Here is a 56,174-nt window from a genome sequence, read left to right on the forward strand (position 1 = left end):
ACCTCGGTCGCGACGGAGTCAAGCGCGTCGTTATCAGCGATCCCGACTAACTGTTCCGGGTCGACCGCACTCACCACGATGACGCCGTCATCGTTCTCGTAGACGATGACGTTACAGGGCAAGAGCGCACCGAGTTCAGTTTCTACACTCAACCCTTCGTATGCCAGCGGAGGATTGCACGCACCGAGGATGCGATACTGGCGGAACTCCTCACCGAGTTTCTCCTTGAGCGTCGCCTGAATGTCGATGTCACAGAGAACACCGAATCCCTCGTCTTTGAGCGCGGCATTCGTTGCGTCGACGACATCGTCGAACTCTCCATCAATCTTGGTTTGTATTGTGTAACTCATGTAATACTGTATCCTGTTTACGCACTTAAGCGTTCGGTCCCGTCGCCCCAACTGGCAGACGAGAATTTTTTCTCGACGATGCTCCTTCTATTTCGGTCATGGGCACTACTCGAGTTGCTTTCGTCGACGTTCGAACTCTTCATCGGAGAGTTCACCGCGAGCGTAACGCTCACGAAGAACCGAAAGCGGCCGACTATCACTCCTCTCAGAATCTCTGTTGAGGAGTGAGTAGACGAGATAGAGCGGGACGACGATTAGGAGCCCCATCCAAAGGAAGCTCCAGAGGCCCATTCCACCGCTGAAGACCCCCCAACCGCCGCTACCCATCATACCGCCGCCGTAGCCTCCACCACCGTGAGCCGCTGCGGTGCCCGTTGCTACAATCAACAGCGGAACCGCTAGTATTGCGATTCGACGAGTCGTCCGCCCGAGAGTGTTGGTGTAGTGTGTCATTGTGATCGTTGAGTCAGTAAGTCGAATATCTATCGTGTCAGACGAGGATCCGAACAGGGATCGTTAGCAGCCGTACCCCTGTCCGTTCATCCCCGTCGCGGTGTGATTGTCGTCCGCCATATCTTGGGCCATCTCGTCGACGGTCACGCCCATGTGCGCTTCCATCTCGTCAACGGCATTCGGGCCCATGTAGTCGGTCATGTGACCTTCCATCCAGGCCGCCCAGTCTGCTGCACTACCATCGGCTGGCGTCCCTTCAGCTGCCGTCTCGTTCCCCTGGATCGGTTCGTCACCGTGTGCGCTAACTACCGGGGCGGCAAACGCGAGTCCGACAATCGCGAGCACCACGAGCAGCCATCGTCCGAGGTTTCGGTTGGTCATTGTTTTTCGCCTCAAGTAGTCATACGGTGGGTTCGGAGTTATCTTCGTGGGAGTGAACTCAAACAGGAGAGCGTTCAAGAACGTCTATAACGCCATCTAAACGTTTTCTACTGACGGGATCGTTCATACCTGCCGAATTCGAAAGGATCAGAGGAATGGTGAGAGCAAAGGGGATCCGTCGAGACTGTTCACCTCATTGCGGCGATCCAGACAATAACCACGGTTCAGGCGGCGAGGGAGGCTCGGGTATTGCTGACCACGAACGAGATGGATCAGTTCCCTCGGAACTGGTGATACTGCCTCGTGAGTGCCTGACGATGGTAGAGGATTCCAATTGTCATGAGGAACAGAACGGTCGCAATTTCGTAGCCATACGCACCAAGCAATAACATCGTTGAAGAACCACTCAGTCCGCCTGCAAGTAGTACGGCAAACAACGGGCTAACGCAGGCAGGGCACGCCACAATCCCGACTATTCCTCCGACTGCCGACTGCGAGAAATCAAGCAATGCATCATAGACGAGATACGCCAGCGCGAACAGGCCAACCGCTTGGTAAGGAATGAGCGAGACCGTGATCAGGTCACCTGTATAGACGAAGACCGGACTCCATCCCAAAGATCGACCCCACGTTATTCCGAAGCCGCTTGGTCCAGTGAGCTGCCCGAAATGAGAGGTGCTCGGTCCAAGTAATCCTGAAAAATAAAACATCACGATGAGATATAGAGCAACGACAAGTGCGGCACCAATACGATACACTCGACGTTTCGTTACAGGTCGAGTGTGCCAGATCACCCAGACTGAGGCGGTGAACCAAATAAATGGAAGGACGAAATGGGTCCACCGGCTCCCCATATCTCCTGTGAAATATGCGTACACCAACCCGGCGATCAACTGTGCGGCGAGGAGGAGATTGAGCCACGTGCTTGACTTGAGAACCCGGCTAATGCGATCAGTTTCGAGTGTTGCTTGTGACATGATGGGTAGTGTTAGTATGAATTTCTACGTCTGTTAGTTCTGCAGGTCATCACTCGGATACACGCGGTAGGTTCGACCCTGTCGTTCCCGATACAGCAGCCCGCGCTCCTCGAGTGAACTCACGGTCTGGCTCACTTTACTCTTTGAGAACTCAGATCGATCCCGAAGTTCGATCTGCGTGATTCCAGGCGAGTTCAGGACGGGTTCAAGGACGCGTCGTTCATCATCCGGTAAGAGATCGAGAACGCGCGCTTGCGGATCCGATTCAGGATTGATAGGCGTCGCCGGCGAGGCGTCATCGTCTATCGATGTAGGCGTTGCCTCCGATACCTGATCGGGGTCGATGTGATCCGCTGAGTCGGTTGTCGAATCGATGAGATTCCCTCGAACCACGTAATAGATGCCACCGATACTGCCTGCGACCAGAAGGGTTCCAACCACGTACCAGAGAGGATCTGGACCGTGAATCGCCCCCATAGACGAGTCCATCATCGGCCCCATCGACTGCTCGATAGCGCGACGCTGTTGATAGGCCCGCCAACTGAGTAGTCCGCCAGCCAAGAGGACGAACCCAAGGAGCACACCAACGACGGTATCCGCTGGACGTTGGTTCATATGACATCCCCTTGTTTCGATATCTGACTGCTCATACAATCAATTTTGGCGCGACAGGTGTGACAATTGCGGATTGAAGGTGCGATGATGAAGTGCTTCACAGCGGATGAACCACAGTACATCTATCAGTGATCGTGATCGTGGTTTGTTATCTGCGGGCTTTGATCAGCAAATTCCGTGGGCTCTTCCTCGAATGCCCGCTTACAGGTCTTCGAGCAAAAATAGTACGTCATCCCATCATTGGACGCACTCGGCCCCTCATCGTCGGTCCGCATGCCACACACCGGATCACGATACTGACCTGGTGCGCCGATTCCACGTCGGTAGACATACAGGAGGAACCCGGAGAGCGCGAAGGCGATAATATTGAGGTAGAACGTGTAGTTGAGCTCGAAGTACGTCTGTTCGGTCGCCGTCTCGCCACCGGCCAGATCTGGTACGATGCCGAGGGCGTCGAACAGCAACTCCATGAGGAAGCCAGTGAACGCCATCGTCACGAAGAAGACGCCAAGGATGTACAGCATGATCTTCCAGCCGTAGTACTTCCGGTAGACGTTCAGCACGGGCACGGTGATGAGGTCGGCGTAGACGAACGCGATGATCCCGGCGAAGCTGACGCCACCGCCCCACAGCGCGACGGCGAACGGGACGTTGCCCATACTGCCGACGAAACTGAGGACGGCGATGATGACGCCCATGACGGCGTTCTCGGCAGTCACGAGCAGGCCGTCGCCCTGAATGAACAGCGTGTTCCACACCCACTGCGGGACGAAGACGATGACGAACCCAGAAATAAGGAAGCCGGCGACGATGTCTTTCCAGATCATCGACCACTCCTTGCGGTACTGATTCCCGACCTTGTACCAGCCACCCCACGACAGCAACTCGTCACGCCACCCGCCGCTACTCGACGTCTCCTGGCGATAGGTCTCCATACAGCCCTCCGAGCAGAATTTGAGCGTCTCACCGCCGTCGGTCGTGAGCGTGTACTCGTCTTTCCCCTCCATCCCGCAGGTGGGATCTTCCGTGACGCCCGCCTGGCGGTCGCGCTCGTTGAGCTTCTCGCGGACTTCGTTAAACAGGTTTTCGGGAAGCGTAAGGTGGACGATGGCGGCCATGACGGCGATGAGAATCAGGCCGCCGAGCAGTTCCGCGACGAGGAACTCCCAGCCAAGCAGGATGAGAATCATCAGCCCTAGTTCGACGATGAGGTTCGTCGACGCGAACATGAACGCGAGGAAGTTCACCGCGTGCGCCCCCTTCTTGAACAGGCCCTTCCCGATGGCGACGGCGCCGAAGCTACAGCCACTGCTTGCTGCTCCGAACACAGTCGCCTTGGTAAGTCCAGTTAGATCGCCCTCACCCAGCACCTGTGCCATCCGCTCCTTCGAGACGTAGACCTGGACCAGACTCGTAATCGTGAGGCCCATGATGATCGCCCACGCCGCCGTCCAGAGAAATCCGACACCGATACGAAGGGATTCAAGAACTCCGTCGATTATCGTCGCCTGCATAGGTGTATCATTGTAGGGATCATCTATTGCGGTTTTGATTAGAATATACTGCCTATGAGGGTATCAGTACTATGGCATCGTAACCGTCGGCCATAGATGATCTATCGTAAAGAGGGGAAAACATTGCAAACCTCCACAAGCTCCACGGAATCCGACTTCAGATTCAAAAGGGGAATCTGATTAAATCACGCCGACGTATTAGAGGCTAATGGGACCAGTAGAGACCGATGATATCCCAAATGAGGGGAACACCACCTGGAAGAACAGCCTTCGCCGGCCTGCTCGGTTGTCCAGTACGGTAACTGTCACATCCACTTCCTAATTTACGATGGCTGTCGATCTGGCAATCCATGATGCACTCGTTCTCACAGCCGACGAGCGGAACCGCCTGTACGAGCGCGGCACAGTATGCATCACCGATGGCTGTATCGAAGAAGTCCGACCATCACGTGCAGGAGACGGAGAATTAGAAGCGTCCACCGTTATCGACGGGAACGGGAAACTGGTGATGCCGGGGTTGGTGAACGCCCACACGCACTTGGAGATGACACCGCTCATCGGTGCGTTTAGCGAACTCGAGCTGACGGAGATGCTTGGGAGTGGGACGGCCTTGTTTAACAGATTAGGGAACGGCGAATTCGAGTACCTCGTCGAGGCAGGCGTCGAGCTCGCAGCGCTCAATTTCCTCTTGGGCGGTGTCACGACCGTGAACTCGATGGACGCACGGCCTGCCGCAGGTGCAGAGGCGTTCGGGGAAGCAGGGCTCCGCGGATTTTTCGGCCCGGCGATCTCGGACCTCTTCTGGGACCAACCAGTCGATCAGCAGTTCTCCCGTGCTCGCGAGTTCGTCGAAACGTACCACGACACGTACGAGGGCCGAATCAGGGCGACGATCTGCCCGCACGACGACTGGTCGTGTACCAGGCAGCTGTGGGAACGGACCGCGTCCCTCGCCGCAGAGTACCCGGACCTGCTCGTCCACACGCACTTGCTCGAACTCGAGGAGAGTAACACGATGGCACGAGCGAACGGTGGCGAGGACTCGGTGGGATTGCTCGACGACGTTGGACTCCTGGACGACCGACTGGTCGCTGCTCACTTCCGCCTCGCCGACGAAGAGGACATCCAGCGAACCGCCGAGGCGGACGCGGCTGTTGCGCACTGCCCGTCCGTCTTCTGTTACTGGAATCCGGACGGGGAGACGCAGTGGACGCCCGTTCCCGAGCTTCGAGCCGCCGGCGTCGACGTCGGAGTAGGGATTGACGACCACTACTGGCACGACTCGTACAGCATGTTCGGTGAAGCGCGGCAAGCTCGGCTGGCGGCAAATCTCAAGCGTTCAGCCGGGCAGTTCGACTCGATGGAACTGATACGAATGCTCACTATTGAAGGCGCACGCGCGCTGGGGATGGGCGACGAGATCGGCAGTATTGAAGCGGGAAAGCGCGCGGATATTATCCTCCTCGACGTCGACAAACCGAAGTTCACGCCACGGACCAATATTCCTGCACAGGTCGTGAACAACGCGGTGCCGGCCGACGTCGAGACAGTGATCGTTGACGGCGACGTCGTCCTCCGGAATGGTGTGCCCGAGACAATGGACTCGGACGACGTGCGACAGCGAGTAAATCAGGCTGTCGAACGCTTCATGGACGAGACAGGCTGGGAGTTAGACATTGGTGGTAGTGAACCGCCGACCAGCATCGAGACTGTACGGGACCTCCCAAAGCGTGGCCCTGCGCGACTCCTGACTCGCCTCGCGATGCAATCCGCGCGTGATCGGTTCTCCTTCTAAGACCCTGCCAGCGTAGGGGTGGTTCCCCCTCAGGAATTTCTGTGGGCGCGAACGAACGCACGTCGCAGGACGGTCAGAAGAACGTACGTCTCGTACTTCTGGGTCTGGCAGTGCTCGCAGGGCTGCATATCCTCGACGATCTCCTCAATAGCGTCGTCGTACTCGTCGGTGAGCGTAGTGAGCGCGTCCGTGATCTGGGGCTGGGCAGCGTCGATCATCTCCTCGACGGCGGCGTCGGCCGAATCTGGTAGTGAGTACGAGAGGACGATCGTGTTCGCGTGGTAGTACTTCGTCGTCCCACCACGCCCCTCCTCGAAGCGAACGACGTCGACGAGGCCCGCATCCCGGAGCTCGTTGATGTGATGGCGGACCGTGTTCTCCGTCCGGTCGATGCCGCGATCGTCGAGGCGTTCGTGGACCTCGGTCGCAGTTAGGGCTTCCTCGGACAGAATGTCGAGGACCATCGCCCGCATCGGCTCGTCGATGGCGTCCGAAATCCGAGTGTCTCGCACCGCGATGTCGTCGAGACGGTGGTCGGTATCGGAATCACTCATACGAGAACTGAGCGCGAGCACGCGGGAAAAGGTAGCGGGGCAGGAGTCGGGTAGGTGTCTGTCGAGGTATCCAGTACAGGATGGACCCGCGATAGCGAAAGCCCTAGACGACCCGTTTGACTGTTCCAACGACCCGTATCCGAATTCAAACATATCATCTAAAAAATACTTATTGAGGTACGGGCACTATCTCAAACTGTAATGAGCGACACAACCCAATTCCGCGTCCTCGACTTCGACTGCCCGACCTGCGCGAGTACCGTCGAACGCGCCCTGTCGAACGTCGACGGCGTCCAGCACGTCGAAGTCCACTACGCGACCGGCCGCGTCGAGATCGAGTACGACGACAGCGTCACTGACCCCGACGCCTTCGCAGAGACCATCGAAAACCAGGGGTACACTCCCCAGCCCGCCTAACACTATGAACAAACAATCGATCACGCAGTACTACCGGAACCACCGGAAGGCCATCGTCACGGCGACGAGCGGCCTGCTGTACGGCGGTGGCTGGAGTCTCGGCTACCTCACGAGTTTCGAGATGGCAAGCGCCGCCATCCTCGTCCTCGCGACGGTCGTGGGTGGCTACGACATCGCCAAGACCGCTTACCACGAGGTCACCAACCGGACGCTCGGCATCAAGACGCTGGTGACGCTGGCCGCCATCGGTGCTATCGTCATCGGGGAGTACTGGGAAGCCGCCGCCGTCGTCTTCCTGTTCAGCCTTGGCAGCTACCTCGAAGGCCGGACGATGCGGAAGACCCGGACGGCACTTCAGGAGCTACTGGAGATGACGCCCGACACGGCGACCGTCCGTCGCGACGGGACACTCCAAGAGGTCTCCGCCCGCGATGTCGAAGAGGGCGAAGTCGTCGTCGTAAAGCCGGGCGGGAAGATCCCGGTCGACGGAACCGTCGTCGACGGCGAGAGCGCAGTCAACCAGGCGCCGGTCACCGGCGAGAGCGCGCCCGTCCACAAGGCCGACAGCGACGAGGTGTACGCCGGGACGGTCAACCAGGAGGGCGCGCTAGAAATCCGGACGACGGGAGCGGGATCGGATACGACTCTCGAACGGATCATCCGTCGCGTCGAGGAGGCCCAGGAGGCTCAGTCGCCCACGGAGAGTCTCATCGACCGGTTCGCGAAGTACTACACGCCGGCCGTCATTGCCCTGGCTATCGGCGCGTACGCGGTCACGCAGAACGCGATCCTGTCGCTGACGCTGCTGGTCATCGGCTGTCCGGGCGCGCTGGTCATCGGGCCACCGGTCAGCATCGTCTCGGCCATCGGTAACGCCGCCCGGTCGGGCGTGCTGATGAAGGGCGGCGAACACCTCGAACGCGCCGGCAAGATCGATCTCGTCGCCTTCGACAAGACGGGGACGCTCACGAAGGGCGAGACCACCGTCTCCGACATCGAGGGGTTCGGCGTCGCCGCCGCCGACGTCCTCTCGCTCGCAGCGACCGCCGAGAAGAAGAGCGAACACCACCTCGCGGACGCCATCGTCGACATGGCCCGCGAACGCCAGACGGCTGCGACGGACGGTGGAGCGACGGTCGCCCAAGCGGACGATACGGACGTGGGGCGCAGGTCGGTCCCCGATCCCGACGACTTCGACGTGGTCGCCGGCAAGGGCGTCATCGCCCATGCCGATGGCCAGGAAGTCGTCGTCGGCAACCGCGCGCTGCTGGACGACCGCGACGTCGATGTCCCCGATCGGGTCGCCGACTACGTCCGCGAGCGTGAGGGGCGCGGCGAGACAGTCGTCCACGTCGTTCGGGACGGGGACATCATCGGCGCGATTGCGATGCGGGACGAGCTCCGGGAGGCCGCTCCTGGGGTCGTCGCGGCGCTCCAAGACGCTGGCATCGAGACGGTGATGCTCACCGGCGACAACGATCGGACGGCCGCTGCCGTTGCCGAGGAGGTCGGTATCGACGAGTACCGTGCCGAACTCCTCCCCGAGGACAAGCAGTCCGTCATCGAGGGCTACCAGGCCGACGGCCACGTCGTCGCGATGGTCGGCGACGGCATCAACGACGCGCCATCGCTGGCCACTGCCGATGTCGGCATCGCGATGGGTGCTGCGGGAACGGACACCGCTATCGAAACGGCTGACATGGCGTTGATGGCCGACGACCTCGAACGCATCCCGTACGCGGTCAAACTCAGCAAGGCGACGCGCTGGAACGTCCTCGAGAACGTCGGGATCGCGGTGCTGACCGTGACCGTCCTCCTCGCGGGCGTGCTCACCAGCTACGTCACCCTCGCGTCGGGAATGCTGGTCCACGAGGCCAGCGTCCTCCTCGTCATCCTCAACGGGATGCGACTGCTCCGCTACTGACCACGAGACACGATCACAACCACAACTCATGACATCGAATTCGACTGCGACTGACACGACCCAGACGAGAACCAATTGGCAGGTCGACTACGACGTCGAGCCGATCGAAATCCGCGACCCCGTCGCGGAGGCCCTCGACGTCCTCGAACCGGGCGAGCCGTTCGTCATCGCTTATAGAGACGCGGTGAAAGAGGCAGGACACTCCTGTCCGACTGCCTCGGGCGCCTACCGGATCGTCCAGCTCGGGCTCGACGCCCTGTATCCCGACGACTATCCAGTCCGGAGCGAAATCGAGGTCCAGACGGCCGGCCCGCAGGAGGATGCTGCGTACGGCGTGATGAGCCGTATCATCTCGTACGTGACTGGCGCGACCGGCGATGACGGATTCAGCGGGCTCGCCGGCGGCTATGGCGGCCGCCGCGACCTCCTGTGCTTCGACGGGTTCGACCCGGACACGGCGGACCCGACGTTCCGGTTCCGGCGAACCGACACGGACGAGACCGTCGAAGTGGCCTACCACGTCAGCGACGTTCCTAGCGGTGGACCCGCAATCGGGAACCTCCAGAGGATTCTCGACGGATCGGCAAGCGACCAGCAACGGGAGGCCTTCGCTGACGCTTGGCACCGCCGCGTGCAGGCTGTTCTCAGAGACGCCACCCTATTCTCCGTCGAAGGGGTATGAACGCGGCGGTGTACCCCTCACACTCGTAATGAGAGTTACCGCGATATACTGTTGGGCTCCTTGGGTACCTTGGTAGCGCCATCACCTAACTCGCCGACATCGATATGAGAGTACCCCACGCAAACCATCCCCTCAGAGTTGTCCAAGTATCGAGCTACAACCGCCAACCCAAATACTCAAACAAGAATCTCGCCCATCCCGCGTCAACTGCCATATGGAGCAAGGTAATCGTGTTTCCAATGGTCGATATCGATCTCCACAGCCTCTGAAGTCGTTGGAGAACCGACCGTGACCCATCAGTCATAATCTGCGGCAACGTCTACGGACACATCTATGCCGTTGTATGAGTCGTCGGAGCGCCCTGTCGGTGCCGTCGATATTGACGGGGTACAAGAGGTCAACTATGATTTATTTCCAGTTCATTTCGAACTGATTCGAAGGCACGCATCAAATCTATCCTCCGAGGTTGTGGGAAGTTGAGACTACAGCGGGTATAGCGGGCCTGTGATGCGTTGTTTCGGCCGATTCAGTGATCGGAAGCCGACTCAGATTTCTCTCCAGACGGGCGGTTCTGTTGAACTTCCAACCATATACGCGAATTTCGGCGACTTTCGACAGCGTAGCCACTCAGACGCCCCGCTATTGCGGAGAGAGTCTCGTTACTATCCGATTCCGGTTTCCTTCTTCACCAGCGTTAGCGTATTGTCGGCTGTTACAATCGGTGAATGCTCGTATTCACCGGTCAACTGTACCTGTACCAATAGATCGACCGCTCGCCAGATCGAGTACAGGAGACAGGCGAACGCGAAGTAGAAGAATCGGAGGCTAAAATTCTTCGAGGTCGTCGCGCCCATGAACCGTTTGATCGACTTGTAGCCACTCTCGATCTCCCACCGGTAGCCATACTCCGAGAGAAGGCCACTCTTCCGATTTGTCATGAACACCGAGTACTGCCGATGATCAGTGTGCGCGGAGTTCTCTTTCCGTCGGTAGATTAGCGTCGTCGAGTGCCACTCGTTGTCGCCGACATGTAGCTTCCGGTCGGTCTCATACCGATCCTTGTCGCGCTTGAGAAGGCGCTTGGCTTGGGCCTTCTCGCTGGTCTGCATCCGCTTCGGGACGACGTAGGAGAGCCCACGTAGACTCAGCATCTCCAGGATATGCTGGCTGTCGAACTCACGGTCCATCAGTACGTTATCGACATGAACAGCTGCCTCTGCCGAATCCAAGAGGTCCTCGACGATCTCCTTGCGTGTGTCCCCTTTCCGGACTGGGCGCGCATCTAAGACGATTGGGACGGCATTCCCGACCAGCTGGACCGTGGCCCACTGGTAGGCGTACTCGTCGGTGTTCTCTTTCGTGCCGATAATCTCATCTTCGTGGCCATCTCGGTCACCAGTAAAGGGGTCTGATTCAGTGATATCGATGGCAACGATGCCAGCCCGGTAGAACGCCTCCGTCTCTGCGACTCGATCCAAGAGGCGACTCACGGCGTGGCGGTACATCTCGCGTATCTGCTCAATTGAGAGGTCGCGGAGATGCTCGCGATGGGCGTGGCCGAGCGGTGTCCGCTCCCGATTGGACTCGTGAATGAAACTGCGAGCCCCCTCATTGACGGCGAGGTTTTCTCGAAGCCCCAGGTAGGTTTGGAGGTCCCAGTAGGCATTCTCGTGGATCTCACAACCCTCGCCACGGTCCAGTGAGAACGCTGGGAAGGCAACGCGACTCACCTGCTCAGTAACGGTCTCGGCCTGCTCTAATACAGTCTGATCATCGGGGTCCGATTCTTCATTCTCATCATGGTGTCTGCGGCTCTGCCGTTCTGGTTCTCGTGGAACAGAGACACCCGCATTTTGGGCTTTGATGAGGATTGTTCGCGCTGCCGTCTCGACGGTGTCTTGGAGTTCGGCCGTGAACCGGTGATGCCAGCTACGCCATAGGGTTGACTGATCGGGGGCCGACTCCAGGCCAAGTTGATCACAGAGATCGGGATGCTTGGTGAGGTATTCGACGAGCGCGGTTTCGTGGTCCCAGTCGTAGAGTTCTTTTAACAGGAATAGGCGAAACAGAGTCTCAATCTCGTAGCTCGTCGAGCCTGCGTATCGGTCGTGGGCATCGAACTGGACGTATGCAAGCGGTAATGTGTGGACGAATGGTTCAACGCCCTCGTGTTCGTCTTGCTGGAACCACGTTTTTGCGACGACGCGGACATCCGACTCCAGTGCGGGAAGCGACGAGCGATCGAACAGCGGGCTAGACCCATACGTTGGCCAATCGACATAGGAACAATGAGCGATTTGGCGAAAGACTGTTCGACGCGACTCGGGGGTCATAGCCATGTAGGTACTGATAGCAAAACGTCCAAGACCAGTTGATCAAGATCGGATAGAAGTTGGATTCATCAGCGGAAGTGTTGTGGTTAGTTGGAGTAAGAGACACTCCCAAATTGTGTTTCTCGCCAGTATTTCCAGAGGTAGGATAGATCACTGGGATACAACAGTTTTACAATTTCCTGCTTGCTCCCATCGTTAATATCTGAAAGGGTATCTCGAGAGAGCTTGTTCAGATCTTGCATGAGTCGGTCGTACCGTTCGTTTGGTGCAAGGTATAGCAACCTCGTCATCATCAATCGACGGTCTTGTCTGGGGGCAACTTGCTCGTTCCATAGGTCGTCGTAGACTCCCATCTCCTCAGCAGAGGTGTTTTTCGTCCTCGTCAGACAGCGGTCGGCTGTCATTGCAGCTGCTCGAGCTGATTTCATACACTTGTAGATTCCCTCTCCCCAGACAGGATCAACCGATGGGACAGTATCACCGATCGCCATAAACGAATCAGTACTCATCGATCCGGGGGGCTGTACATGTGCTGATCCCCGAACTGGACTCTCTGCGATTTGTCTAGCGTTCTCGAACCGTGGGTCAGTATCAAGCCAATGTTCGAGATACCCGTCGACGGTGCGATCGTGAATGGCGTTTTCTTGATAGCGTTCATTCTGGATGTAACAGATACCGACTTTTGCTGTGTCGTCACCCGTATGGAAGATCCACGAATAACCTCCAGGGGCGTACTCGTGGTCCAACCGCAACATCATCGCGTCAGTGAGATCAGCAAACTCGGGATGATTGAGATTGACGCCTTCGAATAAGTATTCAATACCAATCGCGTGGTTCTCCCGCTCAAGATTGGCTATCCCCAGATCTTTAGCCAGTGGCGCAGCCGGACCCGTAGCATCAATAACGATTTCGCCAAAGACCTCCTGGTCACGGTTATAACGGACACCAACGAGATCACCATCTTCGACGATCGGGTCACGAACACGAGCATCAAACCGATACTCAGCACCCTTGTGACGACCATCCTCGACAAGGAACTTCTTGAACGCCTCAAAGTCCAAGACAAAGCCCGGCTGGTCCTGGATAAAGTGTTCATTTGGAGATTCAATAACTACTGATTCAGTCGCGTGCATAACGACATCGTCCGGGATGCCGAAGGAGGTCATCATTGACGCAAACGTTCCGCCGGTAGATTTGTTACTTTGAGCTGGGAATTCATCTTCTGCTTCGGTTTCTAGGACGACAACATCGTACCCACGGTCAGCTAGATCTCGTGCACACTGCGCCCCCGCTGGACCTGCCCCAGCGATGATCACATCATACCTGTTTGACATCGTTGGAGAACAACTACTCAAGAGCGGACGAACAAGATGTTGGAACACAGTGCCACTTTTCGGTTGTTTCTACACAGGCCCGGTGCCCACCATCTTAGTGGGCAGACATCTGTGACACCACGTTGACGAAGTAGACGCCACTGATAATGAGGCCAATTCCGAGAAGGCCTGCCAGATCAACTGGTTCATCAAAAACAACGGCCCCGATACCTGCCACACCGACAATACCCAATGCTGCCCATGTCCCATAGACGACACCCATCGGTAATTCCTCTAACGTCAGGGATAGTAGATAGAACGCTGCCCCATATCCGAGGACAACCCCAATACTGGGAACCGGTTGTGAAAATCCATCGGAGAGTTTGAGGGCAGTCGTCCCGAATAATTCGGAGAGTATTGCACCAGCGAGCAGTACGTACGGATGCATATCGTTAGGTCTCGAAGCCCCCGATATACGACTACTGAAACAAAACAGCACTTACAATTTGTTTGGAGGCACAATGACAAAGCATGACGGAATTGGGCGAGCTTGGACTCTCAAGTTACGAGGAGAAGGCCTATCGAACTCTTCTCGTAACAGGAGCTGTGACGGCAGCTGAACTCTCTGATACTAGTGGGGTTCCAAAAGGCCGTATCTACGACGTACTAAACGGTCTTGAAGCTCGCAAGCTGATCTGGAGACAGTCAAGCGATCCAAATCAGTACGTCGCCGTACAGCCAGAAACCGTCGTCGATAGGCTTCTGGCTGAACGAGCGTATGAACTGAAACAAGAGTGGGATCGTTACCGCGAGAAAGCAGAAACAGTTCGTTCGAACCTTTTGCCGACACCACCAACAGAGAGTAGTTTCTGGCTTGGATCGCTCGGGAGTGACGAAATGAGTACAGCACTCCAGCAGCATATGCGAACCGCGGAGAGCGTTGTCAAAGCAGCCGTCGGGCCTCCCTACGAGGATGCGACGTGGGAGACACTCCAATCTGAAGTGGAAGGCTTTTTCAAGGGTGCTAATACGGATTTGTCTGTCGACCTCCTCTTCAGTGAAAAAGCAGTTACCGTACTCCCCGACCGATTCCCACATCTAATTGAAAACCAGCCCGCAGACATAACTGTCAGAACGACTCCTGAGATTGCGCTTTCGTTTGATATCGTGGACAATGTGGAGACAACGATCGATGTGCTACATCCAGTATCTGGTGAAGACAGGATCGGTGTGATCGGGATCAAAGATTCGCAAGTAGTCTCCGAGTTTGAGCAGTACTTCCAACGACTGTGGACCGATGCTGTTCCCCTCCTTGAGTGAGACAGTGATGATGGGAGGAAGACGTGATGTGATGTAATTGACTCAAACCGATATTGCCTCTGTGCATTGAGAAGGCCAGTCTCAACTCCACCGCGACCGCCGTTCGGACCCGGTTCTGAGAATAATCGCAAGACTGCAAGCAGATAGCTTGCTACACAATCTGCATAATGTACAATGCGCACAAAATTTGAATGGTGAGGAAAATCAGCCAAATCCAATGTTAGTCGTTCGTAGCTTGCTCGCTCAGCATCTCAACAACTTCCTGAACACGTTCCTCATCGGCTTCGATACCACGCTCCCGGAGGATCTGGAGGGCAACCTCATCACCGTGGTCCGCAATTACCCGGAGACACGCATCTTGAAACTCTCTTCCCTCAAACTCGGGAACATCAAACATAGAACACGCAGCAGTTACCGATGATCGCATCCGGGTGACGCCATCCCACGTGTCCTCCCGGACATAGAAGCCGTGCATATCGGTCTCATCAAAGGAGAAGGCCGGTCCACCGGTGGATTCGTCCACATCCTCCTCATCCTGCTCAGGAATGGACTCAGTCTCCGACTCTGTGTCCTCAGTAGTTATCTCTTCATCCGGTTGCGGTTCATCCTGGGCGTCAGTACGTTCGTCGTCATCCGATTCGGCTCCTTCCTCCGTTTGTTTGAGCTGTTCAGCGACGTCCCCGAAACGGTCGTCCTCATTAGGCATGGCTGTGTTCCTCCACGAGGTCCGCTAAGTGATCGAAATTCGGGATCTGGTCGCAATCTTCGTCGAACTCCGAGACCGGCATTCCTTGCTTGAACGCGCGAGAAATCGCGGTCCGTTCGCGAATCCCTGGCTTCGGAATACTATCGATGGTGCGTTCCGAATCATCGAGGGCATCGAAGATCTCCGGGTCCACACGAGCGTACTCGGGGACGAATGAACCGAACTCCCGGTTGAGATTTTCAACGAGAGTCCGATGCTCGTTGCGTTGTCCCATTGTTTCGCGAATCATATTCGGAGTGACTGCGAGGATATCCAACCCGATATTCTGCCGGATTGGGGAGATCTGGCGTTCAATCATCTTATTGAGGCCGTTGATCGAGCCAGCACGCGGGATTAGCGGGATTATGACGCGCTGGACGGCGATGAGGGCATTGTCGGAGAGTTTCCCACGGCCGCCTGCGGCATCAATTATCACGTAGTCGTATCCGTTTTGAATGAGCGGATCGACGACGTTCCGTCGAAGCTTCACGTCTGCGAACCGTTCGTCCTTCAGCCTCGTCTCGACGTTCTCGAGCTCGTTACTCGACGGGAGTAGGTGAACGCCGAAGTCCGTCTCGATAAGCAGGTCTTCGGGGTCCTCACCATCGATAAGGGCGTCACCGAGGTTCGCATCTCGGTCGTACGCATCGTCGTATCCCAACTGGGTCGTCATGTGCCCGTCCTTATCCAGATCCAATAGTACCGTCTCATGGCCACGAGCAGCGAGTCGATCAGCGATGTTGAGCGCGATCGTGGATTTCCCTACCCCTCCCTTGAGCAACGAGACAGCTGCTCCGGGGAGCCCTTCAAACTCGTCAGCACTCATAGCTCAGCACCCCGTAAGAAGCGGATTTTGTACATTTTGTAGGTAATGTACATTGGGTAGATGTTGAAGGTTGCGCGAGTTTTGTCGATAATGTACGTTTTGCACTGGTCATACGCGGTCAATGATGCTCGTCCATCTTAATTCTGTGCCAGACAGATTGCGTACGCCATCTACACAATCTACATTTTGTACATTACGTAGATTGTTGGCACAATCTCAATTGGCATAATCACCGTCGACCCTACGCAATCTACATAATTTAGATAATCAGCATTTCATACGCATTCATCACAATCTTTGCCACCCACACGAACCAATTGAAGAAGCCCAATTTACATTATCTACATTATCCACATTATGCAGATTGGCTATGAGATCTACATTCTTCAGTCATTCAATGGGAGAGTCCCGAGTGATAGAACTCAGACAGAGCCGTTCTACCCCGTCTTCTAGTAAGACCTTTAGCTGTTACCGGATTATTGGTAACTACCAGATGTATGAGGTTCTCGACGACACGGCGGCACAGACTATCCTCGCCATCGAGAGTGGTGACTCCATCCGCCGTGTCGCCCAACACCTCCACACGCCCTACGAGACAGTGAGACAGGCCGTCAATCGGCTGGAAGAGGCAGGCTACGTTTCCTATGATGACGGCCTCACTGTAGTCGACGAGCGCGTACGCGATGCAGCGCTCGAGCTCGTCGCTGCCAGCGCTGGCGTCAGTCCACCCTCCATCGAGGAAACATACGTCATCCCACAGTTCAGTGACTGGCCGTTCGCGTTCACGCGGATCGACGCCGTCTACGTGTGGACTCAGGGCGGCTACCAGGTCGGTCGCGAGCCCAACGACTATCCACTGTTCCTGGCTGTTCGTGAGCAGGACGTCGACGCCTGGGAGGGGTTCTTCGAGTCCTTCGACCTCCCGACCGCATTCGAACGACAGCCCCGAGACGAGCTTAGCGGACCGCTACAAATGGTCCTCGAGCCACGCGCGTCACTCGATATCGAGCACGTCGAAGGGTACCCGGTGATACCGAGAGCAGAGACGGTCGAGTATATGCGCGAAAACTACGCCCAGTTTCAGTCGGCGCTGGCGATCCTTGACCGGATGTACGAGGACCTCAAGCTCTAGTGAGGAGAGGTTAGAAGTCTAAAGGGATTTCCTCACTATCATCCGAAAGAAAGAGAAGATCGAATGCAGGATGCTTGTAGAGTATCTCGCGGCAGTCACGGCAACGTGTGTATAGGGATCGGTCAGCATCCCAAAAATCAGAACGCATCACGACAGCAGTATCACGTGAGCCGTAATGTCCGCCAGATGCTGAAAAATGGTTGAACTCAAGCCCTCCACACTCCGGACAGGGATCATTCATATTTTCCCAGTCATCCCGCTTGACGCCGGAAATTGTCTGTTCGTTCCCATCCTGATCGATAACTTGTATCGAGAGTCTCATTAGAACTCGCCTCCGCCCATAGCGAGGCGAAATAAAATGACCGTTTCAAGCCACTCTGGAATTATTTTGGTGGAAGAAGATGTCTCTCCAAATGTTTCAAGGACAATCGTATAATCGAATTAAGAGGTAATTAGCTTCCGTGGATTGACCATCTCTTAAAATAACGATATGATCGGACTACGTAACCTTGCCGTTTAATTCGAGAATAGAAATGGACTCCGAGTCTCCATCACCGTACTTGATCTCGTTATTCTGAAAGTCAAAGCGGATTGATTCGCCCATATATGAGGAACGTTCAATTCTGGTGAGCGCGTCGAGGTCCCCAAGCTTCCAGCAGACGAATCGGTCGATGTTAGTTAGCGGTGTCTCGTCTTCAAAGAAGTCGCTAAGTTTCACTTGTAATGATGCATTGTCGAACCCGTCGTCGGTAGCGAGGATCGCATTGACCTCATCGTCCATCTGGAAGTCCGCGATTTGGATGTTTTCAGGCGCACCATTGGCGCTGTACCGTTCTAATGCGGCGATGACCTCAGCCGGGTTTGACGGCGATAGCCCTTCCTGCTCCTCTGTGCGTTCTAACCGTTCTTGGAGCGAACTTTCCTGTGACCGGATACTGCGTTTCTTGTCCTCGACCTTGCGGCGTTCGATGTAGTTACGGTACCACGACTCCTGGCACACCTTGGTCATGTACCGGTCCAACTCATCCGTGATGGCTTGGTAGACGTCCCCGGATTTGTTCCGGATCTTCTCCCGATTGGCGGAGAGCTCCAGATCCTGACAGTTGGCAATAAAGAAGAAGTGGAAGAACTCGTTGTCCGCACCGATAGCGTCATTATACCGTTCAACCTTGATGTGGTCTTTCGCCAGCCAAATACCGAACTGGGCGGAGTGCTTCCCGTAGGTCGGCAGCTTATTCCGGGCTTCCTTCCCACCGACCATCCCGACAACCTCGATTGTCAATTCACAGCCGTCATCGAGTGTGACGGTCAGCTCCCGTGGCGGGTAGTGCTTGCACATCTCTTCCGCGACGAACTCGCCGTCCGGATCCAGATTTTCGGCAGGGAATTTCAACCGGTTATCGGTCTTGATCGGGTCCCGGGTATCGTCGATCGAGGGTGAGAGCTCGACGGTAATCTCCATCTCGTGGAAGTCGTCGTTGAAGTACCAGGCCGTCGACCCACCGATTGTCTTCCACTTGATGTAATGCTCAATCTTGTTGTATGTGAGCTGCTGTGGGTCAAAGCCCTGGCCAGCCCGGAAGCCGTGGACCTCGATCCGTGTGCGTGACGGCTCCTCGACGTCCGTCGTGTCGACCGAGTACGTGGGGAGTTCGCGGTTGTTCAGTTTCGCCCACGGCTGGTCCATCACCGATTCGATCCGCGTCCCGTCCTTGACGGTCTCGACGCGTATCTTGTCGCTCTTGTAGTAGATCTTGGTGCCGTGACCCTTGTACCCGATGGCGTCGTCCTTGTTCGAGTTCCCCAGGTCGAAGAACGACGACAGGTCGTCTTCGTCCATCCCGTGGCCGTCGTCTTTGATGACCAATGTATTCCGTCCCTCGTCATCCTGCTCGATCTTGATGTCGACCTGCGTCGCGTCTGCGTCATAGGAATTCGATAGTGCTTCTCTGATGACCTCCAACGGGTCTTCGAAGTCGCTTGCTATTTCGATGAACTCGTTGACCTCGTTGACTTGTGGTGTCTTATGCATAGGTTGTGTCTGTATTCTCGAAGTACGGGTTCATCCGTTCGTTGATCAGCTGGTAGACGAACTTGCGGAAACCCTTCTGGTCCTTCACAGCCTCTTCAAGGTATTCAGCGACCTTTTCTTCGTCTCCTTCAGCGATTAACTGGCGGAACTCCCGGAGCTCCCGTTGCTGAACTGCCAAGTTGTGCGCCGCCACTGAACCGAGAATGTCCTTCTGGTACAGGTCGTCCATCTCGTTCCGCATCCGTGCCCGGTGGAAATCGTCGTTACAGATGCGGCAATCACAGGCATCGAAGTCTGCCTCGTCAACCGGGACCGTCTCGAACAGGTTGACGCAGTACTTCCCGTTGATCGCTTGGTGTAGGTAGGAGGCAGAATCGAAGGTATCGGCCCCTACAGCAACGAGTAGCGGCATTGCGTTTCCTGAGATTCCTAATACGTGTAGAGGAAGATTGTCATACCCTCGCTGTTGCATCTCCCTCTTACAGTCGGATACTGCTTCGACGAGAACCTCAACGTTGTCTTTCCGCGGGACGAGGCTACCCAAAGCAATCCCATCGAACACTTCGGGGATTGGTTCTGCGAGTTCGTCTTCGATGAGGTCGAAGGATCGTTCGAGCATCGCTTCATAATAGCCGTGTACCGTGAGATAGCAGGCCCCGTCAACCTCATCACGGCGTTCTGCGAACCGGGCAGCGTTGGCAGCTGTCTGCTCCATCTTTTCGATCCGCTCTTCGAATTCGTCATCAGGATGGATCGGGTGATCAAGGTTGACCACGATGTCTGGTCCTAGAGCCAGCTGTATATCCAGCGCCTTGTCCTGGTCAATGTCCTTCTCAAAGTCCTGGCCTTCTAGGCCACCCTGCTTCAGGATTTTGTAGCCGCCGGAGTCAGCGAAGATCATCCCGTCATAGTCGCTGAAACAGTCCCACTCGCGGATCTCGTTATCCAGATACCAGTTCAGTTTCTTTTCTCGAATACCGTAATCGGCGAGGGAGGATATCGACGTCATCACACCCCGGAAGAGGTCGCTGTAGTCTTCACCACCGGTGACTTCGTTGTCATGAGCGAGGAATTCCTTGACTGTACGGTGGACGCCGCCACCGAATAGAGCGCCTTCGTTGCCGCCGCCGTAGAAGTTGATGACGGGGAACAGGTGTGGCGTCTCCAGAGTGCGGTCGTTGATCTGGAGCTGGCCACGTCGTGCCTCGCCAGCCTCAGCAACGATATCAAACGACACCATATTATCAGTCACCGTGCACCGGAATGGATCGGCTGCTGGATACTAGGTGTTTCAGCCGCTTGCCTTTCATCCCGATACCACAACCCTCGATATAACCGACCGGAACATCGACAGCAGACTCAAGTCCGTCGACAGCCGGGAGATAGTCCTTCCCCAGGTTGACCCATACCTTCTCGTAGCCCTCCTTGGCCACCTTGTCCGCGATAGCCTCGATGACGGCATCGTTCAGTTCCTTGGCTCGTTCTGTGTCCATCCGTTGATCATAATACCTAATTTCGTCGTCAGGTTCGACGACACCATGTTTTGCTGATATAATTATGATGTCAAGTCCGGGTTGGAACCGGCCCGCGCGCACTGCTTTCTTGATGATCCTGAAGAAGTATCCATCGTACAAATCGAGTGCCTGCACCGGCTTTTCGACGTCTTGCTTGGTTGCTGAGCATGACTGAATGAGTAGAGACGACATACTTGTCCTTGATCAAGGGAGCAGACCGAGACCTAATCAAACTATCGACTGAGTAGAGATTCGCCCCGGCGGTCTCCAGCGGTTCAACGCGTTCCCGACACACGCTACCCGTCGATACTGTCAAAATACCCGACGAGTTCGTTGATGTTTTCGCCGCGGAAATGCTCGGTCAGTTGGAGGGCTCGCGGGTCAGACGGGTATATCTCACCGCGACCATACCGGGTGAATGCCTCGTTGATAGCACGGCGATATGCTTTGCTCGTCGTATAGGCCAAGATGTGGTCGAACTGTTCACCGAATCGGTCCAGGTACTGGGCGAGCCGGTTCGCAACGAGTTCGACTTGGTCGTCGTCCGCAGTTGTGAGAACATACTCGTAACTCATCACCGGGTCCGCCTCCTCGAACTCCTCTGGCACAGGGCCGTACAGCCCTGAGACGGATATCTTGTGGAACCGGTCCCGGTGTTCCTCAAGCGGAGAGAGTACCGCCTGCTGTGTCCGAGAATCGGAGTAGGGTTTCTCCTGGCTGCACGGCAGAATCAGCAGGACATCTGCCTTGCTTGGCGGCTGGTAACCGTTTTGCTGGAGGATGTTGAAATCGTTGGGACCGTGCTTCAACGAGATGGTCCGTTTCTCCCGTGTCGTGTCTTCAACACCTTCGACGAAGCCAGAGAGCTTGGTCTGGAACGTTTCGGCGTCCGGGCCCGCAACGAGTTCCTCGTAGCCATTATCGGCCAACTGTTCGCGGAGCTCCGGGTTGTGAAGCTGCGCTCGCTTCAACCCCTTCTCGACGATGTTCTTTCCCTGAGCGAACTCCGCCACGAGTTCAAGCAGTTCGTCGTCTTCGATGGCAGCCCGTACCTCCTGCATCTGGCGGCTGTACAACTCGAAGTTGTGGTGCGCTATCTGTGCGTAATACTCGCTCTTGTAGTGCTTCCCGTGTTCGCCTTCGATACGTTTGTAGCTGACATCGGACTCCAATAAAGCGTGGCGCATATCGTCGAAGTAGATGTCCTGACACGCCTGACAATCACAGTCCTCCTCGTCCCAGTCGCTCAACTTGGTCCGCTGCCACGTCTCCGGATGGATGAAGCTCTTGTTGCGAGCTGCTTTCAGGTAGTTCGAGGAGTCGAACGTATCGACACCGAGAAGGGAGAGCAGGGGACAGAGCCGGCCGCTGATTCCGAAGACGTGGAGCGCAATATCGTCGTACCGTTCCTCAGGTATCGCATCCCTTGCACCTTGGACGATGTCAACGAGGACATCCGGCGAGTTGCTGAGCGGGACTAGTGATCCAAGCGCAAAGCCCTCGAACGCTTCATCAAGTTCCTCAGCCCGGTCCAGAAATTTGCTTACGTACCAATTGACGTCCTCGTAGCTGTGGCCGTGAATCGCTACGTAAACGGACGGTGTTTTTTCGACACCCCACTCCTCAAGCTTCTCGTCGTCATTGAGCAGCTGTAGACATTCGACTGCGTTGTCGATGCTCCGCTCCATTCGCTCGGTGGCTTCCTCCTTGTTTAGGTTCTGGGGAATCGGGAAGTCTAATGTGGCGACGATGTCCGCGCCATAATCCAGCTGTAGCTTCAGGATGCTCTCTGGGTTCGTGTAGATACCCCAGTCGTTCTCGCTCCCACCCTCTTCCGGCGGCTGTCCGAACGTCGTTGAGTTCATCAGCTTGAACCCGCCGGAGTCGACAAACAATGGCTGCGTGAACCCTGGCTCGGCATCACTCTCCTCAAAGTGCTGCTTCAACGGCTTCTTCCGCCACTCCGCCAGGTTGTCCGGGGTAAGGTTGTAATCCAAGAAGGTCATCGTCTGGAACATGAGTCCCTGGACGGTGTCACTCTGGAAGAGGTGGCGACGCGTGTACCGCCAGATGCCGCCTGATTCTGGTGTGGTCCCTCCGATAAGGTTCGCAACAGGGAGAAGCGCAGGTGTCTGAATTTGGCCGACGGGCGTCTCTATCTCGCCTCGCCGACCGTACCTGGCCTTTGTAAGAGTACTGAATGCAGACATCAAATAACCTGTGTAGTACCTCTATGCGACACCTCAATTAACCTCTCGCTCCAGAGACCATCAAAAATACAACCAAATCGAAGATGGCCTTCGGTCCTTTCGGTGAGTGACCCAAGCTTAAGTATGCCCCAAGTAATACCTCGATATGCCTCAACGCGCACTAGACGAACCAACTATCTCCTCACAGGATCTTACAGAGACAGAACGGACCCTCCATGTCGGACGTGATCGGCCAATACGGATCAGCGCAGGCCACCGAATTCTGCACCACGACGGCAAGTGTAGCCGTCCCCACGGCCATAACTACGCGATCAGTGTCGCGGTGACCGGTACCCTGACCGAGGAAGGATGGGTCGTCGACAAAGGAGATATTACTGAAGTATTATCTAACTGGGATCACCGGTTCCTCGTTGAACGGGGCGACCCATTGATCGAGGCATTCGAGGGCAGCCGCGACGGCGACGCCGTCGTCGTCCTTGACCAGCCACCGACAGCTGAAGTCATGGGACTCGTCCTCGAACGGCGATTGGAGGATGCGTTACCGGAATCGGTCAGTGACATCGTAGTTGAGGTCCGGGAGACCGGTGAGCTTGCTGCTGGAGAGCGGTTATAGACCGATGCCAGTTAGCTCGGACACCGCAACGGTCAATGACGAAGCAGAAGAGACGGAAGCCGAAGAGGGATTGCCGGTAAACGAGTTGTTCTACTCGCTACAGGGAGAGGGCAAACTCGCCGGGATGCCGAGCGTTTTCGTCCGAACCAGCGGGTGTAACCTCCGGTGTTGGTTCTGTGACTCGTACCATACTAGCTGGGAACCGACCCATGCTTGGCTCGACATCGGCACTATCATCGACCGTGTCACCGACTACGACGAAGCTGAGCACGTCGTCGTCACCGGTGGCGAACCGTTGCTCCATCAGGAGACGGCCGAGTTACTGGACCGGCTCAGTGCTGCCGGCCTCCACACGACCGTCGAGACGAACGGCACAATCTACCGCGATACCGCGATTGACCTTGCAAGTATCAGTCCGAAGCTGGCGAACAGTACCCCAACCGCAGGGAAGGATCCACAGGGCGACGGTGAGTGGGCTGACCGACATGAGAACCGCCGGATTGACATCGACGTGCTGTGCCAGCTCGTCGAAACTTACGAGTTCCAGCTGAAGTTCGTTGTCACTGGCCGTGACGACATGGCGGAAATCAACCAACTGGTCAAGCGACTGCGGGACGCTGCTGCGACGACGATTAGGGATTCGGACGTGTTGTTGATGCCGGAAGGAGCGACGCGGGAGCGGTTGGCGGAGACGCGTGAACTGACTGCTAAAGTGGCGATGGAGCACGGATATCAGTATACGCCGCGGCTCCACGTCGACCTCTGGAACGACGCACCAGAGACCTAACCAGAACGATGACTGACCATACAGACGACGAAGGCAGTGCTGTTGTGCTTGTATCGGGCGGTATGGATAGTGCGACCGCAGCGTTCGAGGCGAAAAACAGAGGGTACGACCTGTACTTCCTCCACACTACCTACGGCCAAGAGACAGCGGACAAAGAGTCGGAGTGCGCCCAGCAGCTGGCCGACTGCATGGATGTAACGGACTTCCTCCATATCGAGACCGACCACCTTGCCCGGATTGGAGCCTCCAGTCTCACCGACGATAGCATTGACGTCGAGGAGGTGGATCTCGACAGCGACGAGATACCGTCCAGCTACGTTCCGTTTCGCAATGCGAACCTGCTGTCGATGGCAACGTCGTACGCTGAGGCCAACGACTGCGAGGCGATCTTCATCGGTGCGCACAGTGAGGACTATTCCGGCTACCCGGACTGTCGACCGGAGTTCTTCGACGCATTCCACCAGGTCATTGAAGTTGGAACGAAACCGGCGACCACGATTGAGTTGGTCGCGCCGTTCGTCGACTGGAGCAAGACCAAGATTGCGGAGCGTGGCCTCGATCTGGATGTGCCATACGAGTTGACGTGGAGCTGTTACCGGGAGGAAGCTCCGGCTTGCGGTACCTGTGACGCCTGTGCTTACCGGCTCAAAGCATTCCAGGAAGCTGGTGTCGAGGACCCAATCAAGTATGCCGAGCGACCGGTCTACAGCGAGTCGTAACTGTCGGTTAGTTTTGGTGAACTTGCCGGTTTAGACGGCTTCGAGCACGCCGTAGCCCGGGTTCTTGTACAGGACTTCGTCGCAATCCTTGCAAACGATGGTGCCTAAAGGTGTGCGCAGAGGAGCCCCAACGGATCTAAGGGATGTTGAGCTGACTTTGGCAAGTCATGAGACTATTAAATATGGTCTGTCTAGCTCATGCTATAGAGGGTCCAAGCACTCATGCCTCTTCCAGTTGATCTGCTTGTTTCTATCGCAACACCGCTCTCCGTTCTGGTGTTAGCCTATCAGCTGTGGCAACGCAAGAAACAGTTCAGTACGGAATTTGAAGATCACCTCACTGACCAATACCGGGACGTCATCTACGAGATCCCGGTTGATGCCTTACTCAGTGAATCCGATCCTGACGGCTACGAGGGCGAACTCAAGGATTATTACCGATATATCGATCTCTCAAACGAGCAAGTGTTCCTACGGCAGGAAGGACGCGTCAGTAAGTCAACGTGGGAAAACTGGCGAGCAGGCATCGAAACGAATCTTAGTCGTCCTGACTTCGCGGAGGCATGGGATGAGATCAAAGAACAGGCACCGGATAGCTTTAAAGAGCTCCGGAAATTGGAGGACTCAGACAAGCCTGATGACCCCCGATACTGGGAACACCCTTGGCGCGCTCGAATTGAAGACTATTGGTATGCCCTTTGGGAATTCTGACAAAATTAGCCAGACCAACTGATCGATGTTGTGGATTCAGATGCACTTGACGAGCTGATCGCAGGCAAGGAAACGGAAGGATACATCCAATTCGAATTCTCTAGGTGTCTCGTTACTGTTGAGAGTGATGGATCAGACACCGTTGAAATAGCCGTCGACACTAACCAGAAACCGATCTATGTCACAGCGGCGTGGATGTCCCCGTCAAAAAAGGTTCTCGCTCTTTTCAGTGAAGCCAGCGGGTTGCCAGCTTCGAACGAGTCACGTTGGAAGCATTAAGTGGGGTGGTTGCGAACGTCCCAGATAGATGAAAACGGAGCTGGAACAAAATCTCGAGGATTCCTTCGATTTTACCTCGTTCGAGCGGCTTACCGCCACCAGCGAGGCAATTACAAGCAAGAAAGGAAAGCTTCTCTACGTGCCGACCGATATCCCTGTCCCGTTCGACAAACGAGTCCTCAACGCGATCGTGGACAGCGACGAGGTCCGGGTCCTCCCCATGCCGGTTGACGAGTGGGAGTTCCGGGAAACGGTCTATACCGGGATCGAGTACCTCGTCGAGCAGGACGGAGAGGCGACAGTCGTCTTCTTCTGTCCCCGGTCACTTGTCGACAACTACCTGGATATTCCCGGCACCGAGTTCGTCAACTTCGAACGCGTCGAGCTCGAAGACCCGACCCGGACGATCCATGATGCCTTCGAACGTGGCGCGGGCGCAGAACCACGCCCAAGCACCATCGACGACCTTGCCGAATACACGCTCCGTGTCTTCACTGCTGCCGCGACCGGAACAGAGCTGGCACCGACACAGATCCAGACAAGTACTGATGAGCAACTCGACGACTTCTACATTCCCTACGATAACCTGACAGCAGTCCCAACACCCATCCGCGAGTTCTTCCTCAACGGCATCGGCATACCAAACACAGACCTCTTCGACAGGCTCGACACAACAGCACAACAGAACGTCTATATCACACAGCTGCTCGCAGCCTACGGTGACCGCTTCGCCAAAAACGAGCCGAAATACGGGGTCGCAGCAGAGATCCAACAACTCGACCCCGATATCCAGCATCTGTTTCGCCGTCTCGTCGTGAAATGGCTTGCCCAGCGACGCCTGTTCACCGCAACACTGCCCGAGCTCGCTGACATGGAACTGGACCGACCCACCATCGACACCATCCAGGACGCCTACCAGCGCATCACGGAAGATGGCAGTACGCTCAATATTCAGGAGCCGGCAGTAGCTGCCGAAACCCTGACAAAGCACTTCGGTATTCTGTTCGACAACATCGACGAAACCGACTTTGCTGACCTTGTCAACACAGCTCGTGATCAGCTCTCCAGCGACAGTCAGCAGATCGAGGACTACAGCTCGGACCAAGCAGTCCAAACCGTCGACAAAGTCGATACCCTGCTTGATCACCTTGCCGAAGTCGCCCTCATCAAGCATCCTCGCTTCGTCAACGCCGCATTTCCCGAAGAACGCTGGTCATCGATCCTCCAACAGTTCGTCCGGGTCGCCTTCGACAACGACCGCGACGACCTCCTCACCTCCCGTTACCTGACCGTCCTCAATCAGGCTCGGAAGCAGGAACGGCGTGAACGTGAATTCGAAGACCAAGCGGAGACCGTCAGAGAACTTGACGTCAACCTCGCCACCCTGCCCACCTTCCTGGAGCAGTGGACCTCCTACCTTGTGGACACACGGGAAGACAACGATGTCTCACCCCTGCTGCGGCAGGAACTGATCGACAAATACGACGAGTTCTGCTCCGAAGTCGTCACCCAGTACCGAGACATTGTCACCGACGACGACTGGCTCCATCTCTCCGACCTGCTCTCACCGCAACACGACGACGGCGTTACGATCACCGTCATCATCGACAGCTTTGGCTACACCGACTACCTCTTGCTCAACCAGTTCGGTTTCTTCGACCCCGAACCCGACGAGATCGATCTCGTCTTCTCAAACATCCCCTCCTACACTCCATCTGCTATTTCAACCATCTTCACCGGACTACCCGCGGAAGAAACAGGGATCTACAGCTGGGAACCCCGCCACGACAACCGCATCTACAATCTCAAACACCGCAACCCGGACACCGACTACGGATTCATCGACCAGCAGACGGAGAACAGCTTCCACCTCATCCAGCGACCACAGCTCAACGAGTCCGGCATCACCCGTGTAGCCGACGAAATCGCTGACATCAGACTCAGTTCAGACACCACGATCGAAACCGACCATCTTGACGCAGTCCGTGAAGGGTTCGTTGACGAACTCGAAGCAACGTTGGACGAACGCCGTCGTGTCCTCGAAGGCGATGAGTTCGATCCCTCACCGGAAGCCCGAGAGGCACAGAAATCAAATATCGTGCTCTACCTCGAAGACTTCGACCAATACCTGCATGAAACACTCGCCTTCGCCGAGTTCGAGAACTACTACCGGACACTCGGCACCTTCCTTACGGACCTCCTCGCAGACATTCAGGACACGGTTGACACGGCAATCGACGAGACTGCCGAGATCAACATCACCTCCGACCACGGGAAACTCACCCGGTACGAAATGGAGATGATCCTAGACGAACACCCTGAATATGAATTCACCCAACAGATGCTCACGGACTCCATCACGCTTGACCAAGCCTACGAAGTGAACTTTCGAAACGCAGAGTTCACGAATCGCAGCGACAACCACTACCTGACAGTCGCCACCGACGACACCGACCCACCGGTCGACCAGGTCCGTGACATGCTAACCGAAGAGGACGCCGCCGATGTCAGCGACGAGGAACTACGGGCGATCATCGACAAGGTCGACTACCTGCAGTCCGGCTCAAAGTTCGCCTTCGGCAGCACCAACGACGAGGACCCGGTAACGGACCTCAACCAGTTCGACAGTATCGACAGCTACCAGCCACGCGGGGACGGCATCTTCACACTACCAGACGTCGGCCTCGTCTCCCGGTACGACATCAAGAACCGGAGCGGCCACGACCACGGCTATCACGGCGGCACCTCGCTTAGCGAAATGGCTGCCCTGCGCCTCACCTTCCAAGGAGCGTGATCTCACACCATGCCTAGAACATACGAATCCATCCCCCGAGTTGGAAACCAGGATCTGCTCAAAGGAATCGAAAAGCTCGCACAGATCGTCCAGTTCCGCGGCCAGTTAACGAAGGACGAACTACGCGATGAAATGGAAGCAATCAACCGCGACAGAGACTCCAAACTGTTCAAATCGATCGATGAGTGGTTCAAGTTCACGTTCCAAGATCAAAACTGCTCGATCGAGATCATCAAAGAAGCCGACGGACACGTAGAACTGACCGAGGATGGGAAAGAACTCCTCACTGCACCCGACTTCCGTGTCGCCGCCTTCCAGCTCTTGGAACGAAAGTCACGGACCAACTTCACCCATTTCTACGATGTCCTACAGCAAATCGAGCAGAAAGTACAGGCAGGCAATTACGATATGGGCAGCGATCTAGAGGAAACGATCTACACGTGGATCCAGAACAAAGTCACAGCAGGAGCGATTGCCTGCTTCCTCAAGGACTTCGAGATCGTCGTCAAGGACGACGGCCGGTGGGAGATAAATCCAGCGCAGTACACCTATCTCCAGGGTGACGACGAGGATATTGTCGAAGATATCATCGCGGAACATGGTAACCGGATGGATCTCGCCGAACTGGAACAACTCCTGACATTGGATTTCAAGTGGGGCGACGAACAAGTCGATGACATCATACAAGAACTTCAGGACCAGAATCGGGTGGCAACTGACCGCTACGAAGGCAAGACCGTCATTGAACTGGTCACTACCTGAAAATGAGCATCGTCCGCAACGTATTGGATCATCTCGACCGTCCAGGCAACGATATCGCCATCGTCGCGGTCAGTGATGTCCATAGCGAATTCGACACCGTCTTCGAATTTATCAATGAATGCCAGCGCCGTACACCTGACACAGCCTACAGCACCGAATTTCTCCGCCCGCGAGACCGTGATGACGGCAGCGGCGACAAAATCATCCTGATGTCGAACCCTGCCCGGATTACAGAGCACAACGTGCTCGATACCAGAATCTACATCGTTGAACAGACAAACGACCTAAAACACAACCTCATCAAATACCGGATCAACACATGACAGTCGAGGAAGCCAAAGAGGATGTCGTCAACATCCTCGACCGGCAAACCATCAAACGCGTCCGACGTGAATGCGAACGACTAGCCGCGGAAAAAGACCTCCCTGCCTTCGAGGCGTTCCTCGAAGAAGGAACCCACTTCATCCTCACCGAGAAACGCGCAGATATCCTGCACGGTGTCCACGACGGACTCGACAACAAGGATAGCCCCGGCGTCATCCTGCACGGAGCGTACGGGTCCGGCAAAACCGTGATGATGGAGAACATCGCCGCGCTGTGCCAGGCAGACCAAGAGCTCGGCGGCCACGAATTCAGCCAGCTCCACTACGGCGAGACACCGCTCGACTGTATCACAGTCAGCCTAGAGCAAAACGATACTCCAACCGACTTCCTGCACGCCCTCTTCGAAGCCCTGGTCACCCAGAGTGAGAACGTCGGCAGGGATGACCTGAAGGCGATATTCAATGACCGGAAGCTGGACGATCTCACGATGGAGGACTTGGATGAGTCACTCCCGCCCAGCCAACGTGAACACCTTATCGACCTCTTCGAAGACCCGGACTCCCTGGAGGACATCGCCCGCGTCACCAAATCACTGACTGCTGGTGACGCCCACAAGCCGATCACCTGGTTCACGACCTACTACCACGACCGCGAAGGCCGCTACCCTGCACTCTACATCGACGAGTTCGAGCAACTGTTCCGCCAGGGCGTCGACCCCGGGGGAACCTACCGGCTTAAAGCGATCATCCAGAAGATGATCCGGAACGCCGTCTCCGGGTTCGAGGATCTCGATACACCGCCCTACATCCTCTTCGCCAATACACTCTCCCTCGACGAGCTTAAGGACCGGTTCAGTGCGGAGCGCGACCTCATCGACCGGATCACTGAGAGTGTCAGCTACAACATCGACCTCTCCGAAGACGAAACGAAGGAGCTCTTCGCCAAACTCTACCGGCTCTACGTCATCCCTCTCCTCGCCGACCGCGACGGGGAGACCCAGGACTGGCACGACACACTCGCTGCGACCGACATCGGTGACGACGGCTACGTCTACCCGTTCACCGATGACACCCTCAACTTCGCACTCAGCATCGTCCAGAAGTTCGAGGACGAGACACAGGGCGAGACCGTCGTCCGTGCCTTCCGCGACTACAAACGCATCCTCATCGCCTTCCTCGACCACTGGGACGGCGACGGACGCATCGACCTCGACTTCCTCTATCAACACGGCGACCAGGTCCGCGAACAGCTACGTGGCCAGGTCGAACGCGTAAACCTCGACGAACTCCCCGGGGAGGGCAGCATCGAGACCACCATCGAAGCAGACTACAACGATGCTACCGGGATCCAACGCCGTGTTCTCCGCCAAATCGCCAAAGTCGGGATCCTCCAACGCGAAGAACGTCCGGTCTACTTCACCGCCGACGAGATCACCGTTATTGCGGACGGCATCGAGCTACAGATCGAGGAAAGTGAAGCGGCTGATCTGATTACGCAAGCTGCCAACGGTCCTGACTACTTCGAACAGGAAGGCGACCGTCTCGAATTCAACCCGAACGAACTGACAGGTACCGCAGCCGGTGAGGATGAACTTTCCCTCGCCGACCAGGTCGGCGAAACGGTCAACGACCTCGGTTTAGAGGAGAAGAACTTGATCCAGCTCTGGGAGACGATGCAGGAGCAGTGCTTCCCAGACACGTCGTTCGAGAACCAGAACGACCAGTACCTGGAGTTCGAGACCGACGACCTCAACTACACGTCGAACGTCTATCTCACACTTGCACCTGACTCGCTGCCGGAACAGCTCCAGGTGGAAGTTGATGACGAGGCACTCCACATCGTTATCCGGCTCGGCCGAGATCCGGACGGCGATCTCCCGGCGCGATTCTACGTCACTGAACGGAACGGCCGTGCTTCGAACATCACCGACGAGATCCAAGCAAGCCTCAACCAAGAAATCGAGGCCCACTTCGACGAGGACAGCGACTACTACGACCTGATCGAGGCGATCCAGGACAAATTCCCCCGGTTCGATCTGTACCAGGCCTACGTGATGTTCCTCAAACTGTCCCTGGCGGAACTGGCAGGGGAGGACATCCACAACGATATCACTGCCCGGACAGCGGAACGGATCAGTTTCTCCATCATCACGACGGTCGACAGCAACGTTACCAACATCGCCGACGACTATCCACGAACCAAGCTCGGGTTCAACGGGGCCTACGCCGGGAAGAACTACCTCAACCTCGTCTACGGAATCAAACACCTCGAACAGGAAGGCGAACTCATCCACAGCAACGCCAACCACCCACGCATCGACGTCCGTTCCTTCGGACGAGTCAGCCGCACACGGGAATCCGGCGACGAATTCCGTTCCATCGTCAGCTCCTTCGCCGACAACGAATCCTTCATCCAGGAACAGGACGATGGCGAGTTCCGCCTTGTCCCCCAGTTCAGCAGTTACAGCCCGATCTTAGACAAAATCGAATCACAGCTCGACGAGGACGGCCTCGACTTCGATGAGATCCTCGAACTCATCTTCGGCACGGCCGAGGTCGAAAACGTCACCAAGGCGATGGTCTACCTCTTGCTGGTCCTCGGCCAGTACTGGGACAACTATAGCTGGGTCTTCGAGGACGACGCCGAGACCACCATCATTCCTGCCAACGTCCGGATCGAAACCCAGCGCGAACAGACCCGCCAGCAGATTGGCCGGGCCATCGAGATCGCGATCCTAGACCAGGCCAAGCAGGATGACCCGGACAGTGAACCGGTCGAGGATCTGAAATCAAAGTACGACAGTGTCGACGATGCCGATGCAACCCGGCTCGATGAGCTTCAGGACGAGGTCGATGCTGACTGGGAGTTCGACTACCAGGGTGTGAACGAATCACTCCGTGAGATCGGTGCCAACGATGTGTTTGCTGACACGGCTGTGGCGACGTACGCGACCACGATCCGACCGCTTGGATCGATCGATGCCGAACTCCGCTACCTCATCCTCGACGACCTCGACCACCTCGTCACCCAGGTCAAACAGGCGGCCACCGTCCTTGAGAAACAGGAGCAGTTGGATGACTTGGTGACGAAGGTCGAATGGTTCGACCTCGACCCCGACCTCCAATCAGAGGGACTCGAAATCGATTGTATCACCACCGTCGAGGAGTTCTGGGAATCCCGCCAGGTTGAACGCAACATCGAAGACGCGGACATCGCCGATGACCTGGACGGCTACCTTGAGGACAATATCCAGCTGAACCGGCTCTTCAACATGCTGCAGCGTAGCCGGAAGAGCATCGTTCCCCAGGTCGACACCTACGATGCTGATGACGACTTGGACGACCTCAACACTGACCTTGACCTAGTCAGGGGAGAATTGGAGGACGCGATCGAAGAGGAACAGGACAAGGTCGACGACGCGCAGGACGAACTGGAGGAGTTCCGTGACCGGATTCCCGGCGAGTCCAGCTGGCTCCGCCACGGGGACAACGCCCTCGACGACTGCAAATCGGAGCTGGAAAGCTCGCCGGAACAGTTCGACCATGAACAGTACGGTGAATACTGGCGTCAGTGGGAGCGAGCACGGGACAACCTTGAGGAAGAGGCGTTCGGCGAAGACGAGTTCGAAGACACCGTCAGGAAGTACGACAGCGACATCGATATCGAAGTGGTCGAAAACGCTGCCGAGGACGGTATCGACTCCAAGTTCACCGAACTCGACGATGACGCCTTTGAACAGGTGATCGCTAGATTGGACAGCGACTCGGAGACTGCCGAGGAACTAAAGCAGTCGCTGCTGAAGATTCGTGTGAAAGCTGAACTTATGGGGAGTCAATCATGATCATCGGCGGCGACAAGGAGGAACTGTCCGCCTATCTCGGCCGCAAGTTCGACAGCGACAACGAGCTGGGTGAACCAGTTCGCTTGGACCTCAACGAGCCGCACATGGTCACCGTCTGCGGCAAACGCGGCTCCGGGAAATCCCACACGCTCGGGGTGATGATGGAGGAACTGATGACCCTGCCCACACAGGTCAAGTCGAACCTGAACGGCTTGGTTATCGACGCGATGGGCATCTACTGGAGTCTCCAGGTCCAGACCCCAGATACGGACCTGCTCGAGGACTGGGATCTGTCACCTTCTGAGTACCCGGTCAAGGTCTACTATCCTGCCGGGCTCGAAGAACAGTACGAAGAGATCCAGCAGTACTTCCACGAAGGCTTCGAACTCTACCCGTCCGAACTCTCCGTCGAGGACTGGCTGTACCTGCTCGATATCGACGAAACCCAGGCACAGGCCGGCTTGCTCTCCCAAGTCATCGAAGAGGCAGAGGAGGACTTCGGCCAGTACTACAGCATCATGGACCTGCTCGACAAGGTCGAAGCATCTCCTGAATCAGCCAACATCAAGGATGCGCTTCACCGCCGCCTTGAGAAAGCAAAGAACTGGGGGATTTTCAGCTCCTCGGGGTCCAAGATCGAGGAGATCGTCGAAGGCGGCGAATTCGTTGTCCTTGACCTCTCCGGTGCCGGTGCCCTGCCGTGGAACGTCCGCACTATGCTCACCGGCATCCTTGTCAAGAAAATGTACAACAAGCGGAGCTTCGACCGCAGCCGGGAAGAAGTCAAGAAAATCAAAGGCGAACACACTGAGGTCAACTTCCCCCTCGTCTGGCTGTTCCTCGACGAAGCACACCTGTTCGCGCCGTCGGGGCATAGCGAGCCCAGCACAGATCCACTCGTTGAATGGGTGCGGCAGGGCCGTCGACCCGGGCTCTCCCTGGTCATGGCCACTCAGCAACCCGGGGCACTCGACAACAGGATCCTCTCCCAGTGTGACACCCTCATCATCCACCGTCTCACTGCTGGCCAAGACTCAGATGCTGTCGGAGACAAGATCTCTGAACTCCACGACGCCCAAACCATAAGCCACTATATGCAACAAATTCCGAAAGAGCCGGGCTACGCCTACGCCATGAATGACGACGCCGAAACCATCGTCCCGGTCAAAGTCCGCCCCCGGAAAAGCTGGCACGCCGGCGAATCCGCCAAACTCGAAGAATTCCTTCCGGAAACATAATCTGGGCTTCCGGTAGTCTGTTAGATATCACGGACCTAAAACCAGATTACTTGGTGGATGGCCACGACGATATCCTGTCAGGAGGTAGTTTTTTCATAGCGTGAACGAAGTCCGAATCCGTCTAAAATATTTTTTCAGATTCTGCTGCTGTCTTAATGATGTCAAAAACTTCTGTCTGGAAGCTGTATAGTCCAGTACCGTAGTTTTGGGTATTGTCTGTAATGTCGTCGAAGTTATCACTGTACTATTGACTTTGTTTGTGAATCCTAGACGGAGCAGAGGGATCCATTCACAGAGGTGTTCGATCGTGGTTGCCATCATTAACACAAATTGAATCCAGATTGGGATTATTCGACTCGTCGTCTTGAGAGTGGCATTGAACGCTCTATATCGAACAAGTGGCTTTCCGGAAATAGCTACTCTCATAGAAGAAACGCACTACTGCAGGTGGTTCAAGTAAATAAAGAGAAGCAATCAGCCGCTTTCCGGAAATCACCCGGTTATACTTTTAATACTCAACCCCAAATCAGCTATACAGAAACTAAATGATCCGCGATGCTCGCGTGCTCCGCGCCGGGTTCGTCCCTCGGGAAGTTGAGCATCGCGATGCCGAGGTCAACCACCTCTCCAGCGTTCTCGAGCCCATTACGAACGGTGAACCCGCCGACACGGCCATCGTCACTGGACCCAGCGGCGCCGGCAAGACGTGCATCTCGCAATTCGTCACCGAACGCCTACGTGAGGAGGTGCTCGACGTCGAGGCCACCTACGTCAACTGCTGGCGTAACTACACCCGATTTCGGACCCTCTACCAGATCCTCGACGACCTCGGCGCGACCATCGACATCCACCGGCAGTCGACGCCCCACGACGAACTCGTTGATCGCCTCCAGCAGCATGACGGCCCGCGAACCGTCGTCATCCTCGATGAGGTCGACCAGCTCGAAGACCCCAGCGTCATTTACGACCTCCACAGCCTCCCGCAGTTCGCGATTATCTGCATCGCGAACAAGGAAGAGGAGCTGTTCAGCCGCGTCGACGACCGCCTCGTGAGCCGGCTGCGCTCCAGCGAGCACGTCCGGATGGACAAGTACCACGACGAGCAGCTGTACGACATCCTGAGTGCGCGGGCGAAGTGGGGACTCGATGAGGACGTCATCACCGACGACCAGCTCTACCGGATCGCCGACGCGGCCGCCGGCGACGCCCGCCTCGCAATCGGCATCCTTCGAACGGCCGCCGGCAAGGCCGATCGCGAGAACCACGAGCGCATCACCGACGACATTCTCCTGGACGCCGCCGAGGATGCCCGGGCCCAGATTAAGCAGAAGAGCATCGATTCACTCACGCCACACCAGCGCGTCGTTTACAACATTGTTCGCGATCACGAGCCACTCGGGCCGAGCGAGATTCACGACCACTATACCGAGAAGGTCGACGATCCTCGGACAAAACGGACAGTGCGGACGTATCTCTCCAAGATGGTCCAGTACAACCTCGTCGATGCGGAAGGCACGAGCCGGGACCGGGAGTACTCACTCGTCGGTTCGGAAGCTGCGTCGCCGATGCAGTAATATCCTGTCTCCGATTGGGTGAGATCGAGCGGCAATCAAGCGAACCCTTGCGGAATCGCGAAACGCCGAAATCACGGGATACTAGTACTGAGTGCCGACTGCGAATCGAGCATAGGCCATGAGCAGTTAACCAACAGACGGTTAATACATACGATTTGTTGGTTAACCGAAAGAGGTCCACGGTCATCATCGACTGGTGTCGGGAAGGGTAGATTTCGACTGGAATATCGGCCAGGCAACGATGGTAGCAGGGAGAGGGCGACCAGAGTTGCCAGTATTGCCAATAATACCGTCGTTTAAGTACCTCTCTCACTCCACCATTGCCAGTAACGAGGGGAGAATGGACGGGAGGGCAGAAACTGTCACGTCTCTAGTCTAGTTACTGTTATCTAAACCTACTACAACTAGTGGAGTTTTCGTTAGTGCGGGTATGGTTTAACGTACAATGTATTAAGAGTATCGCTAATTAGAGAGGGGGTCGTTGACCCCCTCCAGTTGTTGCAAAGGTTTACTGGCAATAGTGGAGTGTGTGTGTTTTATAAGTGGATGCGACACTGGCATAATTGGTTCGAGTGGTGGGTTAGTGGTGATACTGGAACCCATGGTTTTATGATGGTTCTTCGTCTTGAGTCCGCCTATGGGCCGATTCAATCGAGAATCGTTCATCATCCAAGACAAAGACGTCCTCCGGGATGATTACCAGCCAGAGACACTCGAGGAGCGGGACGAAGAACTCGACGAATATGCGGCCGCTCTCCGTCCCGTCATTCAGGGCTGGCAACCGAACAACGTCTTTCTCTATGGCGTTACCGGCGTCGGGAAGACAGCTGCTACGCACGATCTTCTTGAGGAGCTGCAAGAATCCGCCGGAGAGTACGACGACGTCGATCTCAACGTTATTGAACTCAACTGTACTGGCTGCACCACATCCTATCAGGTAGCGGTCAATCTCGTGAACGAGATTCGCTCTCCTTCTCACCCTCTCACCACAGTCTCGTCTTCGCGCGAACCGATGAGCGAAACCGGGTATCAACAAAAACGCATCTTCAACGAACTCTACAACGACCTTGAGTCGATCGGTGGGACTATTCTCGTGGTTCTGGACGAGATCGATAACATCGGCTCGGATGACGATATTCTGTACGAGCTTCCACGAGCACGCTCGCAATTGGATCTCGATGTGAAAATCGGTGTGGTCGGCATCTCGAACGACTTCAAGTTCCGAGAAAACCTCTCTCCGAAAGTCAAGGACACTCTCTGCGAAGAGGAAATCTTGTTCCCTCCGTACGACGCGACTGAACTGCAGAATATTCTCAAGCACCGAGCCGATATCGCGCTCTACGACGATGTCCTCGAATCAGATGTAATCCCATTGTGCGCAGCATTCTCTGCACAGGACTCGGGATCTGCTCGGCAGGCATTACGGTTACTCCGGAAAGCAGCTGATATCGCCGAGAACGACGCGATGGCGGGTGGAGAGGCGAAAATCACCGAAGACCACGTTCGGGAGGCCGAGCATCAGATCCAGCGACAACAGGTTGTCGAAGGGATGCATTCGTTGACCCGGCAGGGGCAATATGTATTGCTGACTGTCTGTCAGCTAGCGGCAGAGGGAGAAACACCCGAACGGACGAAACTGATCTATGAGCGCTATCGAGAGGTTCTTCGTAATCACGGCAGTGAACCACTGAAACGCAGGCGAGTACACGACCACCTGTCGGATTTGAGCCTCCACGGGATCTTACGGTTGGTCGACTCGTCGAGTGGACGCGGGAACTACAACGAATACGAGCTTGATGTCTCTCTGTCGTCGGCCCTCGACGCACTCGAGAGCGAACTAGGTGAGCTCAACGACATTCGTGAAACTGCCAAGCGGCATCGGGTTCTGGAGTGACTTCTCAACCGCCAACACCAGTACTGCCAATACCCTCTCCACTTTTGCCAGTAACCGCGCAACCGTCAGTGCCAGTTTCTCCAGTACCCTCTCCGGTGTTGCCAGTAACTTCCTTGTTCTAATCAATCCGACTAGTTACTATCAGGACCACCGTTGCCAATTTCATCAAATAGCGTCTTGTCCTCCGATTTTACTGGCAATAGTGGAGTGTCTGACAGCATTTAAACGAAATTTCATTTACGAGCATTTGCAATCGCTCTTCAGTGGGCTACTTATCGCGTAAGGGTTCGTGGTTCGAAGACCCAATCTTGCACGGATTCACCCCGCACTTACTACTCGAAAACGGGGGATGTCTTCCTGTTCGAGTTCATTCGTTGTCTGGGCCATCGGTGAACAGGATTTCGTGGAGAAACGACAGAAACGTCGGGGGTGGGAGTAACCGATTCGTCTCTGTCTACGGGTATTCCTGATCACTCACGAGAGCCTCGGTACACTCGACGAGGTCGTCCTCAGTCGTCCACCGGCAGAGACGCCTAGCATCGTTGAGCATCTCGAAGATCGCGGTCTGCATTCCACTGTAGGGACTCTCGACGGCTACGTTTGTGTCGATCGCGTCCACATCTATCGTATTGTACGTCGTGTTTGAACACGTGCGTCTTCGCGAAGTACTCCTCAAGGGCTGTGAAGTAGCCCTGCTCGACGAGGAAGCAGCCCTGGGCGTGTTCGGTGACGCCCAGGATGACGTCTGTATGATCGGCGAGCAGCCGGAACTTGAGGTAGGTATTCGTCCACTCGCTTCGAATGTCGATCATCAGGAACGCGTACGCACCGGGCTGTCGGTTGAGGCGATCTTTTACGAGCTGGAGAGGACGGATTTCGGGTTTCCCGTAGCTGCCGAGGACAAAGTACGAATTCTCAGCTGAGAAGATCGGCGTGAGCTCCGCAACACTCTGTTTCAGCGCTTCGTATTCTTCCGGTGTGGGTGAGGCTTCGTGCAGATACTCGTCGGCTTTCTCGACGAGTTCGTCGACAGTGACCGGATCCTCACTCATCAACTCGGGACTTCTCTCGTACCCTGCGTCTTTCACTTCGCAGACGGGGTGTCTCCCCGAACAACTGGCCATCCGACTGAGGTACTAGTCCGTCTACTCGTCCGGATTTACTGGGGATTTGTACTTTGATTTGACGCGATCTCCTTCCCGCCACTGCCAGTAGTAGTAGCGGTTATCGTTGATCTCCTTGATCGTGATCGTCGCCTTCGTCGGGACATCATCGGGGAGGTCATCGGGTCGCTCGTCGATCTCGTCTTCCTCCTCCGCTTCGGCAAGGCGGGCCTGGCGCTCGCGATGCTCGGCGAGGTCCTCGGCATAGTGGGCAACGTCTCGGAGCAGCTCGGGTGAATAGTCGTTGAGTGTGTCGATGACGTCGGTGGGGAGGTCCGCTGGGGGCGTCGGTGGCTCGTAGGACATGGGCCGATCTGTGTTAACCAACAAAGGCGCAAACCGCATAGTTTTGTTGGTTAAGCCGCTACCAACGGCTCTCACCGGTTCTCCAGCAGCTGTATCAATACTCGAAACTCTCCATCAAGGAGTTTCGTCTGATGTTACAGTAGCCTCGGGAGATCTCGAACGCTGGGCGATCCTACGAGTTCGAGGGGAGACGCCCATCAGGTCGTGGGACCCGCCCCTGCTTGATCTCCTGATCGACTCGCCGGAGGTGTTTACAGCCGCCCTCGGGCGTACGCTTCCGCCAGTCTGGACACGTACACGACTCGCTGATCACGTCGACTTCATACCAGTTTCCGGACGCCGATCGGACCTCATAGCGGCCACCCTTTTCGAGCAGCGAGACGGCCATCGATTCGTCGACGGCACGTCTGGTTCGCGGCTCGAGGTCGTCGTGCTGGGTTGAGTGCTCCGTGACGACCATCCGATCGCGTACGTCGCCGGTGCGGCCGCCGTCTGGAGCAACCGCAGCCTTGGGATCCTGGAGACGATCCGCAAGCAGGGCCTCAACTGGATGGCCCTCCGGCCACAGATAGTGGACTTCCCGCCGCTCGCGATGGTCGTAGGAGCCACAGGCGGCAGCGCTCCCAGTCCAGACACGCCACGCCCCGAGTGCTGCCATCACGTCGACGATGACTCGCGGAACAGCGTCGTACTCGTCGGGGTAGAACACCCGGAACCGAGTACACTCCTCCTGCGGCGGAACCGTCTCCCACCACTCGACGTCGTCGTCCCAACTGTTGCACATCGCGTCGTCCTCTCCGTAGCCGACAGTCACGCCGTCAACCTGCGGTACTTCCACCGATGTGTCGTCAGCCTCTCCTTCGAGCAGCCGAAGGACGGCGTACCTGAGATACTCGTGTTCCGGATGGTCCGAAGATTGGGCGACCTGCTCATGGTGCTCTGCGACTCGCTCTGCCTCGTCGAGAACGGTCGTTAGATATCGGTCGGTCATAGGTCGGTGGAGACAGGAGTGCGCCTCCGCCCTTCGGCGGGCGCTGAAAAACTTAACCAACGAATAGCGATCCATCGTATCCTCTGTTGGTTAATTCATCTCCGCTCAAATGCTGAGCCGGATCGGATTACCGGAGCCAAGAATGGTATATCTGTATAGCGATAACGTCATAGGGAATACGGGGGACAAGACTAATACCGTTAGATGCGATACCGATAACTAGCGATGATGGAGTACGTCGACGAGACCGCGGCGAAAATCATGGTCGCGGCCCGGCCGGGCGACTCGATTCGTCGAATCGCCCAGAAGATCGACGGCTCCTACTCGTGGGTCTACGACTGGATCGAGCGGTTGGAGGACGCAGGCTTCATCCGGCGTGAGGACGGCGTCTACATCGAGAATTACGCTGTCAGGGATCGCTACTACGATCTCGTCGCGGCCATCTCTCGCGCTGTTCCCCCCTCGATCGACGACGGCTACGTCATTCCGCACTTCGCCGGGATGCCCTTTGCGTACACGAAAATCGACGGCGTCTACGTCTGGACCCATGGCGGTTATCAGATCGCCCGCGGCCACGACGACTATCCGATCTTCATCCAGGTTGCCGACCGTGATATCGAACGGTGGACGGCGTTCTTCGATGAGTTCGGGATTCCGAGCCGGATCGAAGAGCGGCCGGACGCGACCGACTCCGACGCGGCCGTCTCGTACGTGTTGTTCCCGACGAGTGGGGGCATCACTCGCGAGTGGGTCGACGGCAATCCGGTTATTCCGTTGGACGAGACGATCGAGCACATGTTGGAGTACCGGGTGAACTACGAGCCGGCGTTGGAGATGATCGCCGACGAGTACGACCGCGATATCGACGCGTCCCACGAGGATCCGCGTCTCAATGCATGAGCCTCGGTGAACGCGAAGACGAACTACTGGATACGCTGGAGGCAGTCATCGACGCTGACCTGCCGTACGTGCTCGTCGGTGGGTGGGCGATCGCGGCGTTCAATCAACGCTTCACCACGGACGTCGACGTCGTCATTCCGGCCCAAGCGGTCGACGACTACACGGACCTTCTCACCGACCGCGGCTACGAGAAAACGGCCGATGTCGAGCGAAACGAACTCTACGAGGGCCGGACTATCCGGTTTACGAAAGATATCGGGAATCCGGTTCAGTTCGACGCGATGGTGGACGCGCTGGGCTGTCGCCAGACGGAAGCTGAATGGTCGTATCGCTATCTGGCCCAGCACTCTGTCACCGAGGAACTGCGAACCGGGCGCCCGGTAACAGCCAGGATTCCGGAACGGGAGTTGCTGTTCGCGGTGAAACTCCACAGTGGCCGCAAGGCAGACTCTCGGGATCTGGTGGTGCTGGCTGCTGGCGCGGATTTCGACCGGATCGCGACCCATCTGCATCGCGGAGAGTCCGAGAAGCTCGCTGGTCGCATCGAGACTGTCCTCAACCGCCTCACGTCGGAGGATTTCGCAGATGCATTCAAAGGAGTCTTCGAACAGCAAACGGTTCCCGAACAGGATATCGATGCCGTCGTTGAGTTCCTTCGTGACCAGCAGCGCCGAATCGATTCTGAACGATAACATCGACTGTCGGTGGGGTTTGTCTTGGAATCGATCGAAACGCGCAGGGTCGGACGCCGAACGAATTAACCAACAGAGTGGGATAGTACCCCAAGCCGTTGGTTAACAGCTGGAGAAGGCGTGTTCAGTCCTCGGCGACCGTCCCGATTATCTCTTGCGCGGTGGAACTGATCCGGCCGAGACGCTCCTGAATGCTCTCCGCATCGTCGTCCTGCCACGCGGCAAGATAGAACGCTGACCCGCTCGTATCCAGGTTGAAATACCGCCCGACGATGTACGCAACGGCTTCGGCTTCGACCTCGCGTTTTGCGCGCTCGGGTTCGTCGTTGACATCGAAATGGAGCAGTGCGTGGGCGTACTCGTGAATCAGCGTCACCGCGAGGTCGGCCTGATTCGCTCTATCTTTCGCTTCGACGACGGGTTGGCACTCGTCGAGATTCCGGTGTTTGCAGACGCCTTTCGCGTCGTCATGCTCCCACTCAGCAGCGTCGACGACACGGACGTCGACATCGAGAGTAGCTGCCGCATCAAGGAGCGCTGGCACCAGGTCGTCGGCGTTACCAGTGGCCTCGGTTTCCAGCTCGGGGAGCGGTTCGCCCTCGGTTTGAGACACATCGAAGACTGCAGTTGGTTTGAATCCAACCAGTCCTTTGGACCACTCCTCGGCCGGTGTCTCGTCGTAGTCACAGTCGCTTTGCTCGTGGTAGCTCGGTGAGTTCTCGCACTCGGGGCACTGCTTCGTAATAATGGGTGCCCAGATCCAGATCGCCTGTTCGCCCTCTTGGACGTGCCGGTCGAACTCCGATCGCCACGTATTGTAGCCCGCTACGCGGGTTGCCTCGGGACACTGGAGCTTGATCAAGAGGGTGTTGCGATGGGAGTAGTCGTGGAATCGGGACTGGACATCGAGCCACTCCTGGAACTGTTGGCTGGCTTTTGCCTCGTCGACGTCTGCGACGAGCTCGTCGATCCAGTCTTCGATGGTACTGTGCATCTCGTCGTGTCGGGTGTCGGTCTCCTCGAACGAGACTCCCGACTCACTGGCTGTCATCATGGATTGCATCACATCGAGTACGACGACGTCTCCGAGAAGTCAGGACGCGCCGCGCCCCTCGGGGGCGCACGATAAACATCGGCGCGACTTCGGGGGGTTTAGATCGGGGCTGCTATCGGAGCGCTGCTTTCTCGTCAGCGAAGCCGACCGTGACGAGGTACTCGAGGAACGCGTCGAACTGGTCGACATCGCTCGGCGTGTCCGTCGCGAGGTGTCGAACCCACTCGATCGCCCACTGGAACGCGGGATCGGTTCCGCCCTTGCCATGTATATACCACCAGCGGGCGGCCTTCAGGACGACGAGCGGATTCGTCGGCGGTTGCTCGCTTGCGAGTCCACGAGTGATCGATCGGATTTCCTCGGGTACCTCAGCGGGGTCGACCTCGCCTGATTGGGTGTTCGATACGTCGACTGGAATATCGTCGATCGAGACATCGTTCGGACGCTGTTGTTGACTCACGGAAAATCACCTTCTCGGAGGACTTTTTGGATCGAGCCCTCGCCCCCTCCGGGGCGCGAAAAACCACTCGTAGCGTCACGCCGGTGGAATGTACACGCTCTGCTCGCCGGCGATCTCCTCGAGGTTGTTCCGATGGCGATGCGAGAAGTAGCACTCGTAGCTGCAGTAGCCACAGAGCACGCCGGTATCATACTCCGCGATGAAGGGACCGCGCCGAGTCGTCCAGACGTTCGCTTCACATTCGGTACACGCAGCACTATCGAGGTCGGTTGGTGACGGCCCCTCGTACTCGATTTCGAGGATGTCGCTATGTGGCGCTGAGTCAGGCCAGACGCCGTGGGACTGCCAGAAGGCCTTGATGCGGGCGAGACTGTGTCGCACCGTCTTCCGAACTGTGACGTGGGAGGCGTCACGACCGCTATCATCCCAGCCGTCAGCCGTCCAGAACTCCCCGAACTGCGCGCCGCGATGCAGCCCGTTCCAATCGAGGCCGACGATGTCGGCTGGTGGCTCGTCGGTGAGTGTCGGCCTGGTCAGCTGTCGAATGGCGTCGAGCTGCTTGGGCGGACTCCCACCGAGGATGTGGACGCGCCGCCCTCTCCAATCGGTTGGGTCGGAGAACTCGTGCGCCAGGCGATCGGCGTACCCTCGCGAATAGCCGAGGATGATATCATCTGGGATCGTGTCAATCACCGCTTGGGATTTCGGGACGATGATGACCTCGGCATCGGGAAAGCTGTCCTGAATCTCACGAGCAGCAGCGATGTGGGCGTCAACGTCAGTAGGTTCGTAGATGTCGCCGATGACACCGACCTGTGGCTCGTACTCGAAGAACCGCTCGACGAATCGATCCAGATCGGGGTTCTGGAAGTCGTTGTCGAGCATCCCGACGGGGAGGGTGAGATTCTGATATTGGGTCTCCTGATACCCGCAGTCCTCCCGAAAGCCGGGAAGGAAACCGAGCTCATAGGCATCCAGAGTGAACGGCGCTCGATGGAGGAACGCCACGATGTCGGCTTGTCTGGCGGCAGCGATGTCGCTCGCCGTGCTGGCGCTGGAGCTCAGCTCGAGGGACATGATTGGAGTTACGAGGCCGCTGTTGGCCGCCCCGCGCCCCTTCTGGGGGCCTGACAAACCGAGGTACAGTCTGTTAACCAACAACAGGGAAACTTATGCGGGGATTGTTGGTTAAGGACAGGACTTACTCTTCGTCGTCAGTGGTCCCCTCCTCTCGAAGAGCCTCCACCCCTTTGGGGCCGACACAAACAACTCTCCGGACGATGACGCCCTGCCTCTAATAGAGATAAAACCGATACAACAGTTACCGTAATGGTCATCCCCCGCGAGTGTTTACAGGCCCGTATGGAGCGAAAGACGATCGCCGTCATCGGGATGTCGTGCAACGGGTGCGAACAGAACGTGGAGACCGCCCTGCGAAACCTCGATGGTGTAAATCGGGTCGAGGCCGACCACGACGCTGACACGGTCGACGTCGTCCTCAAGGATGGAGTCTCAGACGACGACGTGAACGCGGCAATCGAACAGGCTGGCTATGACGTAAAGGCTTAATCGGCTGTCACTCGGCCGTCTCCACGCTCGCCGTCGGTGCGTTCTTTGAGAGCGAATTCGGTGTTGACACCCTCACCGGAGAGGAGCTGACCAGCGAAGCTGTTGGCGAGGACGGCCGAGACGGACAACACCATCGCAAGCATCGCGAACACCGGGTGAACGAGCCCCGTGGTCGCGGCGGCGACGCCGATGCCGTTGAACGCAAAGGCCGTCACGAGATTCTGGCGAGTCTTTCGATAGCTCTCGTTCCCGATCTCATAGGCGTCCATCACGCCGCCGAGCCGGTCACCCATCAGGACGATGTCCGCCGATTCGATGGCGATGTCGGTCCCGGCGCCGATGGCGATGCCGATGTCCGCCTGTGTGAGTGCCGGCGCGTCGTTGATGCCGTCGCCGACCATCGCCACGCGGTGGCCGGCTTCCTGCAGGCGACCGATCTCCTCGCGTTTCTCGTCGGGCAACACGTCGGCCATGACGCGGTCGATACTGACCTCCTCGGCGACCGCGTTCGCGGTGCGCTCGTTGTCCCCGGTGATCATCACGGGCGTAATGCCGGCGTCGCGAATCCGCCGGATGGTCTCGGCGGCGTCTGCTTTGATTTCGTCACCGATGCCGATCAGGCCGAGTAGGTCACCGTGACGAACAACTCCGGCAACGGTGAGGCCGCGGCCCTGAAGTCGCTCAATATCGTCGCTCCTCTTCGAAAGGTCAATCCCCTCATCGCTGAGCCATCCGGGTTTCCCGACCAACACGTCGTCGCTGCCGACGATCGCTCGGACGCCCTTGCCGGTCACCGAGTCAAAGACGTCGGGATCCGCGTACTCGACATCTCGCTCGTCAGCGAACTCGAGGATCGCATCGGCGAGCGGGTGTTCGGAGAAGGCCTCCGCGCTGGCCGCCGTCGCGAGTACGTCTTCCTCGTCGGCGTTGAACCCGACGACCGCACTGACGGCGGGTTCGCCGACGGTGATCGTGCCGGTCTTGTCCAGCACGATGTGGTCGACGTCGGGGAAAATCTGGAAGGCGTCGCCGGAGCGCATCAAGATGCCACGGTTCGCTGCCTTCCCGCCACCCCGAATCAGGGCGAGCGGTGTTGCCATCCCAAGCGCACACGGATAGCCGAGGACGAGGACCGCCAGCGCTGCGAACGCCCCTCGCTGGACATTGGGGTCTGCCCCCCACGCGAGCGGTGCGACCACCCAGAAGAGGAACGAGAGCGCGGCAATCGTCAAGACGCCTGGGACGAAGTACTTGAGGACGCGGTCGGCGAGCTGGATAATGCCGGGTTTCATCGCCCGCGCCTCCTCGATCTCGCGTGCCACCTGATTCAGGAACGCGTCCTCCCCGGTTGCAGTCACCTCGATAAGCAGCGTCCCGGTCTCGTTGACGCTGCCACCGATCACCGTGTCGCCGACCGTTTTCTCCTCGGGGATGGACTCACCGGTGGCAACCGACTCGTCGACCGTGGACTCTCCCTCGACGACCATCCCATCGACGGGGATGTTCTCGCCAGGCTTGACCCGGACGTAGTCGCCGACGTTGAGGTCGTCGAGGGGGACTTCCTCGACGTCACCGTCATCACTGACGCGGCGTGCCGTGTCGGGCTGGAGGTCGAGAAGGCCTTGGACGGCTTGGGAAGCCCGCGTGCGGACGATGAGGCTGGTGTACTCCGAGAGGATGTGGTAGGTGGTGATGAACACGGCGACGGCGAAGAAGTGGACGGTCGGGAAGCTCGGGAAGACAAACAGGCCGAGTAACCCCCCGAGGAGCCCGGCGAAGGCGCCCGCTTCTAGGAGGACGTGCTGGTTGAAGATCCTCCGACGAAGGCTCTGGAACGCCTTCTGTTTGATGTAGCGCCCGGGACCGAACATCGTCCCGAGCGCTAGCCCCAGCGTCACCAGGTCCATCGCGAGCGATGCCGACTCGAAGCGTCCCATTACGAGAATCATCCACCCCATCAGGGCTGCGACAACGAGAGATGCGCCGCCAGCGATGAGGAGACGCCGCTTCCCGTCGGTGAGTTCGGCCTGCTGCTGCTCGTATCGTTTTGCCTTGTCCGGATCTCGGATGGTGTAGCCGAGGTCCCGGAGTGTGTCCTTCACCGCCACCTCGCTCAGGCGGTCATCGTCGTACTGGACGAGTACCTCCTCGTGGGCGAGACTCACGTCGACGTCCTCGACGCCGTCGGTCCGGGCGTAGGCCTTCTCGATGCTCTCGGCACAGAACGAGCAGGACATTCCCCCGACGTTGAATTGTTCGTGTGTCGTTCCCATCGTGAGTGGTGGTTATCGCGCGACGCGGAAAATCATTACGACAATAATTATAGCGGTATCAAAGTCCTAATACCGATGTCGGGAGAGTGGCGTTACTCTTACTGTCGTTGTTCGCCTATCTCCTCACAAGAATGGCGCTCCTCGAATCTGATGTGCCGATCCGCGAAGTCGTGACGACAGACCCGGAAAAAGCGAAGGCGCTGGAGAACGACGTCCGGGCGAAGATCCTCGATATGCTCGCGACCGATGAACTGACGATCGAGGAGATTCACGACGAACTGCATCGTCGCGGCGAGGAGAAGGCGGAAACAACGGTCCGCCACCACGTGAATGTCCTGAAGGACGCGGGGATGGTTGAGATCGCCCGTCTCGAGGAAGCTGGTGGGGGGACGCGGAAGTACTACAAGTCGAACACGCGAGTCTTCTCGTACGAGCTCCCGGAGGGTGCCGACGAAACCCTTGCAGGGGCGCAGTCCACCGCATCCGAGGAGCTGACATCCCTCATCGAGACGTTGTACGCGGACCACGGTACTGAGATCGAGGCGGTCGCCCGCGAGATGAAACCCTGTGAATACTGCGATACCCAGCACTACGAGGAGTTCATCGTTCGCGAACTTTTGAACCGTGCCCTCATCGAACTGGGCGAGAGCGGCACGCTCGAGGACGTGTTCTCGACCGACGACTGACCTCACTCGATACAGCAGCTCATTTTGGACGTATCCCGACGGAACGCCTGACAGGCCTGCTTGAACGCCTCGGAGAACGTCGGGAACGGGTGGACAGTATCGATGATGTCGTCGACGGTCAGTCCGAACCTCACAGCCAGCGTGGCTTCCATAATCATGTCGGCGGCACGCGGCCCGACCATGTGGACACCGACGATTTCGTCGGTCTCGTGGTGTTTGACGACCTGGACGAGGCCGTCAGTATTCTTCACGGCTTTCGCCCGCGGCACGTCCGCCATCTGGACGGTCCGGCACGAACAGGTGCCGTGCTCGTCCATATACTCGAGTTCGGTCGTCCCGACGGCGGCGACTTCGGGGCTGGTGAACACGACTGCGGGGACTGCATCGTAGTCGATGCTGACGCCCTCGTTGCCGAAGGCATTCTTGACGGCGTGATTGCCCTCCTTGGCGGCGACCGTCTCCAGTTCGGGCTCGCCGATCACGTCGCCCGCCGCGTAGATGTCGGGATTCGTCGTCTGGAAGTACTCGTCGACACGAATCGTTCCATCGGGGTTCGTTTCGACCCCTACCGTTTCGAGACTGATCTCCTCGCTGTTGGGCTGGACCCCGGTCGCGACGAACAGCGCGTCGCCGGTGACCGTTCGCTCAGTGCCGTCGACGGTTGTTTCGACGGCGACGCCCGACTGGATCGCTTCGGCGCCGCCGTCAGCTGCTGGCCTGCGGACGCGCCGGAAGTCGTTATCGGTGAGTATCTCGATGCCTTCCTCATCGAATGCACGCTGCATCTCGCGACCAAGTTGGCCTTCCATGTCCGAGAGGACGCGCTCGGAGCGCTGGAGAATCGTCACGTCGACGCCGACACGGTGGAGGATCTGGCCCCACTCCAGCGCGATGTACCCACCACCGAGCATTAGGATACTCTCGGGGAGGTCGCGCTCCTCGAGGATGGTTTCGCTCGTGTAGTAATCGACCTCCTCGAGGCCGTCGATGGGCGGCGCCCACGGTGAACTGCCAGTCGCGACGAGCGCCTTCTCTCCAGTAATGCGCGCGCCCTCGTCGGCGCCGTCGACGACCTCGATGGTTGTGTCGTCGACCAGCTGGCCGTACCCCTCGTAGATGTCGGTCTCGAAGTGCTCGGCGACATCGACGTAATTCTCCCGCCGGAATCCCTCGACGAGGTCGTCGGTCCCGTCGAGTGCGTCGGCCCAGTCGACAGTCGGTTCCTCAGGGTATCGAACGGCGTCGAAGGGATTCTCCGACGCTGCAGCGCCGCTCTCGGCGACGGCAAGCAGATGCTTACTCGGGACACAGCCGACGTTCACGCAGGTTCCGCCGATGGGCAAGCCGGTGTTCACCATCGCCGTCGAGAGGTCCCGTCGGCTCGCTTCAGTGATCGCGGCGAAAGCTGCGGCGCCACCGCCGAGAATCACGAGATCATAGTCGGATGTGTGAGTCATCTATACCGAAACTTTACGACGGGAAGTTCTTATACTCCAGAGTCCGAAGCTATAGAGTAGGTTGGAGGCCACGAAGCTATGGCAGATACTACTTCACCGGCGCCAACGTGCGATGTTGAGGGGACGTGCTATTGTCCGCTCACAGGAGTTATCGACACGTTGAGCCGAAAATACGCGATGCAACTCGTCAGTATCATCGGCGCACACGATTCGCTGCGGTTCGCGGAGATCGAGGCGCACCTCCCTACAGCGAGCACGTCGACAATCTCGAAACGCCTCGACGAATTCGAGGAGGCAGGGATCGTCTCACGGACGCAGTACAACGAAATTCCGCCACGCGTCGAATACGCGCTAACTGACGAAGGGGATGAGATTCGTTCGAGATTAGAACCCCTTCTTGAGTGGGCGACGGCGAACTCCTGACGTACGGATTCCAGTGAATTTCATCCCACATTTGAGGCTACTCCATTCAGGTGGGGGTGTTAGCCCCAAGACTATCCTTTCTTCGTGTGCTACTGTGACGCATGATAAACGAGGGAGCGTCTGCACCGTCATTCACTCTTCCAGGTCTCCGTGACGGAGAACAAACCGAGTACAGCTTGGATGAGACAACTGCGGATGATCGGGCTGCGTTGCTAGTTTTTTACCCATTTGATTTCAGTCCTGTTTGTACAAACGAACTGTGTGCGATCCGCGATGCAGAGTGGTTTCAGCTGACGCCGGCGCTCGATGTCTGGGCAATTTCTGGGGACAGCGTCTACGCCCACCGAGCATTCGCCGAGGAATACGGCATCAATTTCCCGTTACTTAGTGATAGTTCCGGGCGGGTTGCCGAGTCATATGATGTCTGTTATGACGAATGGGAGAACCACGAGCGCGTTCCACAGCGTGCCGTGTTCCTCATCGATTCGGAGCAAACGATTCGATACGCTTGGGCCACAGAAGATGCACTCGAGAAGCCGGATTTCTTCCCGGTTAAAGACGCTCTTGATACGCTGGAAGCGGAACGCGATGAATTCGGTCCTGATGATGTCGAATTAGTCGTCGAATATAACGAGGAACCGGAACCGCTCACGTAAACGGCTGTTTGAGGACAGTTTCAGTGAACGCCGCTCCGACAATCAGCCCATCGCCTCTTGGAACCGCTCACGCAGCGCATCTTCACGCTCCTCGAACTGGTCGACCTTCTCCTGTAGATCATCGCTGACGCGCTCGATGCTCGCGAGCGCACGCTCGCCGGCGAGCGACGCCTGCGACCCGTCGTCGCCGTCCGCCTCGAGCTGCTCCTCGTAGGCTCGCTCGACGCGCTCGATGGTACCCTCGGGGTTGAACAGGATGTCGTTGGCCGTGCGGACGTAGCCGTCCAGCGACGCACCCTCCTTGCCCTGGAAGAAGTGAGTGAGCGCGTACGTCGCGCCGGAGTGCAGCGTCCACATATCGATCTCGAACGGCGACGCAGCGTTCGCCTCGGCATCCTCGGCAGCACGCTCTGCGAGATAGTCCGGGAATCCCAGCAGGCTGTAAAACTCGGTGACGGTGAACGGGAGCTCGGAGAACTCGAGATCGATCTCCTGCGCATCTCGGATGAATTCGAAGAGGTCGTCGGCGACGAGTTCGACCTGGGCGAGAATCTCCTCCCACCAGGTCCGGAAGTCCCGAACGTCCCCGACGTGCTTGATGACTTCCTTGTCGGTGAGCGAGCGCATCGAATTCGAGCAGTACCCGTCCTGAGCGAATCCCTCGACGTAGACGGCGTGCTCACCGAAGAAGTCGTAGCCGGAGGTCACGCCCATCGTGATCGGGTCTGACCGCCCGGGCAGCCGGACTTCGAGGCCGTCGAACATCACGTCCATATGGACCTCGCCGCCGCCCCGGTAGCGCCGGATCTCGCCGAACATCACGTTCCCGAGCGGCGACCCGTCGATGGTCTCCTCGCGAAGGACCTCTTCCAAGGGCCTGTACACATCCACCGGGTTGATGATCGCGTAACTGTCCGTGGGGACGTGAAATAGTGGGTCTGCGTCGGGCTCGCCGTCTGTCGCGTGGTCGCGCGCTCTTGTCGGCTCGACCAGGGCGTTGAAGCGCTCCGTTTCGACCCACTCGTCGGAGTAGGGATTCCGGTATGCGACTGTCGTCTCGACGGCCTGCGGGAGGTCACGAATCGTCTCGGCGAAGGACTTCGGTTCGTCGACCGTTTTCTTCCGGCGGTACCAGTCGGGTAGTTCTGTATCGGTTCGTCCGTCGACGCCAGCGAACACGGTTCTGGATTCTGGGTCTTTCATTGCAGTCACCTCGAAATCGAATTCGTCGCTCGCGACGGCGCTCTCATCACGCGCCCTGCGCCCCTCTCACGGGCGCAAAAACAACCACTCTTAACCAACGCCCCGCCCACGAATCCAGTACTGTTGGTTAAACATCTGGACGGTCTCGACACCTGGCTTCGGCTCTTCAATTCACTCGTCGGCGTGGCGTCGACGGCGCACCTGTTCAGGATTCGGCACCCACGGATGTGCGTCCCAGCAGTGCAGGGCGTGCTCTTGTGCCGTGTCGAACAGCGCCTCACACGACCCACACTCGTAGGCGGTGTCGGACCACGGTTCCGTGACGAACATCGCCGTCACCGTCGATCTGACTGGATCTGGTGCGGCCGACCGCTGAACGTAATCATAGCCGATCACTGTCCGTCGACGAAGCGCCGACTGTGCCAGCCGTTCGGGCCGGTCTGCTGGGAGATACACCCAGCGGACGAACGCCTCTTCTGAGTCCTTCGCCGAGGGTTGAAGGATGAACCATCGGTTGTGCTCGTCGCGGAACAGATACCGCTCAGTGCCCCGGTTCTGGAGATAGAGCGGATCACCACGACCGGGAATCAGCCGAAGTCCCACTGACGGCGAGATCGGGGTGAGGAGTCGCTCTTCCAGTGAGAGCGAGCCGGACTCTCCGGATGATGTCTCGCTCTCGAAGTCATCAAGCGTCGCTTCGCCAGTCATGATTCGCCGGGATTCGTCTCGTCTGTGTCTTTCCCAGCTGTTCGCTCGTGCCGGTCGTTGTATCGCTTGAGTTCTCGGCCGATGCACTCCAGCGCCGTGACAGCGCGTTCGATGAGCTGGTACGTTGCTCGCGAAAGTCGGAATTTCTCCATCAGTTGGCCTCCTCTGGCTCGACGAGGTCGTTACTCTCAGCGACGAGTGCCTGAACGGCAGAGACAGGGTCGTTCTCGACCGGAAGTGTTCGATGGTCAAGCGGGGCGGGATACGCCCGGTCCCCCTGCGCACAAAGTATGATCAACCACTCTTCGCTCCCTTTGGCGCGGACGACGTAGTGGTCGATATCTCGACGTTGGAAGACTGTCCGATCTGTCCGGCTCACCGCACTCCAATTCGCCGGCAGTGACGATGACGGCGCCCCACCATCTGGCGTGAGTGCTCGGTACTCTTCGAATTCGGCGAGTGCCGCCTCGATATCCTCCCCGGTGAGGTGCCAGCAGTCGGCCGGGCCATCACACACCAGCTGACTGACCACGTCGTTGCGGAACTGGATGTAGTGTTGCTGGGCGACAGTTTCGTTGTCGGTGTAATCGAGGAGGAGCACACAGGCGAGCTGTGCCGGTCCGCTTCCCGTATAGCCCCAGTCGAATTCCGCCGGGCTATGCCGCACGAGACCGAGACTTCGATTTGGGGAGAGGCGTTCGTGTGCGGTGAGGTTCAGGACCACTGGCGTTCCCTCGACACGCATTCCGACGTACTCAACGCAGTCTGCACTCGCCTGCCATCGCTCACTCGCATCCTGTACGACTGCTCGTGGGTCGGTAGTCGAATTCATCTCCATCGGTTGCATGCGGGCGTTCGGATTCCCCGCACCCTGCTGGGGGTCGAAAAACTACCACCGGCTATTAACCCCTCAGCGTCGCTTCAAAGTTAGAACTCAGACTATTATAGTTCAAACTATAACATTTCTACAGATAACTAATCAATAGGGACTGTTTATTCTTCGAATAGACAGCGAGCGGCTGCATCGTCGCCAGCGAGGGTCTGCTGATCCTCGTCCGTATCAGCGAAGAGTGTTGACTGATCTCCTTCGGTTGATTGCTCAACTGCGGGTCGATCGTCGACGCCGAACACACTGGCCTCGGGCCGATCAAGACGTGAATCCCGGTCGCGATGATCCACGTCAGCACCGAAGTCCTCGAGTGAGGTCTCGACGCTCGTTTCAGTTACTTCGAGTTGGCCATCGTCGCCGAATGCGGTCTGTCGTTGAATTTCGATCTCGGCTTGATCGCTCATCTCATTCGAGCCTCCACCCACCGAGGCTCCGACAGACATCCCCGAGTGCTGCGTCAATTGTCTTCTGCGCGAATTTCGCTGGCCCGATCTTTGAGCCGGCGAAGAATCGGGATCCGTTGCTGATTCGCATTCTCGTAGGCGACGCAGGCTCGCAGCGTCTCCATGTCATGAATCGTCGCGATACCAGCATTGATGAGACGGGTATTTGGCGGTTCGAGACGCTGTTTCGGTGTGAGAGCGTCTGATTCGACGGATAGATCTGACGAATCGCTCATTTTTGTTCGCCTCCGCTCTCTCAAGGCGGCAACAAACAGCGGCCAGGCCCCTCCCAGTCGAAGAAATCTCCTGTCAGAACTCCACGTCAGTTTGGCGGTAGTTCGCGTCAGTGTCGACGCTGTCGTACATACGGCCGAGCATGTCGAGCGCTGACTGGAAGTGCGCGTAGTGCTCGTTTGCGAACGCCACAGTTTCTTCGAGTGGGATGACAGGCCGTCCGTCGACCATCTCGGCCTCGATCTGTGGCCGCGGCTTGAGTACCACCTGTATCGAACCATCGAGGTCGGCAGCAGGCAGGCGTTCTTCCGCAGTCGGGATTTCGAACCGATCGAAGAACGCCGTCCAGGCATCGAGGTCAGACTCGTGGACGGCGATGAACAGCGGATAGTCCTCTGGGTCGCGAGCGACCTGGTAGCCACCGCGAGTCCAGACGTAGACCGCATCGATGCCAGTGTATGCATACTCCATCCCCGTGAACTGCGGGAGGACATAGGCTTCTGAGATCGACGGCGGCGAGATGTCCGCTGACGCTGTCAGGAACTCGAGACCGGCGTCTCGGAGCGTCTGATCGATGAGATGAAGCCCATCGTCGTACGCGACGTATCCCGCCTCCTCGAGGCTATTCACGACGCGACGGATCGTCTCCCGGTTCTCGTCGATCTTCCGCGCGACGCCTGAGATGGAATCGCCTGGATCAAGCGCGAGGATAACCTTGAGTTCCTTCTCACCGCACACTTCGTACATCCTGCGGCTACACAATTCTGTGCAATAGTCAAAAAAGTACTATTCGTGTGGGTCGGCTGGCTGGATCTGGCGAGTGTCCTCAGCGAGGTCGTGGATATACTCGCGGAGGGTTTCCATATCCTCGCGGGCGTCTTCGAGCGTCTTACCCTTCACTTTGGCCGTGATCTTGTCTTGATCGCGGGTGCCAGTACCGCGAGTGAGTTTGACGGTGAGTGAGACGCCGACATCGCTTCGCTCGACGTACTCGGTTGGCACCTGACGCTCACGGTTCTGTTGCGATTCTGAGTCCACACGAGGCTGCTGAGTGTGTTCTGACATTGATTGCGCTCTGTGATCGTTAGTTGACGGACGGTGCGACTGGGTCGTCGACTATCTCATGAAGGGTAGCATCTATCTCGCGTCCGGTGAGTCGCCAGCAGCCGTCGGGTCCTGTACACTCTAGCTGGCTCACTACTTCGGTCTTGAACGCCTTGTACTCCGAAAGCGCTACCTCCTCATCGTCGGTGTAATCGAGCAGGAGGGCGAGTGCGAGTTGGGCCGGCCCGCTGCCACCATATCCCCATTCGAAGCCCGAAGGACTGTGATTCGCCAGCTCGAGACTCCGCTCTGGCGTGAGCTGTTGTTGGTCTGATTGCTTCTCGACGATGGCGCGGCCTCGACGACGGTAACCGACGTAAATGACGTCGGGATCAGCCGT

The 56,174-nt window shown here is 57.2% G+C and carries 57 protein-coding genes and 2 pseudogenes (2 of these 59 cut by a window edge); 24 read left to right on the forward strand and 35 right to left on the reverse strand.

The window, feature by feature from the left end:
- From ACOZ35_RS00260 to ACOZ35_RS00285, 6 genes are all read right to left on the reverse strand, one after another.
- Positions 1-350, reverse strand: partial view of a DUF302 domain-containing protein gene (locus ACOZ35_RS00260; RefSeq protein WP_004048654.1) — the 5' portion only. The gene continues 67 nt to the left of window position 1, outside the view; only the first 350 of its 417 coding nucleotides appear in the window; its start codon is at positions 348-350; its stop codon lies beyond the left edge, outside the window.
- Positions 351-455: 105 nt separating this feature from the next.
- Positions 456-803: an SHOCT domain-containing protein gene (locus ACOZ35_RS00265; RefSeq protein WP_049986201.1), complete on the reverse strand. Its 348-nt coding sequence runs from the start codon at positions 801-803 to the stop codon at positions 456-458.
- Between the two features lie 63 nt (positions 804-866).
- A complete protein-coding gene (locus ACOZ35_RS00270; RefSeq protein ID WP_004048656.1) occupies positions 867-1,184 on the reverse strand; it encodes a hypothetical protein in 318 nt (105 codons plus the stop codon).
- Between the two features lie 272 nt (positions 1,185-1,456).
- Entirely contained in the window at positions 1,457-2,161 is a 705-nt protein-coding gene (locus ACOZ35_RS00275; protein WP_123624180.1) for a DUF7546 family protein, read from the reverse strand.
- A gap of 33 nt (positions 2,162-2,194) precedes the next feature.
- The gene (locus ACOZ35_RS00280) at positions 2,195-2,776 is read right to left on the reverse strand and encodes a helix-turn-helix transcriptional regulator (protein ID WP_004048657.1); all 582 of its coding nucleotides are present in this window, start codon (positions 2,774-2,776) and stop codon (positions 2,195-2,197) included.
- Positions 2,777-2,901: 125 nt separating this feature from the next.
- A complete protein-coding gene (locus tag ACOZ35_RS00285; RefSeq protein WP_049986199.1) occupies positions 2,902-4,290 on the reverse strand; it encodes a permease in 1,389 nt (462 codons plus the stop codon).
- Between the two features lie 328 nt (positions 4,291-4,618).
- Here ACOZ35_RS00285 and ACOZ35_RS00290 point away from each other — a divergent pair, with 328 nt between their 5' ends.
- Positions 4,619-6,085: an amidohydrolase family protein gene (locus tag ACOZ35_RS00290; protein WP_050051507.1), complete on the forward strand. Its 1,467-nt coding sequence runs from the start codon at positions 4,619-4,621 to the stop codon at positions 6,083-6,085.
- Between the two features lie 29 nt (positions 6,086-6,114).
- On the opposite strand, the gene ACOZ35_RS00295 is transcribed toward ACOZ35_RS00290, so the two are convergent.
- Positions 6,115-6,639 (reverse strand): ArsR/SmtB family transcription factor, encoded by a 525-nt coding sequence (locus ACOZ35_RS00295; protein ID WP_004048660.1) that lies wholly within the window; start codon positions 6,637-6,639, stop codon positions 6,115-6,117.
- A 201-nt stretch (positions 6,640-6,840) separates the two neighbouring features.
- Here ACOZ35_RS00295 and ACOZ35_RS00300 point away from each other — a divergent pair, with 201 nt between their 5' ends.
- Genes ACOZ35_RS00300 through ACOZ35_RS00310 form a run of 3 tightly spaced genes read left to right on the forward strand, consistent with a single transcriptional unit; the run spans position 6,841 to position 9,662 of the window.
- The gene (locus ACOZ35_RS00300) at positions 6,841-7,056 is read left to right on the forward strand and encodes a heavy-metal-associated domain-containing protein (protein ID WP_004048661.1); all 216 of its coding nucleotides are present in this window, start codon (positions 6,841-6,843) and stop codon (positions 7,054-7,056) included.
- 4 nt (positions 7,057-7,060) lie between these two features.
- Positions 7,061-8,980 (forward strand): heavy metal translocating P-type ATPase, encoded by a 1,920-nt coding sequence (locus ACOZ35_RS00305; RefSeq protein ID WP_006186939.1) that lies wholly within the window; start codon positions 7,061-7,063, stop codon positions 8,978-8,980.
- Between the two features lie 28 nt (positions 8,981-9,008).
- Positions 9,009-9,662, forward strand: a complete 654-nt coding sequence (locus ACOZ35_RS00310; RefSeq protein WP_006186940.1) for a hypothetical protein — start codon at positions 9,009-9,011, stop codon at positions 9,660-9,662.
- Between the two features lie 35 nt (positions 9,663-9,697).
- On the opposite strand, the pseudogene ACOZ35_RS00315 reads toward ACOZ35_RS00310, so the two are convergent.
- From ACOZ35_RS00315 to ACOZ35_RS00330, 4 genes and pseudogenes are all read right to left on the reverse strand, one after another.
- Positions 9,698-9,975: pseudogene (locus ACOZ35_RS00315) on the reverse strand (site-specific integrase); the annotation flags it as partial.
- A 349-nt stretch (positions 9,976-10,324) separates the two neighbouring features.
- Positions 10,325-12,001, reverse strand: coding sequence for a transposase (locus ACOZ35_RS00320; RefSeq protein ID WP_424013269.1), 1,677 nt, complete (start codon positions 11,999-12,001; stop codon positions 10,325-10,327).
- Between the two features lie 80 nt (positions 12,002-12,081).
- Positions 12,082-13,329, reverse strand: coding sequence for a digeranylgeranylglycerophospholipid reductase (locus ACOZ35_RS00325; protein WP_424013270.1), 1,248 nt, complete (start codon positions 13,327-13,329; stop codon positions 12,082-12,084).
- Positions 13,330-13,423: 94 nt separating this feature from the next.
- Positions 13,424-13,756, reverse strand: coding sequence for a DMT family transporter (locus ACOZ35_RS00330; RefSeq protein WP_080505327.1), 333 nt, complete (start codon positions 13,754-13,756; stop codon positions 13,424-13,426).
- 83 nt (positions 13,757-13,839) lie between these two features.
- Between ACOZ35_RS00330 and ACOZ35_RS00335 the strand changes: the two genes are divergently transcribed.
- Complete coding sequence (locus ACOZ35_RS00335; RefSeq protein ID WP_424013271.1) at positions 13,840-14,628, forward strand: TrmB family transcriptional regulator; 789 nt, start codon at positions 13,840-13,842, stop codon at positions 14,626-14,628.
- A gap of 220 nt (positions 14,629-14,848) precedes the next feature.
- Here ACOZ35_RS00335 and ACOZ35_RS00340 read toward each other — a convergent pair whose 3' ends face one another.
- Positions 14,849-15,334, reverse strand: coding sequence for a hypothetical protein (locus ACOZ35_RS00340; protein WP_121513335.1), 486 nt, complete (start codon positions 15,332-15,334; stop codon positions 14,849-14,851).
- Entirely contained in the window at positions 15,327-16,199 is an 873-nt protein-coding gene (locus ACOZ35_RS00345) for a ParA family protein (RefSeq protein ID WP_128904668.1), read from the reverse strand. The genes ACOZ35_RS00340 and ACOZ35_RS00345 overlap by 8 nt, the downstream gene beginning before the upstream one ends.
- Positions 16,200-16,692: 493 nt before the next feature.
- On the opposite strand from ACOZ35_RS00345, the gene ACOZ35_RS00350 reads away from it, so the two are divergent.
- Positions 16,693-17,331 carry a helix-turn-helix domain-containing protein gene (locus ACOZ35_RS00350; RefSeq protein WP_424013272.1) on the forward strand — a complete coding sequence of 213 codons (639 nt, stop codon included), beginning with the start codon at positions 16,693-16,695 and terminating at the stop codon, positions 17,329-17,331.
- A 10-nt stretch (positions 17,332-17,341) separates the two neighbouring features.
- On the opposite strand, the gene ACOZ35_RS00355 is transcribed toward ACOZ35_RS00350, so the two are convergent.
- The 5 genes from ACOZ35_RS00355 to ACOZ35_RS00375 form a co-directional block, all read right to left on the reverse strand.
- Complete coding sequence (locus ACOZ35_RS00355) at positions 17,342-17,653, reverse strand: hypothetical protein (RefSeq protein WP_135830617.1); 312 nt, start codon at positions 17,651-17,653, stop codon at positions 17,342-17,344.
- Positions 17,654-17,830: 177 nt separating this feature from the next.
- Positions 17,831-19,363 (reverse strand): ATP-binding protein, encoded by a 1,533-nt coding sequence (locus tag ACOZ35_RS00360; RefSeq protein ID WP_135830616.1) that lies wholly within the window; start codon positions 19,361-19,363, stop codon positions 17,831-17,833.
- Positions 19,356-20,615, reverse strand: a complete 1,260-nt coding sequence (locus ACOZ35_RS00365) for a tRNA-guanine transglycosylase (protein ID WP_135830615.1) — start codon at positions 20,613-20,615, stop codon at positions 19,356-19,358. The genes ACOZ35_RS00360 and ACOZ35_RS00365 overlap by 8 nt, the downstream gene beginning before the upstream one ends.
- A complete protein-coding gene (locus ACOZ35_RS00370; RefSeq protein WP_137711729.1) occupies positions 20,608-21,012 on the reverse strand; it encodes a DUF6884 domain-containing protein in 405 nt (134 codons plus the stop codon). The genes ACOZ35_RS00365 and ACOZ35_RS00370 overlap by 8 nt, the downstream gene beginning before the upstream one ends.
- Positions 21,013-21,173: 161 nt before the next feature.
- Positions 21,174-23,087: a tRNA-guanine transglycosylase gene (locus ACOZ35_RS00375; RefSeq protein ID WP_424013273.1), complete on the reverse strand. Its 1,914-nt coding sequence runs from the start codon at positions 23,085-23,087 to the stop codon at positions 21,174-21,176.
- A 145-nt stretch (positions 23,088-23,232) separates the two neighbouring features.
- Between ACOZ35_RS00375 and ACOZ35_RS00380 the strand changes: the two genes are divergently transcribed.
- The 12 genes from ACOZ35_RS00380 to ACOZ35_RS00435 all read left to right on the forward strand — a co-directional run bounded on the left by ACOZ35_RS00380 (position 23,233) and on the right by ACOZ35_RS00435 (position 38,623).
- Complete coding sequence (locus ACOZ35_RS00380; protein ID WP_135830613.1) at positions 23,233-23,700, forward strand: 6-pyruvoyl trahydropterin synthase family protein; 468 nt, start codon at positions 23,233-23,235, stop codon at positions 23,698-23,700.
- 4 nt (positions 23,701-23,704) lie between these two features.
- A complete protein-coding gene (locus ACOZ35_RS00385; protein WP_137711779.1) occupies positions 23,705-24,487 on the forward strand; it encodes a 7-carboxy-7-deazaguanine synthase QueE in 783 nt (260 codons plus the stop codon).
- A gap of 8 nt (positions 24,488-24,495) precedes the next feature.
- Complete coding sequence (queC, locus tag ACOZ35_RS00390; protein ID WP_135830612.1) at positions 24,496-25,206, forward strand: 7-cyano-7-deazaguanine synthase QueC; 711 nt, start codon at positions 24,496-24,498, stop codon at positions 25,204-25,206.
- A gap of 222 nt (positions 25,207-25,428) precedes the next feature.
- Positions 25,429-25,917, forward strand: a complete 489-nt coding sequence (locus ACOZ35_RS00395; RefSeq protein WP_135830611.1) for a hypothetical protein — start codon at positions 25,429-25,431, stop codon at positions 25,915-25,917.
- 30 nt (positions 25,918-25,947) lie between these two features.
- Positions 25,948-26,196 (forward strand): HalOD1 output domain-containing protein, encoded by a 249-nt coding sequence (locus ACOZ35_RS00400; RefSeq protein ID WP_158295131.1) that lies wholly within the window; start codon positions 25,948-25,950, stop codon positions 26,194-26,196.
- 28 nt (positions 26,197-26,224) lie between these two features.
- A complete protein-coding gene (locus tag ACOZ35_RS00405; RefSeq protein ID WP_137711730.1) occupies positions 26,225-28,990 on the forward strand; it encodes an alkaline phosphatase family protein in 2,766 nt (921 codons plus the stop codon).
- Positions 28,991-28,999: 9 nt separating this feature from the next.
- Positions 29,000-29,752 (forward strand): hypothetical protein, encoded by a 753-nt coding sequence (locus ACOZ35_RS00410; RefSeq protein WP_135830609.1) that lies wholly within the window; start codon positions 29,000-29,002, stop codon positions 29,750-29,752.
- A 2-nt stretch (positions 29,753-29,754) separates the two neighbouring features.
- A complete protein-coding gene (locus ACOZ35_RS00415; protein WP_135830608.1) occupies positions 29,755-30,075 on the forward strand; it encodes a hypothetical protein in 321 nt (106 codons plus the stop codon).
- On the forward strand, positions 30,072-33,917 hold the full coding sequence (locus ACOZ35_RS00420) for a hypothetical protein (RefSeq protein ID WP_137711731.1): 3,846 nt from the start codon (positions 30,072-30,074) through the stop codon (positions 33,915-33,917). Before ACOZ35_RS00415 ends, ACOZ35_RS00420 begins: the two co-directional genes overlap by 4 nt.
- The gene (locus ACOZ35_RS00425) at positions 33,914-35,155 is read left to right on the forward strand and encodes an ATP-binding protein (protein WP_137711732.1); all 1,242 of its coding nucleotides are present in this window, start codon (positions 33,914-33,916) and stop codon (positions 35,153-35,155) included. The genes ACOZ35_RS00420 and ACOZ35_RS00425 overlap by 4 nt, the downstream gene beginning before the upstream one ends.
- A 545-nt stretch (positions 35,156-35,700) precedes the next feature.
- A complete protein-coding gene (locus ACOZ35_RS00430) occupies positions 35,701-36,729 on the forward strand; it encodes a Cdc6/Cdc18 family protein (protein WP_424013247.1) in 1,029 nt (342 codons plus the stop codon).
- Between the two features lie 637 nt (positions 36,730-37,366).
- Positions 37,367-38,623, forward strand: a complete 1,257-nt coding sequence (locus ACOZ35_RS00435; RefSeq protein ID WP_004594472.1) for an orc1/cdc6 family replication initiation protein — start codon at positions 37,367-37,369, stop codon at positions 38,621-38,623.
- 454 nt (positions 38,624-39,077) lie between these two features.
- Here the strand turns inward: ACOZ35_RS00435 and ACOZ35_RS00440 are convergent.
- The 3 genes and pseudogenes from ACOZ35_RS00440 to ACOZ35_RS00450 form a co-directional block, all read right to left on the reverse strand.
- A pseudogene (locus ACOZ35_RS00440) lies at positions 39,078-39,675 on the reverse strand (hypothetical protein).
- Between the two features lie 93 nt (positions 39,676-39,768).
- Positions 39,769-40,092, reverse strand: a complete 324-nt coding sequence (locus ACOZ35_RS00445; RefSeq protein WP_004594473.1) for a hypothetical protein — start codon at positions 40,090-40,092, stop codon at positions 39,769-39,771.
- A gap of 172 nt (positions 40,093-40,264) precedes the next feature.
- Positions 40,265-41,083, reverse strand: a complete 819-nt coding sequence (locus tag ACOZ35_RS00450; RefSeq protein ID WP_103992931.1) for a hypothetical protein — start codon at positions 41,081-41,083, stop codon at positions 40,265-40,267.
- A gap of 228 nt (positions 41,084-41,311) precedes the next feature.
- On the opposite strand from ACOZ35_RS00450, the gene ACOZ35_RS00455 reads away from it, so the two are divergent.
- Entirely contained in the window at positions 41,312-41,983 is a 672-nt protein-coding gene (locus ACOZ35_RS00455; RefSeq protein WP_135306301.1) for a helix-turn-helix domain-containing protein, read from the forward strand.
- A complete protein-coding gene (locus ACOZ35_RS00460) occupies positions 41,980-42,675 on the forward strand; it encodes a nucleotidyltransferase domain-containing protein (RefSeq protein WP_092893729.1) in 696 nt (231 codons plus the stop codon). The genes ACOZ35_RS00455 and ACOZ35_RS00460 overlap by 4 nt, the downstream gene beginning before the upstream one ends.
- Before the next feature lie 124 nt (positions 42,676-42,799).
- Here ACOZ35_RS00460 and ACOZ35_RS00465 read toward each other — a convergent pair whose 3' ends face one another.
- From ACOZ35_RS00465 to ACOZ35_RS00475, 3 genes are all read right to left on the reverse strand, one after another.
- Positions 42,800-43,729, reverse strand: a complete 930-nt coding sequence (locus tag ACOZ35_RS00465) for an ArdC-like ssDNA-binding domain-containing protein (protein WP_128904662.1) — start codon at positions 43,727-43,729, stop codon at positions 42,800-42,802.
- 112 nt (positions 43,730-43,841) lie between these two features.
- Positions 43,842-44,189 (reverse strand): hypothetical protein, encoded by a 348-nt coding sequence (locus ACOZ35_RS00470; RefSeq protein ID WP_128904661.1) that lies wholly within the window; start codon positions 44,187-44,189, stop codon positions 43,842-43,844.
- 75 nt (positions 44,190-44,264) lie between these two features.
- The gene (locus ACOZ35_RS00475; RefSeq protein ID WP_128904729.1) at positions 44,265-45,266 is read right to left on the reverse strand and encodes a DUF6610 family protein; all 1,002 of its coding nucleotides are present in this window, start codon (positions 45,264-45,266) and stop codon (positions 44,265-44,267) included.
- A gap of 285 nt (positions 45,267-45,551) precedes the next feature.
- On the opposite strand from ACOZ35_RS00475, the gene ACOZ35_RS00480 reads away from it, so the two are divergent.
- Positions 45,552-45,758 (forward strand): heavy-metal-associated domain-containing protein, encoded by a 207-nt coding sequence (locus tag ACOZ35_RS00480; RefSeq protein ID WP_128904660.1) that lies wholly within the window; start codon positions 45,552-45,554, stop codon positions 45,756-45,758.
- Here ACOZ35_RS00480 and ACOZ35_RS00485 read toward each other — a convergent pair.
- Positions 45,755-48,031: a heavy metal translocating P-type ATPase gene (locus ACOZ35_RS00485; RefSeq protein WP_128904659.1), complete on the reverse strand. Its 2,277-nt coding sequence runs from the start codon at positions 48,029-48,031 to the stop codon at positions 45,755-45,757. The genes ACOZ35_RS00480 and ACOZ35_RS00485 overlap by 4 nt on opposite strands.
- Positions 48,032-48,162: 131 nt before the next feature.
- Between ACOZ35_RS00485 and ACOZ35_RS00490 the strand changes: the two genes are divergently transcribed.
- The gene (locus ACOZ35_RS00490; protein ID WP_128904658.1) at positions 48,163-48,717 is read left to right on the forward strand and encodes an ArsR/SmtB family transcription factor; all 555 of its coding nucleotides are present in this window, start codon (positions 48,163-48,165) and stop codon (positions 48,715-48,717) included.
- Positions 48,718-48,719: 2 nt separating this feature from the next.
- On the opposite strand, the gene merA is transcribed toward ACOZ35_RS00490, so the two are convergent.
- Positions 48,720-50,174, reverse strand: a complete 1,455-nt coding sequence (merA, locus tag ACOZ35_RS00495) for a mercury(II) reductase (RefSeq protein WP_134671652.1) — start codon at positions 50,172-50,174, stop codon at positions 48,720-48,722.
- A gap of 78 nt (positions 50,175-50,252) precedes the next feature.
- Between merA and ACOZ35_RS00500 the strand changes: the two genes are divergently transcribed.
- Both ACOZ35_RS00500 and ACOZ35_RS00505 read left to right on the forward strand, forming a co-directional pair.
- Complete coding sequence (locus tag ACOZ35_RS00500) at positions 50,253-50,597, forward strand: winged helix-turn-helix transcriptional regulator (RefSeq protein ID WP_128904656.1); 345 nt, start codon at positions 50,253-50,255, stop codon at positions 50,595-50,597.
- 101 nt (positions 50,598-50,698) lie between these two features.
- Positions 50,699-51,253, forward strand: a complete 555-nt coding sequence (locus ACOZ35_RS00505) for a peroxiredoxin (RefSeq protein ID WP_128904655.1) — start codon at positions 50,699-50,701, stop codon at positions 51,251-51,253.
- 42 nt (positions 51,254-51,295) lie between these two features.
- Here ACOZ35_RS00505 and ACOZ35_RS00510 read toward each other — a convergent pair whose 3' ends face one another.
- The 9 genes from ACOZ35_RS00510 to ACOZ35_RS00550 all read right to left on the reverse strand — a co-directional run.
- Positions 51,296-52,456 carry a hypothetical protein gene (locus ACOZ35_RS00510; RefSeq protein ID WP_128904654.1) on the reverse strand — a complete coding sequence of 387 codons (1,161 nt, stop codon included), beginning with the start codon at positions 52,454-52,456 and terminating at the stop codon, positions 51,296-51,298.
- Positions 52,457-52,627: 171 nt separating this feature from the next.
- Positions 52,628-53,164, reverse strand: a complete 537-nt coding sequence (locus ACOZ35_RS00515; RefSeq protein WP_128904653.1) for a hypothetical protein — start codon at positions 53,162-53,164, stop codon at positions 52,628-52,630.
- Positions 53,161-53,316, reverse strand: coding sequence for a hypothetical protein (locus ACOZ35_RS00520; protein ID WP_198530094.1), 156 nt, complete (start codon positions 53,314-53,316; stop codon positions 53,161-53,163). Before ACOZ35_RS00520 ends, ACOZ35_RS00515 begins: the two co-directional genes overlap by 4 nt.
- Positions 53,316-54,002 (reverse strand): DUF6166 domain-containing protein, encoded by a 687-nt coding sequence (locus tag ACOZ35_RS00525; RefSeq protein ID WP_424013274.1) that lies wholly within the window; start codon positions 54,000-54,002, stop codon positions 53,316-53,318. The genes ACOZ35_RS00520 and ACOZ35_RS00525 overlap by 1 nt, the downstream gene beginning before the upstream one ends.
- A gap of 155 nt (positions 54,003-54,157) precedes the next feature.
- A complete protein-coding gene (locus ACOZ35_RS00530; RefSeq protein ID WP_128904652.1) occupies positions 54,158-54,457 on the reverse strand; it encodes a hypothetical protein in 300 nt (99 codons plus the stop codon).
- Between the two features lie 53 nt (positions 54,458-54,510).
- On the reverse strand, positions 54,511-54,732 hold the full coding sequence (locus ACOZ35_RS00535; RefSeq protein WP_128904651.1) for a hypothetical protein: 222 nt from the start codon (positions 54,730-54,732) through the stop codon (positions 54,511-54,513).
- Between the two features lie 73 nt (positions 54,733-54,805).
- Entirely contained in the window at positions 54,806-55,477 is a 672-nt protein-coding gene (locus ACOZ35_RS00540) for an RNA polymerase subunit sigma-70 (protein WP_128904650.1), read from the reverse strand.
- A gap of 39 nt (positions 55,478-55,516) precedes the next feature.
- Positions 55,517-55,795 (reverse strand): DUF7389 domain-containing protein, encoded by a 279-nt coding sequence (locus ACOZ35_RS00545; protein ID WP_128904649.1) that lies wholly within the window; start codon positions 55,793-55,795, stop codon positions 55,517-55,519.
- A 19-nt stretch (positions 55,796-55,814) separates the two neighbouring features.
- Positions 55,815-56,174, reverse strand: the 3' portion of a protein-coding gene (locus tag ACOZ35_RS00550; protein ID WP_128904648.1) for a DUF6166 domain-containing protein. 45 nt of this gene lie beyond the right edge of the window; 360 of the gene's 405 nt are visible here — the last part of the coding sequence; its start codon lies off the right edge, out of view — the gene reads right to left on this strand; the stop codon is at positions 55,815-55,817.

It is taken from the genome of Halorubrum xinjiangense, from assembly GCF_049604745.1.
GTDB lineage: Archaea > Halobacteriota > Halobacteria > Halobacteriales > Haloferacaceae > Halorubrum > Halorubrum xinjiangense_A.

What these genes read in the sequence shown, in the direction of transcription:
- ACOZ35_RS00415 (WP_135830608.1), top strand. Translation starts at nt 29,755, where the DNA reads ATGAGCATCGTCCGCAACGTATTGGATCATCTCGACCGTCCAGGCAAC.
- queC (WP_135830612.1), top strand. Translation starts at nt 24,496, where the DNA reads ATGACTGACCATACAGACGACGAAGGCAGTGCTGTTGTGCTTGTATCG.
- ACOZ35_RS00285 (WP_049986199.1), bottom strand. Translation starts at nt 4,290, where the DNA reads ATGCAGGCGACGATAATCGACGGAGTTCTTGAATCCCTTCGTATCGGT.
- ACOZ35_RS00425 (WP_137711732.1), top strand. Translation starts at nt 33,914, where the DNA reads ATGATCATCGGCGGCGACAAGGAGGAACTGTCCGCCTATCTCGGCCGC.
- ACOZ35_RS00535 (WP_128904651.1), bottom strand. Translation starts at nt 54,732, where the DNA reads ATGAGCGATTCGTCAGATCTATCCGTCGAATCAGACGCTCTCACACCG.
- ACOZ35_RS00295 (WP_004048660.1), bottom strand. Translation starts at nt 6,639, where the DNA reads ATGAGTGATTCCGATACCGACCACCGTCTCGACGACATCGCGGTGCGA.
- ACOZ35_RS00505 (WP_128904655.1), top strand. Translation starts at nt 50,699, where the DNA reads ATGATAAACGAGGGAGCGTCTGCACCGTCATTCACTCTTCCAGGTCTC.
- ACOZ35_RS00375 (WP_424013273.1), bottom strand. Translation starts at nt 23,087, where the DNA reads ATGTCTGCATTCAGTACTCTTACAAAGGCCAGGTACGGTCGGCGAGGC.
- ACOZ35_RS00275 (WP_123624180.1), bottom strand. Translation starts at nt 2,161, where the DNA reads ATGTCACAAGCAACACTCGAAACTGATCGCATTAGCCGGGTTCTCAAG.
- ACOZ35_RS00350 (WP_424013272.1), top strand. Translation starts at nt 16,693, where the DNA reads ATGTATGAGGTTCTCGACGACACGGCGGCACAGACTATCCTCGCCATC.
- ACOZ35_RS00545 (WP_128904649.1), bottom strand. Translation starts at nt 55,795, where the DNA reads ATGTCAGAACACACTCAGCAGCCTCGTGTGGACTCAGAATCGCAACAG.
- ACOZ35_RS00520 (WP_198530094.1), bottom strand. Translation starts at nt 53,316, where the DNA reads ATGGAGAAATTCCGACTTTCGCGAGCAACGTACCAGCTCATCGAACGC.
- ACOZ35_RS00280 (WP_004048657.1), bottom strand. Translation starts at nt 2,776, where the DNA reads ATGAACCAACGTCCAGCGGATACCGTCGTTGGTGTGCTCCTTGGGTTC.
- ACOZ35_RS00395 (WP_135830611.1), top strand. Translation starts at nt 25,429, where the DNA reads ATGCCTCTTCCAGTTGATCTGCTTGTTTCTATCGCAACACCGCTCTCC.
- ACOZ35_RS00460 (WP_092893729.1), top strand. Translation starts at nt 41,980, where the DNA reads ATGAGCCTCGGTGAACGCGAAGACGAACTACTGGATACGCTGGAGGCA.
- ACOZ35_RS00515 (WP_128904653.1), bottom strand. Translation starts at nt 53,164, where the DNA reads ATGACTGGCGAAGCGACGCTTGATGACTTCGAGAGCGAGACATCATCC.
- ACOZ35_RS00435 (WP_004594472.1), top strand. Translation starts at nt 37,367, where the DNA reads ATGGGCCGATTCAATCGAGAATCGTTCATCATCCAAGACAAAGACGTC.
- ACOZ35_RS00500 (WP_128904656.1), top strand. Translation starts at nt 50,253, where the DNA reads ATGGCAGATACTACTTCACCGGCGCCAACGTGCGATGTTGAGGGGACG.
- ACOZ35_RS00355 (WP_135830617.1), bottom strand. Translation starts at nt 17,653, where the DNA reads ATGAGACTCTCGATACAAGTTATCGATCAGGATGGGAACGAACAGACA.
- ACOZ35_RS00290 (WP_050051507.1), top strand. Translation starts at nt 4,619, where the DNA reads ATGGCTGTCGATCTGGCAATCCATGATGCACTCGTTCTCACAGCCGAC.
- ACOZ35_RS00335 (WP_424013271.1), top strand. Translation starts at nt 13,840, where the DNA reads ATGACGGAATTGGGCGAGCTTGGACTCTCAAGTTACGAGGAGAAGGCC.
- ACOZ35_RS00320 (WP_424013269.1), bottom strand. Translation starts at nt 12,001, where the DNA reads ATGGCTATGACCCCCGAGTCGCGTCGAACAGTCTTTCGCCAAATCGCT.
- ACOZ35_RS00525 (WP_424013274.1), bottom strand. Translation starts at nt 54,002, where the DNA reads ATGGAGATGAATTCGACTACCGACCCACGAGCAGTCGTACAGGATGCG.
- ACOZ35_RS00410 (WP_135830609.1), top strand. Translation starts at nt 29,000, where the DNA reads ATGCCTAGAACATACGAATCCATCCCCCGAGTTGGAAACCAGGATCTG.
- ACOZ35_RS00330 (WP_080505327.1), bottom strand. Translation starts at nt 13,756, where the DNA reads ATGCATCCGTACGTACTGCTCGCTGGTGCAATACTCTCCGAATTATTC.
- ACOZ35_RS00485 (WP_128904659.1), bottom strand. Translation starts at nt 48,031, where the DNA reads ATGGGAACGACACACGAACAATTCAACGTCGGGGGAATGTCCTGCTCG.
- ACOZ35_RS00270 (WP_004048656.1), bottom strand. Translation starts at nt 1,184, where the DNA reads ATGACCAACCGAAACCTCGGACGATGGCTGCTCGTGGTGCTCGCGATT.
- ACOZ35_RS00475 (WP_128904729.1), bottom strand. Translation starts at nt 45,266, where the DNA reads ATGTCCCTCGAGCTGAGCTCCAGCGCCAGCACGGCGAGCGACATCGCT.
- ACOZ35_RS00300 (WP_004048661.1), top strand. Translation starts at nt 6,841, where the DNA reads ATGAGCGACACAACCCAATTCCGCGTCCTCGACTTCGACTGCCCGACC.
- ACOZ35_RS00360 (WP_135830616.1), bottom strand. Translation starts at nt 19,363, where the DNA reads ATGCATAAGACACCACAAGTCAACGAGGTCAACGAGTTCATCGAAATA.
- ACOZ35_RS00430 (WP_424013247.1), top strand. Translation starts at nt 35,701, where the DNA reads ATGATCCGCGATGCTCGCGTGCTCCGCGCCGGGTTCGTCCCTCGGGAA.
- ACOZ35_RS00480 (WP_128904660.1), top strand. Translation starts at nt 45,552, where the DNA reads ATGGAGCGAAAGACGATCGCCGTCATCGGGATGTCGTGCAACGGGTGC.
- ACOZ35_RS00325 (WP_424013270.1), bottom strand. Translation starts at nt 13,329, where the DNA reads ATGTCAAACAGGTATGATGTGATCATCGCTGGGGCAGGTCCAGCGGGG.
- ACOZ35_RS00445 (WP_004594473.1), bottom strand. Translation starts at nt 40,092, where the DNA reads ATGTCCTACGAGCCACCGACGCCCCCAGCGGACCTCCCCACCGACGTC.
- ACOZ35_RS00530 (WP_128904652.1), bottom strand. Translation starts at nt 54,457, where the DNA reads ATGAGCGATCAAGCCGAGATCGAAATTCAACGACAGACCGCATTCGGC.
- ACOZ35_RS00420 (WP_137711731.1), top strand. Translation starts at nt 30,072, where the DNA reads ATGACAGTCGAGGAAGCCAAAGAGGATGTCGTCAACATCCTCGACCGG.
- ACOZ35_RS00380 (WP_135830613.1), top strand. Translation starts at nt 23,233, where the DNA reads ATGCCTCAACGCGCACTAGACGAACCAACTATCTCCTCACAGGATCTT.
- merA (WP_134671652.1), bottom strand. Translation starts at nt 50,174, where the DNA reads ATGACTCACACATCCGACTATGATCTCGTGATTCTCGGCGGTGGCGCC.
- ACOZ35_RS00540 (WP_128904650.1), bottom strand. Translation starts at nt 55,477, where the DNA reads ATGTACGAAGTGTGCGGTGAGAAGGAACTCAAGGTTATCCTCGCGCTT.
- ACOZ35_RS00305 (WP_006186939.1), top strand. Translation starts at nt 7,061, where the DNA reads ATGAACAAACAATCGATCACGCAGTACTACCGGAACCACCGGAAGGCC.
- ACOZ35_RS00510 (WP_128904654.1), bottom strand. Translation starts at nt 52,456, where the DNA reads ATGAAAGACCCAGAATCCAGAACCGTGTTCGCTGGCGTCGACGGACGA.
- ACOZ35_RS00465 (WP_128904662.1), bottom strand. Translation starts at nt 43,729, where the DNA reads ATGATGACAGCCAGTGAGTCGGGAGTCTCGTTCGAGGAGACCGACACC.
- ACOZ35_RS00385 (WP_137711779.1), top strand. Translation starts at nt 23,705, where the DNA reads ATGCCAGTTAGCTCGGACACCGCAACGGTCAATGACGAAGCAGAAGAG.
- ACOZ35_RS00490 (WP_128904658.1), top strand. Translation starts at nt 48,163, where the DNA reads ATGGCGCTCCTCGAATCTGATGTGCCGATCCGCGAAGTCGTGACGACA.
- ACOZ35_RS00405 (WP_137711730.1), top strand. Translation starts at nt 26,225, where the DNA reads ATGAAAACGGAGCTGGAACAAAATCTCGAGGATTCCTTCGATTTTACC.
- ACOZ35_RS00310 (WP_006186940.1), top strand. Translation starts at nt 9,009, where the DNA reads ATGACATCGAATTCGACTGCGACTGACACGACCCAGACGAGAACCAAT.
- ACOZ35_RS00455 (WP_135306301.1), top strand. Translation starts at nt 41,312, where the DNA reads ATGGAGTACGTCGACGAGACCGCGGCGAAAATCATGGTCGCGGCCCGG.
- ACOZ35_RS00265 (WP_049986201.1), bottom strand. Translation starts at nt 803, where the DNA reads ATGACACACTACACCAACACTCTCGGGCGGACGACTCGTCGAATCGCA.
- ACOZ35_RS00345 (WP_128904668.1), bottom strand. Translation starts at nt 16,199, where the DNA reads ATGAGTGCTGACGAGTTTGAAGGGCTCCCCGGAGCAGCTGTCTCGTTG.
- ACOZ35_RS00450 (WP_103992931.1), bottom strand. Translation starts at nt 41,083, where the DNA reads ATGACCGACCGATATCTAACGACCGTTCTCGACGAGGCAGAGCGAGTC.
- ACOZ35_RS00340 (WP_121513335.1), bottom strand. Translation starts at nt 15,334, where the DNA reads ATGCCTAATGAGGACGACCGTTTCGGGGACGTCGCTGAACAGCTCAAA.